We start from the raw sequence: 55,622 nt of genomic DNA on the forward strand, positions 1-55,622 counted from the left end.
GCGGGCTGAACCTGACTTGACGGGATGACGCGGTGAACCGGCGGCGGCGCGCGCATCGTATGCGCAACCGCCGGGTTCGTTCGAACGCGCGATCGATCAGCCGAGGTTCGACCGCAGCCGCGCGAGCGCCTGATCGTGCGTGCGCTCGAACTTCAGCGGCGTGACCGCGATATACCCTTCGCCCAGCGCGACCGTTTCCGAATCTGCATCGTCGTCGCGCGGTGCGCGCGCGAGCTTCAGCCAGTGATAGTCGATCTCGCGCGGGTCGCGTCCCGACACGATCTCGACGCCCTGCAGCGTGCCGGCGCCCTGGTTCGTCACCTTCATGCCGCGTACGTCGTCGGCCGGCCGCGGCGGGAAATTCACGTTGAGGCACGCGTCGCTGTCCCAGCCGGCGGCGACGAGCCGGCGGATGACGTCCGGCGCATGCGCGAGTGCGGTGTCCCACGGCACCGCATTGCGATCGGTGAAGGCTTGGCTCAGCGCGATGGCCGGCACGCCGACCAGCATGCTCGTCATCGCCGCGCCGACCGTGCCGGAAAACACCGTTTCGGTGCCGAGGTTCGCGCCGCGATTCACGCCGGACAGCACGACGTCGGGCCGCGCCCCCTTCATCAGGTGGCTGACCGCGATCGCGACGCAATCGCCGGGCGTGCCGCGCACCGCGAAGCGGTGCTCGCCCTTGCGATGCACGCGCAGCGGTTCGTGCAGGCTCAGCGAGTGCGACGTGCCGCTCTGGTCTTCGGCTGGAGCTACGATCCACACTTCGCGCGCGAGTTGCGTGGCGACCTGTTCGAGTATTTCAAGGCCGGGAGCGTCGAATCCGTCGTCGTTGGTGAGCAGGACACGGTCGAACAGCGGGCGGGTTTCTGGCATCGGGACGATCCTCGCGAAGGACGATGAGAGGGGAGTGCGGCGTGGCGCAAGCCACAAGGCTAGCACTCCGGCGTGAGGGTCGTCGTGTCGCGCCCGTGGCGTCGGTCGGCGCGGACGTGAAAACGGGCGCATCGTGCGCCCGTTCGTCGTGTCGTGGAACGTGCGTGCCGGTGTGGCGGGCCGGAACCGTTCAGCCGAGCAGGTAGCGCAGCAGGCCGGCCGACACGACGCCGACGATGACGGTCGGCAGGATCGACAGGCGCGTCGCCGCAAGCAGCGTGAGTGCAAGCGCGAGCAGGTCGGCCGGGCGCGTCGACACGAAAGCCGGCGCGATCACCGAGATCAGCACGCAGCCGGGCACATTCTCCATGACCGACGCCATGCGCGGGCTTAGCGTGCGGTTGCGCAGTAGCACGTAGCCGAGAATGCGCGACAGGTAGGTGGTCGACGCCATCAGCACGATCGTCGCGACCGTGCCGAAGTCCGGAAGCTCAGGCATCGCGCGGCTCCCACACCAGTGCGGCGATCAGCCCCGCGCAGGCGCCGGCCGCGACATACCACGCACCGGGCAGCGCGAGATGGGTGGCCGCCGCGACGACGAGGCTCACGAACCACGGGCGGCTCGCGCGCACGCCTTTCCACATGCCGCGCAGCAGCACCAGAAACACGGCCGTGAACGCCATGTCGAAGCCGTACTGTTCGACGTTGCCGATCGTCGGGCCGACCGCCGCGCCGAGCGTCGTCATCGAGATCCACGTCAGGTAGAGCCCCATGCAGATGCCCGCGTAATAGGGCACGCTGATGTGCGTGGCCGAGCGCTCGCGCGCGTCGGCGAGCGACATCGCCCAGCTCTCGTCGCACATGAAGAACAGCGCGACGAACGCGCGGCGGCGCGGCAGGCGCCGGATATACGGCTCGAACGCGGCGCCCATCAGGATGTGGCGCGAATTCACGAGAAACGACATCGCGACGATCAGCGCGATGTGCGGCGGCGACGTCCACAGATGGATCGCCGCGAATTCGGAGCCGCCGCCGAAGTTCAGGCCCGTCATCATTGGCACCTCGAACAGGCTCAGTCCTTTCTGCGCGGCCTGCGCGCCCAGCACCAGCGCGAACGGCACGAAACCCAGCATGACAGGCAGCGCCGCGCGCAAACCGCGACCCATCTCGGCGACATAGGCGGGCTTGTCGCGAAGCCCGGACGACGTTGAAACGCTACTGCTCATCACTCCTCCTTCGGGGGAGGAATTGTCTGCTTTTTTGACTCGACTCGGGTTGCGTTGTCGCCAGATTTTTCTCAAAATTTGGCATTGGACGCGTGATATGTGAATTTTTTGGAATCGGATGCCAAATGAAACTTGACGCTATCGACCGCCGGATCCTGAGCGCGCTGCAGCGCGACGGCCGCATGCAGAACGTGGAGCTCGCGCACGAGGTGGGGCTGTCGCCGTCGCCGTGCCTGCGGCGCGTGCGGCTGCTCGAGGAAGCCGGCGTGATCGAGAAGTACGTGGCCGTGCTGAATCCGGCGAAGGTCGGCAAGGGGCTGACGATTTTCACGCGCGTGTGGCTGAAGGGGCAGGACGCGGAATCGGTGAACCGTTTTTCCGAGGCCGTCCAGCAGATGCCGGAAGTCGTCGAATGCCACCTGATGGCCGGCGACTGCGATTTCCTGCTGCGCGTTGTCGCGGCCGACATCGACGATTACCGGCGCTTCCAGATGGAATACCTGACGCGTATCCCCGGCGTGCTCAGCGTGAAGACCGACATTCCGATGCAGAAGGTCAAGCTCACGTCGGCGCTACCGACTTAGCGGGAAGCGGGCGCGCGGTGGCGCGTCGACGCGCGGTCATCGCGCGGTGACAATCGCCCGATACACTGAGGGGGCGAGTCGCGTCGCACGGCGTGCCGGTGCGGTCGCGCACTGTTCGATGTGCAAGCAACTAACGGTCAATGTCGACGCGATCGGTCCAGCGGCGCTGCGTGGCGCGCCGGGCCGCGCGTCGCAGCGGATACGTTTCTTCCTGTCGAGCCCTACATGCAGCCATTCAATACGCCGTGGAATTCGCTGGAAATCGTCAAGCTCGCGCTCGGCGTGCTGACGCCGTTGTCGGTCGCCTGTCTCGGCTGGCTCGTCGCGCGCCGGCTGAAGCGGCTCGAACTCGTGCAGTGGACCAACCAGCGGCTGATCGAGAAGCGGCTCGCGCTGTACGACACGGTCGCGCCGCAGCTCAATGCGCTGCTGTGCTTCTACACGTGGATCGGTTACTGGAAGGACATCTCGCCGGACGACGTGATCCGCGCGAAGCGTGACCTCGACCGCACGTTCCACATCTACCGCTACCTGTTCGACGACGACGTGTACGACGCGTATCACACGTTCATCCACGCGCTGTTCGAGATGCATACGGGGCCGGGCCGCGACGCGCGGATCCGCTCGCTGATCCAGGCGCCTGACGGCGACCGCAGTGTGCACGGTTCGTATGAATGGAAGCCGGCGTGGTCCGAGCGTTTCTCGACCGCGAATGTTGTGTCGAAGGACGACGTGCTGCGGCATTACACGCGGTTGATGGAGCGGCTGCGCGTGGCGCTGGGTGCGACGCGCTGAAGGGTGCTGCGTTCGGGCGCTTCGCGTGTCACGCCAGTATCGAAATCCGCCACCCGGCGGCGCGGATTCCCGCCCTTGCGGATGAAGCGGATGCGGCGTGCGGCTGCGCCTGCCATGCTCGCGCCATGTCACTCGCGCGAGGTTTGTATGGTCGTCGACACCGGCCGCCAGCCGCTTCTGGTCCGTTCGCCCGGCGCACGCCGGCGGCGGCTCTTTTCCGCCGGTGCTCCCGACCCGCTTGCCGAGCCGTTGCCGGCCGAACCGGAAATCGGCGACATCGTCTTCATCCGCGTCACCGTGCGGCCGTTTCTCGAAGTGGCGAGCGCGACACGTTCATGGACGAATCACGTCGGCATCGTCGTCGGCGAGCACGGCGGCGAGACGCTGATCGCCGAAAGCACGTTTCCGCTGTCGCGCGTCACGACGATGTCGCGGTTTCTCGCACGCTCCGAGCGCGGCGCATGCGTGATCGCGCGGCTCAGGCAGCCGCTCGACGCCGCGCAGCGTCGCGAACTCGTCGCCGCGGCGATGCGCCGGATCGGTGTGGTCTACGACACGGGTTTCAACCTCGCGTCGCGCCGGCAGTTCTGCTCACGTTTCGTGCGCGAGGCGACGCGGATCGTGCTCGGCGACGTCGAGACCTTCGACACGCTGCTGCACCGGAATCCCGATCATCCGCTCGGCTTCTGGAGGATCTGGTATTTCGGCCGGATTCCGTGGCACCGCCGCACGGTGACGCCGGCAAGCATCCTCGATAGCGGTGCGTTGCGCGTGGTGATGGACACGCGTGATTCGGGCACCGGTCGCGACGACTGACGGCCTCGTGTGTCGCCGGGGCTCGCACGGTTCCGTTCGCGCTGCTGGCTGCCCTCAGTGCCGTCCCGCCATCGCGAGCCGCGCCGCCAGCCCCACGAACACCGACCCGAGCAGATACTGCGGCACTTTCGACGGCCGGCGGCGCGCGCCGATCCGCTGGCTCAGCCGGCTCGCGGACAGAATCACCGCGCCGTTCACGACGATCCCGATCAGGTTGAGCACCGTCGCGAACACGAGAATCTGCACGGCGATCGAGCCGTGCTCGGGCCGCACGAACTGCGGGAACAGCGCGAGCACGAACAGCGCCATCTTCGGGTTCAGCAGGTTCGTCGTCAGCCCTTGGCGAAAGATCGTCGCGGTCGAATGGCGACGTGGCGACGCGACGGGCGACAGCGCGGTCGCATCCGAACGGAAGGTTTTCCACGCGAGATACAGCAGATACGCGGCGCCGGCGAAGCGCACCGCGTCATAGGCGAGCGGCACCGCGACGAACAGCTGCGACAGACCGAACGCGGCCGCGAGCGCGTGGCAGTAGGTGCCGGCCTGGATGCCCGCGAGCGTCGCGAAGCCGGCGCGTCGCCCCTGGCTCACACTGCGGGACGCGATCAGCAACATGTCGGGGCCCGGCGTAATGGTCAGCGCGAGACACGCGCCGGAGAACAGCGCGAGCGTGGAGAAGTCGATCATGGCAGTCCCTTTTGCGGGTGCGGCGTAAAAGGGAAGCCAGTTTAGGAGGGCGGGCGAAGCCGGTCAATCGAGCGAACGGACGATGGCCTGGCGGCACGGATCGCATGACGCATGCATCGCGCATGCGCCGCCTGCACGCCGTTCACTGCTTGCGACAGGCAACCTGATAGTCGATCACGGTGTTCTCGGAAGGCCGGTCCGGCTCGCCGCCCACCGTCGTCACGCCGAGCACGCCGGCCGCATTCCGGTAGCGCAGCGCGCAATACCCGACGCCGGTGCCCGAGCACGCTTCGGCTTCGATAATGCCGTGCTTCGCGAGCGTTGCAGCCCCGTCCATCGCGTCCGGCTTCTCGCGCGGCCGCAGCGGTCGCCAGCCATGCGCGATCAGTATCTTGCGGGCCGCGTCGAGCGGCTTGCCGTATACGTTCGGCACGACCGCGCGGCCGCTGCAGTGCGTGCTTTCGGCGGCGACGCGGGTCAGCCGCAGGCCGCCGTTTTCCTCGTGCAGCTCGCCGACGGGCGCTTCGGGGCCGTCGCCGCCCCAGACGAGCAGTGCACCGTTTTCCAGACGATCGACCGAGCCGAGCTGCCAGCCCGCCTTGCGCGCCGTGTAGCCGAGCGCGACGAGCGTCGCGCCGTCGAATACGCCGAGGTTGCCGTTGCGCGCGAAACAGATCGCGCTCGTGCCGGCGTTGAATCCGCTCGCGAAGCTCACGACCGTGTAGCGCCCGAGCGGTGCCTCGGATGTCACGATCCAGTCGCGCTTCGCGACTTCGCGGCCGGCCGCCGTGGTCGGCTTCGCGCGATATTGCGTGTAGAACGGATCGAGCGAACCGCTTTCAGGCGAGTGCGGCAGCGTGCCGAGCGGCACGAGCGACGCTCCGGCGATATCGGCGGCCGTGCGCAGCGGCTCGGCCGATGCCGTGCCGCCGAACGTGGCGCCGGCAAATACCGCGATCGAAACGATCGACGCCAGATGCCGGGTGAGCGGCGAGGCAACGGAAGGAAGCACGCTGGTTGTCTCCGGGGAAAGTGGGACGGGCGCGGCACGCGCTTTTTCGCCGGTCCGTCACGGTCGCGCGCGCCGCCGACTCAGTCCTTCGCGACGACGTCGATGCGCAGTGCGTCGCCGCCGGCCACGATCGCCAGCAGACGATCGACGTTCGGGTGCGCGCCCGGACGATTGCGCGCGTCGGCCGTATGCTCGGCGAACACCGCGAGCCCGTGCTCGGCCGCTTTCGCGTCGAGCGTGCCGAACGCCTGCTTCAGATAGTGATACACCGCGAGCGAGCCCTGCTTGCCCGGCTGGTTCTCGATGGTCGCGACCACGTCGCCGTTCGCGCCGACGAGATCGATGCGCGCGATGCCGTCGATGGCCGGCAGTTGCGCGAGGTTGTCCTTGAATACTGGGGTCGGTTGAATCACTGAAAACACTCCGTCGGTTCGGTCATGGGCCAAGGTGCGTGGCCGGCCGTATCTTATCCGATTGGCCTCGGTGCGCCGGTCCGCGTGCCGGTGCCGGCCGTGCGCCACGCGAGCGCCGCGCCCGCGAGCTGCAGCGTGCTGCCCGTCAGCATCGCGACCCGCAGCCCGGTCGCACCGCCGCCGCACGCGTCGTACAGCGCGCCCAGCAGCGCGACGCCGAAGACCGCGCCGGTCATCCGCGTCACGTTCATCAGCGATGCCGCCGTGCCGGCGCGCGCGGCATCGACCGCGCCGACGGCCGTCGCGGCCAACGAGCCGACCGCGAGGCCGAGGCCCGTGCCGGTCAGCGTGAGCCCCGCTTCGGCCCACGCGAGCATCGGTGCATGCGGATCCGTCGACCCGGCCGCGCCGATGCCGATCGTGGCGAGCCCGAGCCCCATCAGCGCGACGCCCCCCGCGCCGGCCGTGCGTGCGCCGACGCGGGCCGCAACGGCACCGGAGCCGAACGACACGAGCGCGAACGGCACCGACATCGGCAGCAGCGCGAGGCCGGCACCGGTGGCGTCGAGCACGTGGTAGCTTTGCCATGCGAGCGGCAGCACGAAGAGCATCCCGTAGCCACCGAACGTCATCGCGCCGTTGCCGATCAGCATCCCGCGGAACGCGCGATTCGCGAACAGGTCGAGCGGCACGAGCGCGGCCGCGCCAAGCCGTCGTTCGATCCGCGCGAACAGCGCAATGGCGGCCGCGCAGGTCGCGACCAGTAGCGCCGCACGCAGCGGATCGTGACGTGCGTCGATCGTCGCGAATACGACGCAGCCGATCGCGATCGCACCGAGTACCTGCGCGGCCGGGTCGAAGCGCCGGTCCTGCGGATCGGCCGATTCCGGCACGACGGCGCTAGCGAGTGCGATCGCGGCGATGCCAAACGGAATCACGACGCCGAAGATGCTGCGCCAGCCGAACGCGTGGATCAGCGCGCCGCCGAGCGTCGGGCCGACGATCATCGCGATGCCGCCGCACGCGGCCCAGATGCCGAGCGCGCGTGCGCGTTCGGCCGGATCGCGCCAGATCACGCGGACGATCGCGAGCGACGCGGGGGTCAGCAGCGCGGCGCCCGCGCCGGCGAGCGCGCGGCCCGCGATCAGCACGCCCAGCGTCGGCGCGAGCGCGCACACGACCGACGCGCCGCTCAACACCGTCGCGCCGAGCATGAATGCACGCCGCCGGCCGTACAGGTCGCCGATCAAGCCGCCCGTGAGCAGCAGCACCGCATACGCGAGGTTGTACGCGTCGATCACCCATTGCAGCGCACCGACGCGGGCGCCGAACGCGGCCCCGATCGGTTCGGTCGCGAGATTGACGATCGCCGTGTCGATCTGCGCGATCAGCACGGCGATGCACAGCGCCGGCAGCACGAGGCGGTGCCGGGCCGGCGCGGCGACATCGACCGCACGGGTGGCAGCAGGGCGGCGTATCGGATTCACAGGCGTTCTTCCGCGCGCTTCACTACCGTGCGCTACCGGCCAGCGTGCCCGCGTCGCGCGAACGCTCGATGTCGGGGCTGCGATACGCGCGTTCGGGAATCTCGGCGAGCCGCGACGGATGCACCTGCCGCGGCGCCAGCCCGTAGAACTTCTGGAAGCTCATGATCAGCGGCGACCACTTGTCCGGATCGATGCGGTCCGGATGACCGTCCATCAACAGGTCGGGATGCACGTGCACGCGCTGGATGCGCAGCTCGAACACGCGGATGCGGCCGCGCAGGTCGGGCGTGTCGTCGCCGATTCCGTAGGTGGCCGCGACGACCGCCTCCATGTGCACCGGGCATTCGAGCGCGCGCGGCGGCGTGACGGTTTGCGATGCCGCTTCGGTCAGCCCGGCCGTGCCGAACTTGTCCGGTTCGAATACGTAGCCCTTCGCGCGTTTGCCGTCGGGTACCGGGTACGTGCCCGTCGTGCGCGCGATCCGGTCGACCGCGTCCGCCTGCGCCGACGACGGCAGGTTCAGCACGCATTCGCCGGTGCGCAGCAGGTTGCGGGTGGTCTGCGAACTGGCGGCGATGCCGATCACGCCGCGCCAGCCGAGCCAGAACGCGGACGAGATCGGCGCGAGATTGGCCGTGCCGTTTTCGTTCAGCGTGCTGACCAGCACGACGGGCGTGCCGAAGTAGAGGATGTTCGGTTCGGTGACGCAATGCGGCGCATTCATGGTCGAAGCCTCGTTGACGGGATCGGTTCCCATGCTGATCCCGTCGCGGCGATGCGGCGCTCCGATTCTTGTTGTGTCATTCCGGACGATGCGCGCGGACTGCGCCGGCAGCGCGCGGGCTTTTCCGCTACAGTAAGAAATCGAAGGCCGCACCCGCCCGCATCGCGCCGGCGCGTGCAGTCACGTTCCGCCAACGCACACGAGGGCCTGATGGACACCGAGCAACGCTACACCGCCAACGCGCCGACCCGTGCGGAAGTCGACGCACTGGGCGGCGCAACCGTCATCGAATTCGGCGCGAACTGGTGCGGGATCTGCGCAGGCGCGCAGCCTGCGATCGCGGCGTCGTTCTCCGAGCATCCTGCCGTGCGGCACCTGAAGATCGAGGACGGTCCCGGCCGTCCGCTCGGCCGCTCGTTCGGCGTGAAGCTGTGGCCGACGCTGGTGTTCCTGCGCGACGGGGTCGAAGTCGCGCGGGTCGTGCGCCCCGCCGACGCGAAGCAGATCGAAGCCGAAGGCTTCGCCGCGCTGGGCTGAGGTCATGGCAATGCAACAGGCCATCACGCACGTCGGCGTCGATACGCGCGGCAGCGGCCTCGTCGAAATCACGCCGCAGGTACGAGCGTTCGTCGACCAGCAGGCGATCCGCACCGGCCTGCTCACCGTGTTTTGCCGCCATACGTCGGCGTCGCTGCTGATCCAGGAGAACGCGGATCCGTCGGTGCAGCGCGATCTCGAACGCTATTTCGCGACGCTCGCGCCCGAGGACGACACGCGCTACGAACACGACACCGAAGGCGCCGACGACATGCCCGCGCATCTGCGCACGGCGCTCACGCAGGTGCAGCTGTCGATTCCGGTCGAGCACGGGCGCATGGTGCTCGGCACGTGGCAGGGAATCTATCTGTTCGAGCATCGGCGCGCGGCGCACCGGCGCGACGTCGTGCTGCATCTGATCGGCGAGTAGACGAGCAGGCAGCAGCAGGGCGAGCGGGGAACGCGCGATGCCGCGTTGGCGCGGCTCAGGCGAGCAGCTTCTCGACGAGCGCGCCGAGTTCGCGCAGGTGAACCGGCTTCGGCAGGAATGCGTCGAACACCCGCTGATCCTCGCGCAGCGCGGCCGATTCATACGCGCTGACGCCGAGGATCGCCGGATGCCGGCCGTCGTCGTCGGGTTCCGCCACCGCGCGAATGCGCCGCGCCACGTCGAATCCGCTCAGGTCCGGCAGTTCGAGATCGAGCACGACGAGGTCGTAGCGGCCCGTACCGAAGCGCGCGACGCCTTCCTGCCCGGTGCCGCACAGATCGGCCTCGATGCCGAGTGCCGACAGCATCGCGCCGAGCGTTTCGCGCGCGTTGTCGTTGTCGTCGACCACCAGCGCGCGCCGCCCGAGGTGGGCCGGCACGGGCGGCAGCGCGGGCATGTCGGCCGCGCTGCCGCCCGCGCCCGTATCGACGCCGGGTACTTCGACGGGCAGCGTCACGACGAACTCGCTGCCTTCGCCGACCACGCTGCGCACGTCCACATGGCCGCGCAGCGTCGTCACGATTTCGCGCACGACCGCGAGCCCCATGCCGATCCCGTCGACGTGCAGTCCGACCGCGTCGTTCGCGCGATAGAACGGCTCGAAGATTTTCGGCAGATGCTGCTTCGCGATGCCGGCGCCGGTGTCGCGCACGGCGATCCTCAGCTGCTGACCGGCCTGCGCGTCGGCGAGCGTGATCGCCACCGTGATCGAGCCGCCGACCGTGTACTTCACCGAGTTCTCGATCAGGTTCGACAGCACCTGCCGCAGCAGCTTGCGATCGGAGCGGATCGCGAGGCCGGGCGGCTCGACGAGCTGCGTGACCGCGATCCGTTTCGCCACGATCTTCTCGCGCAGCGGTTCGAGCACTTCGGCCAGCAGCGGCGCGATGCCGACGGTATCCAGTTCGGCGATGCGCTTCGTCGAGCGCAGCTTGATGTAGTCGGTGAGATCCTTGACGAGCGCTTCGAGCGACAGCGCCGAATTCTGCAGCCGCCGGATCGTCTTCAGGTTCGCGTCGGACTGCGCTCGCGCGAGCAGGATCTCGATCGATCCGCAGATCGCCTGCAGCGGCGTGCGCAGTTCGTGGCTGACCATCCCGAGGAACGCGTTCTTCGCCTCGATCATCTCGAACGCGCGGTCGGACGCCTTGCGTTCCGCATCGAGCGCCGCGTGCTGCCGTTCGAGCAGGTCGTCGCGCGTGCGCATCGTATAGAGCAGCAGCAGGAACAACGCGCACAGGATCACGCCGAGCACGATGCCGAGGATCAGGATCGCGCGCTGCTTGTCCTTCAATTGATGGAACGTGAAATCGCGCTGCGACATTTCGATCGCGCGGAAGTAGTTCGCGAGGCCGTTGACCTTCGGCCAGTACGCACTGACTTCGTCGATCACCTGCCGCGCCTGCTGCGGCGAGTCGCGCAGCCGCGGCACCTCGCGCTTCAGGCGCGTCATGAATTCGCCGAGCGCGTCGATCTCGTTGCGCGCGCGCGGGATCCGCAGCCAGTATTCGGACACTTCGGACGGCCGCTGCAGGAAGCCGAACGACACCGACAGGCTGTCGAGCTGCATCTGGACGTGATCGAAGTCTTCGTCCTCGTGCGTCGCGTACAGAATCAATTGCCGGTCGAAGCGCGTGTAGACGTTGCGGTACTGCGCGGCGGTCCAGAACACGCCTTCGCGCGGCCCCTCGAGCACGCCCTCGTTGACCGAGGTGGCGAGGAGATCCCACAGCAGGAACGCCCACGCGGCGAACCCCATGATCCACAGCGAGCCGAGGACCAGGATGATTTTTCTATTTTTCCATCGCCGCCGCGTCATTTCACTTCACGGTCAGACCGATGATCTGCCATGCGAACTTGGCTTCGCCGAGCGGTGTTTTCAGCTCGTCGGGATACTGGTCGCGCGGATACATGATCCACAGCGGGCCGTAGTTGTCGTTGCCGAGCACCTTGCCGTTCATCGTCCGCGCGAGGATCACGCCGTACTTGTCGGCGTCGGAGACGGGAATCGTGAACGTGTATTCGTCGATGCAGCGGAATTCGATCTGCGTGCCGTGCGCGCCGACCGTCTTCAGCACGTCGGACAGGCGCGGGCCGGTGAAGGTCGCCTTCGGCGTCCAGCTCGTCGACGTGACGATCGTATGCTGCGGCAGCGCCATCAGCGCCTGCTCGGAAAACACGTAGGTCGTTTTCCCCTGCTGGTTGCTCTTGCTGATCTTGCCGTCGACGGTGAACGTGAACGACGAAGCGGCCCATGCCGCGGCGGCCATTCCGAGCAGGCAGGCCGTCAGCAGGCTTTTGGTCCAGATGGTCGAAATGCGCATGTCTTTCCCCTCGGTCTGATGGTTGGTGTAGCCGGTTGTCGTCCCGGCGTCGGTTTCCGGTTCTCAGTTCGTGGCCGCCGCGGCCGGCAGCGTGAGTTTCAGTTCGCGGGCGACTTCCGCGAACAGGATCGGCAGGCGCACCGGCTTTTCTTCGCAGCGCGCGTTGTAGTGCGACACGATGTGCGCGATCTCGTCCTCGCTCGCTTCGCCGGTCGAGATCTTGCCGGTCAGCAGGAAGATCGGCGCGCCGCTGTTCTCGCTCGAGCGAATGCCGCGCACGAGTTCGGCGGCCGTCTGGTCGCCGAGCATCCAGTCGAGGATGTAGCCATCGAAATCCTCGACTTCCAGCGCCTTGCGGAAGCTCGCGCCGTCGAAGTACGGAATCGCGTTCACGCCTTTCTCGATGAAATATTCGCAGACCGTTTCGGCGACGTCGGGCGAATCGTCGACCACGGCGATCCGCGCCGCGTACACGTTCGGCTGCGCCGAGCGCAGCTCGATCACGTCGACCGGATACGTGCGGCCCTCGCGCGCGTGCTGGCGTTCGGTGACGATCCATTCGCCCTGCCATTGCAGCGCGACGAAATCCGTTTCGATCTGGCTGGTGGCCTTCGTCGAGATCGCGGCGCGGCAGCGCAAGCGCTTCGACTCGATCACGAACGTCGCGTCGATCATCTCCGCCGCGGCCGGCTGCGTGCCCTTGTCGTCGAGCAGGATCGCGGGCGGCACGCCGAAGTGCGTCGCGATGTCCTGCAACTGCGACAGGTTCCACGGGATCAGGCCTTTCATCTTGCGCGTGACGACCGAGAAGCTCAGACCGAGCACGTTCGCGATCGTCGTGTTGTGACTTCGCGGCGGAATGCCGTTCCGGTTCAGGAGATCGCGCACCTTGTTGGCGGTGATGAGATCGACGTTGGCCTGCTCGGTGGTGGACATCTCGATGGGGTCTCCAAGGGTTTTGGCGAGGAAGAGCATATCAAACCTGACGTGCTACGCAAACTTTAAACGCGCGAATGGTCTTGACATGCCATTTTTCTCCATTATTATTGCTCACCACGTCACTATTGTTTGTCGCGTCATGTTTGGAGGTCGATACCGGCACAGTCGGATCGGCGCAAAGCGGCGGCAATGAAGTAGTGGCGAACGATTCGAAGAGAGAACCTGAGAGAGCCTTGGGCAGCGTGTCGGCGTGCGCGGATTGTATCCGCTGCGCCGCACGCGACCGGGTAAACGCTCGCGGGGATGGGATAGCTCGAAGAATTGCGGCGCCAATAAAACTTGAGGAAAGTACCCATGTATCGCCGTCTACTCGCACCGGGGCTGCTGTTGCTGTTGGCCGCGTGCGCGCAGGATCCGTCGGTTACCGCCGGCACGGTACGGATCTGCGACGACACAGGTTGTTCCGATCGCCCTAAAGATCAGGTCTCCTATCAAAAAAAGGACGATGCGGAAGACCGCGAGGACCCGCGCATCGCCGCGCTCAAGCAAACCGCGAAAACCCAGCCGAAGGCCGCCTACGATCTCGGCCTGCGCTACTTCCGCGGCGACGGCGTGCGCCAGGACAGCTACCAGGCGCTCAAGTGGATGCGCGAGGCCGCCGAACGCGGCGACCTGAACGCGCAGAAGGCGCTCGGCAGTTTCTACCTGTTCGGCCTCGAGGAAATGGGCTCGGATGCGCGCGAAGCGGAGAAGTGGCTGTCGATCGCGGCCGGCCGCGGCGACAAGGAATCGAAAAAGCTGCTCGACCTCGCACGCAAGGCGAAGAAAGAAGACGAAGAAGACTGGAAATGGCGCACGCAATGGCGTGACGTCTATTACGGCTACTGGTACTCGGGCTATCCGTACTACGGCGTCTGGCAGCAGACGTACTGGTACTACTGACCGGGTATCGAGCAACGGGGGCAGCCGCGGGGAGACCACCATCGCGCGCTACGCCGGGGGGCTTATCGAAGTTCGCACGAACACATAAGCCGAACAACGACTCTAATCGATCGACAACGACATGAAGACCAATCTTTCCCAACGTCTCGTTCAAGGTGCGCTGGTTGCAGCGCTTGGCGCGTCCGTCGCGGGGTGCGGCGGCGTGGTGACGCCCGGCGGGCAGAACGCCGGCGTGACGGGCGCGGCGGCAGGCGGCGCGAGCGCCGGCGCCGATTCGCAACTGCAGCGCTGCACGTCGCCGCTGGGCACGATTGCGGTCGACGACGGCCGCAACGCCGACTGGTGGGGACCGTTCGGCAGCGCGACTAAGATGACGACGATCGACCCGCTGCTGCGCCTGGCGGTGCAGCAGTCGAACTGCTTCGTGATCACGTCGATCGGCAACCAGAAGAGCGACGCGCGGCTGTCGCGCATCACGCAACTGCAGCGCAACTCGGGCGAATACCGCGCGGGCTCGAAGCAGCAGAAGGGGCAGCGGGTGGCGGCCGACTACTACATGGAGCCGCAGATCGTGATCAACGACTCGCCGATCGGCGGGATCGGCAGCATGATCGGCGGGCTGATCGGCAACAGCGCGGTGGCGGCGGTGGCGGGCCACCTGCAGACGAAGGCGTCGGTGGTGACGCTGACGCTGTTCGACGTGCGCTCGGCGGTGCAGATCGCGGCGGCGGAAGGCAGCTCGACGGCGACCAACTACGGCGCGGCGCTGGGTGGTTTCGGCGGCGGCGTGGGCGGTGCGCTCGCGGGCTTCTCGGCGACGCCGGAGGGCAAGGCGACGGTCGTCGCGTTCATCGATGCGTACAACAAAATGGTCGTCGCGCTGCGCAGCTACAAGGCGCAGGACGTGAAGGGTGGGCTGGGCCGCGGCGGCCAGCTGCAGGTCAACTGACGTGTCGGCGGGCCGGCGGGAAGCCGCCGGCCGATTGCCGAGTCTCGCTTCCTGATTTCCTGATGGTCGGTGCGTGCGGCGCGATGCGCGCGTGCCGGCTTCGTTCGGCCTGTTCGTTTGAAAGGGGACCCCGATGAAAGCCGCTGTACTGATCGCATTGACCTGCGTTGCGCTGACCGCTTGCGGCGGCGACGACAATTCCTCGCCCGCGGCGTCCGGTGGTTCGGGGACGAGCAACAACAACGGCGGCGGCGGAACGGGCGGCACGGGGTCGGGCGGGACGGGAAGCGGCGGCACCGGCACTGGCGGATCGGGCGGTTCGGGCGGCAGCACGCTGACGTGGCGCTACGAGGCACAGCCTGTCGCGGCCGACAAGGCGAGCTTTCTGACGCTGGTCAACAGCGAAGGCGCGAAGGGCTACCGCTATCTCGGTGACTATTTCTACAGCGGGACCAATGGCGGCACGCAATCGATCTTCGTGAACGACGGCACCGCGCAGACCTATACGTACCAGTTGCAGACGGCGCCGGCCGACATGACGTCCTTCGTCAATGCGGCCAACGCGCAAGGGGCGAGCGGTTACCGCTACGAAGGACCGCTCACGTACGGCGATCTCTATCGCAAGGATGGCGGTTCGTCCGCCACCTACACGTACACGACGACCGGCCTGCCGGCCGACGTGAACGCGTTCCTCACGCAGGCGAACGGACAGGGCCAGTCGGGCTACTGGTTCCTCGGTCCGATGGCGGTGGGCGCCGTGCAGGCGAACGTGTATATGAAGAACAACGCGTCGACCGCGACCTATACGTACGACGCGCTGGCGCCAGCGTCGACCGTCGGCGATTTCATCGCCCAGGCCAACAGCGAAGGGGCCAAGGGTTATCGCGCGAAGGGCGGGATGGCATTCGGCACGACGATCTCGTGGATCTACGTGAAGGACCAGACGCAGTCGCCGACCTTCTCGTACCAGTCGGCCGCGATCCAGGCGACCGGCGCGAACTTCGTGCAGCAAGCCAATACGTTCGGCGCGCAGGGCGCCGCGTACCTGAGCGATATCGCGCTCGGCGTTTCCTCGCCGGTGATGGCGTCGTTCTATTTCACGCCGAAGAATTGCACGGGCTTCCTGTGCACGACGCTGAATCCGCTCACGCAGAACTGAGCAGGCGCGTCCGGGGCGGCTGCATCGCACGGAACGTTCCGTCGAACATGCTCCGCGCGCATTGAATCGCGTGCCTCAGATGCGCCACGTCCGTGGCCGCATCTTTTGTCGCCGGCTTGCCGGCGACATTTCATTTTGTACGTGCGTCGGTCGGGCGCGCCGGACACGCCGCGCGCACCGTCTCGACCGCCGCCGTCAACCGTTGCGAAAGATCTCGTTGTACGCGCTCAACGCCGGCGCCCCGCCAAGATGCGCGTATAGCACCTTCGACCCCGGCTCGAATTCCCCGCGCCGCACCTTGTCGATCATCCCGTGCATCGATTTCCCTTCGTAGACGGGATCGGTCAGCATCCCTTCCAGCCGTGCGCACAGGCGAATCGCTTCCAGCGTGCCGTCGCTCGGCAAGCCATACTCCGGCCCGCCGTACCGCGTATCGAGCACGACATCCTGGTCGACGATATCGCGGCCGAGCCCGACCAGCTCGGCCGTATGCCGCGCGATCCGCGTGATCTGTTCGCGCGTCTGCTCCGGCTTCGCCGACGCATCGATGCCGATCACGCGATCCGCGCGCCCGTCGGCCGCGAAGCCGACGACCATGCCGGCCTGCGTGCTGCCCGTCACCGAGCAGACGACGACGTAATCGAACTTGAACCCGAGCGCCGCTTCCTGCGCACGCACCTCCTCGGCGAAGCCGACGAATCCGAGCCCGCCAAGCGGATGCTCGGAACAGCCGGCCGGAATCGGATACGGCTTGCCGCCCGCCTGCCGCACGCTCTCCATCGCTTCTTCCCAACTGCGGCGAATGCCGATGTCGAAGCCGTCGGCGACGAGCCGCACGTCGGCGCCCATCATCCGGGACAACTGGATGTTGCCGACCCGGTCGTACACCGGATCTTCGTAGTTGACCCAGTGTTCCTGCACGAGCACGCACTTCATCCCGAGATGCGCGGCCACGGCCGCCACCTGGCGCGTCTGGTTCGACTGCACGCCGCCGATCGACACGAGCGTATCGGCGCCCTGCGCGAGCGCGTCGGGCACGAGATATTCGAGCTTGCGGGTCTTGTTGCCGCCGAATGCGAGGCCGCTGTTGCAGTCCTCGCGCTTCGCATACAACTCGACCTTGCCGCCGAGATGCGCGCTCAGGCGCTTGAGTGGCTGGATGGGTGTCGGGCCGAACGTCAACGGATAGCGGGGGAAGCGTTGCAGGTTCATCGGCGGGCTCCGAAAAGGGAAACAAGACGGGAAATCGGGTCGTTGGGGCGCTGCCGGCAGGCCGGGCTCCGATCCAAAAAATGATAGGCACAAGCGCGGGAAATGAGCTTGCGAAATGAATTGTGTCGACCTACGTTATCGACGATACAAATGCAAATTGAGCAATTTCAATTCGTCGAAATGGGAGTTGGCGCAATGAAATTAGAGCGCAGCAATGCATCGCGAGCCGACGCCGCACCGACGCTCGACCGCATCGACCGCGCGATCCTGCGGCAACTGCAGCAGGATGCGTCGATCTCGAACGTGAGCCTCGCGGCGAAAGTGAAGCTGAGCGCGCCGGCGTGCCTGCGGCGCGTCGAGCGGCTCAAGGAAATGGGGCTGATCCGCGGCATCGTCGCGTTGCTCGAACCGAAGGCGCTCGGCGCCGGAATGCTGGTCGTGATCGGCTTCGTACTCGATCGCTCGACGCCGGAAGCGTTCGCCGCGTTCGAGAAGGCGGCGCAGAAAGTGTCGGGGTGTGTCGAATGCCACGTCGTGACGGGAGAATTCGACTACTTCATGCTCGTGCGCACGCGCGACAACGACAGCTTCAACCGGCTGCATGCCGAGCAGTTGCTTTACTTGCCGGGCGTGCGGCAGGTGCGCTCGTTCATGGTGCTCAAGGAAATCCTGTCGACGCATGCGTTGCCGCTGTAGCGCGGCAGGGCGGCCGGTTTCGCGTCGGTCGTCCGTGCGGAACGCATCGCGATTGCACCGTGCATACGTCGTTTCGCGTCCTTGACTATCATGCGTCGATGCAGGGCAGATGCTGCATGTCCCGACAACCCAACTGTGAGGGCATCATGGCAAGACAGACGATGGCGGAATATCTGGCGAAGACGCTGGCAGCTGCGGGCGTCGAGCGCATCTGGGGCGTGACGGGCGACAGCCTGAACGGCCTGTCGTTCAGCCTGAGCCAGATCGGCTCGATCCGCTGGATGCACACGCGGCACGAGGAGAGTGCGGCGTTCGCGGCCGGCGCCGATGCGGCGTCCACCGGGCGGCTCGCGGTGTGCGCGGGCAGTTGCGGCCCCGGCAACCTGCACCTGATCAACGGGTTGTACGACTGCCACCGCAACCACCAGCCGGTGCTCGCAATCGCCGCGCACATTCCGTCCACGGAGATCGGCCTCGGCTACTTCCAGGAAACCCATCCGCAGGAGCTGTTCCGCGAGTGCAGCCACTTCGCCGAACTCGTGACGAACGCGTCGCAGTTCCCGCGCGTGCTGGCGCGCGCGATGCGCACCGCGATCGACGAGCGCGGCGTGGCGGTGATCGTGCTGCCGGGCGATATCGCGCTCGGCGACGGTCCGGACGAAGCGCCGGCGTGGACCGAAGCGGCGCCGCCGTCGATCCTGCCGGCCGATGCCGATCTCGACCGGCTCGCGGCGCTGCTCAATGGGTCCGACGCGGTCACGCTGCTGTGCGGCAGCGGCACGCAGGGCGCGCACGACGAAGTGGTCGCGCTGGCCGATACGCTCGGCGCGCCGGTCGTGCACGCGCTGCGCGGCAAGCAGTTCGTCGAATGGGACAACCCGTTCGACGTCGGCATGACCGGGTTGATCGGTTTCAGCTCCGGCTATCACGCGATGGAATCGTGCGACACGCTGCTGATGCTCGGCACGGATTTCCCGTACCGGCCGTTTTATCCGACCCATGCGAAGGTCGCGCAGATCGACTGGAAAGGCTCGCAGCTCGGCCATCGCGCACCGCTCGCGCTCGGGCTCGTCGGCACCGTGAAGGAAACGATCGCGGCGTTGCTGCCGCGGCTCACGCGCAAGACGCAGCGGCGCTTCCTCGAGAACGCGCTGAAGCACTACGCGGCCGCGCGCAAGGGGCTCGACGATCTCGCGGTGGCCGAGCCGCCGGGCCGCGCAATCCATCCGCAGTACCTGACGAAGATCGTCGACGAGGTCGCGGCCGACGACGCGATCTTCACGGCCGACGTCGGCACGCCGACACTCTGGGCCGCGCGCTACCTGACGATGAACGGCAAGCGGCAACTGCACGGCTCGTTCAACCACGGGTCGATGGCGAATGCGATGCCGCAGGCGCTCGGCGCGCAGGGCGCGCATCCGGGGCGGCAGGTCGTGTCGCTGTCGGGCGACGGCGGCCTGTCGATGCTGCTCGGCGATCTGCTGAGCGCACGCCAGTTGAAGCTGCCGATCAAGATCGTCGTGTACAACAACAGCCTGCTCGGCTTCGTGTCGATGGAGCTGAAGGCCGCCGGCTATCTCGACACGAACGTCGACCTGAGCCCGACCGACTTCGCGGCGATCGCGAAGGGCGCCGGTATTTTCAGCGTGCGCGTCGAGCATTCGGAAAACGTCGAGCACGCGTTGCGTACGGCGTTCGAGCATGATGGGCCGGCCGTGGTCGACGTCGTCACGTCGAAGTACGAGCTCGCGATGCCGCCGAAGATCGAGCTCGCGCATGCGAAGGGCTTCAGCCTGTTCATGCTGCGCGATCCTCAGTGGGCGCGGCGACGAGATCGTCGAGCTGGCGAGAACGAATTTGCGGTGAGCGGGCGGCGCAAGCGGGACGGGCGCCGGCCGCAGATCCGGCACGAATTGATCGGATAAATCAGGGACAATCTTCACGTCGCCTTAAGTTTGCTTTTCCTAAAATCGATTGGGTCGCCGCGCCGTGCGGCGGATCGATTCGTTCCAGGAGGATGCGCATGCTCGAGCCCCGTGTCGCCGCAGCCCTGTTCCATGAAGTCGTCGGCATGTCGAAGCCGACGGCGCAACCGCGCGAGGCGTGCCAATGACGTGGCCGAACGCGTGGCGTGTCTCGGCGCTGTTCGTGCGCGAGTGGGTCGAGCGTCCGGCCCTGGTGGGCGCGTTGTGCCCCAGTTCGCGGCACCTGGCGCGCGAGATGGCCGATGCAGTGCCGGACGGCGACGGGCTCGTCGTCGAACTCGGTGGCGGCACCGGCGCGATCACCGCGGCGCTGCTCGAACGCGGCGTCGCGCCCCGGCGTCTCGTGGTGGTCGAACGCTCGCCGGCGTTCGTGCAGCATCTGCGGCGACGCTTTCCCGGAATCTCGATCGTGTCGGGCGACGCGCGGCAACTCGAGCGGCTGATGCCGCCGGGGGCCGCGGTCGACGCGATCGTCTCGTGCCTGCCGTTGCGCACGCTGCCGCGTGAAGACGTGGCGGCGATCGTCGGTCAATGTCACCGCGTGCTGTCGGCCGACGGCGTGATGATTCAGTTCACGTACGATTTGCGGCCGCCCGGCCGTCATCCGCTCGGCGATTCGGCATTCGTTGCCTGCGATAGCCGGATCGTCTGGGCAAATTTTCCGCCTGCGCGCATCGTGACCGTGCGCTGCGCCGCCGCATACGCCGGTTGAGCGTGGCTGCGGGGCGCGCTCAGCCGGCGCCCCGTCAAGCCCATTGGTTCGCCGTGCTCATCCATCCGGTTTTCCTTCGGCACGTCGTCGCATCGGGTTCCTGCCATCCCGGCCGCGTTCTCCTTCGTTGGCCGTCATCCGCGGAAAGCTAGACCCGCGTGCTGCTCGCCATCTGCACGGCAGGCCGCAACGCGACCCGCTTGACGAAGCGATCGAGCGGCGCCGCATAGCCGCGCGCGATGACTGCACTGAAACCTGCCGAAAGCACCAGATACGCGACGAGCAGCGCCAGCTTGTCGTCGCCATGCATGGCGGACGGCGCCCAGAACGTGCGCAGCATGCCGAGCACGATCAGATGGAACAGATACAGCTCGTAGCTGAGCCGGCCGCTCCAGCGCAGCGGCGCGAGCATGCGGCCGCGATCGGGGGTGCGTTGCGCATGCGCGCCGATCAGCAGCACGGCCGTGCCGAGCGCCATGGCGGAGACGCCGAACACATGGCTTTCGACGATCGGCCACGCGAGATAGAGCGCCGTCATCGCCGCTGCCGCGAGCCATTGCACGGGCGCGGCCGCGAGCGCCTGCCAGCGCGCGCGTTCGGCCAGCAGCGCGGTACAGCAGCCGATCGCGATGCCGTCGAAGCAGGCGAAGTACGCGTACAGGAAGCCGCCTTCGTCGCCCGGATGCGTATGGCGGTACACGGGGCCGATCGCGGCGACCAGCAGCCAGAACGCGAACAGCAGCGCGTCGCGGCGCAGTGCGATGCACAGCAGCGGGAACGACAGGTAGAACACCTCTTCGACCGACAGCGACCACAGTACGCCGAGCGCGTAGTTGACCCATCCGTACGCGCCGATCAGCACGTTCATCCAGAACGTGAGCGACGCCAGGTTCACGAGCCAGTACGACACGGCGACGCCCTGCGGCGCATGGTTCGCGAAGATCGGCACGCCGGCCGCGGCCAGTCCGTCGACGAGCGCGAGCAGCAGAAGCAGGCACGGGACGATCCGCGCGATGCGCGACACGTAGAACGCGCGCACGTCGAGCGTGCCGAGGCTGCCCCAGCGGCGGCGCGCATTCGACGTGATCAGGTAGCCCGAGATCGCGAAGAACATCGTCACGCCGTAATTGCCGTTGCGCACGATCGCATGGACCGTGTCCCAGCCGAGCACGCGTGCGAGCGCGGTGTCGCGCAGTGGATACGCGATGTTGAAGTGATGCAGCAGGACGAGCAGGATCGATACGCCGCGCAGCAAGTCGATGCGGGCGTTGCGCGGGGCGGCGCTCATTGTGGCCGGGCTGGTTCGGCGAGCGCCGGCAGCGTCGCGAGAAACGTGTCGCGCGAGCGCAGGCCGGCATTCGGCGTATGCGCCTGCTCATCCTGGATCAGGTTCGCGAACACGAGCGTACGCGACCCCTTCGTCGCCCAGCCGACGAACCAGCCGTACGCGTGCGCGGCGTCGTACGCGAGGCCCGGCGATCCGGTGCCCGTCTTGCCGTGCACGGTCCAGCCGCCTGGCTGCGCGTCGAGCAGCGTGATGCGCTCGGTCATGTCGTACGCGTGCGCGCTGACGGGCAGCGTGCGGCGGACGATCTTGCGCATGAACGCGACCTGTTCGAGCGGCGAGATCCGTAGCGACGAGTTGACCCACGCGCCCATCACGCCGGGCAGTTCGCCCTGCTTGCTGGTGACGTCGGCATTGCCGTAGCCGAACGCGCTCGTGTACTGCTGGAAGCGCGCCTGCCCGAGCGCCTGCGTGACCTGCTCCGAATACCAGAAGATCGACAGCTTCATCCAGCGCGCCGGATCCGTCGGCTCGCGCCACGGCGCACCGCCCCAGTCGGGGTAGCCGGCGTGGAAGTCGAGCGTGGGCGTGTGCTCGTCCTTCAGCACGCCGGCGTCGAAGCCCATCAGGCCGATTGCGACCTTGAACGTCGATGCGGGCGTCACGCGGGTCGTGCAATCGCCCTGCTGCACGAGCACGTTGCCGGTGGCGGCATCGGCGACGATGGTGCATACGGGATGAGCGCGAGCGGACGCGGCGGCGACGAGGCCGGCGAAGGCGAGCAGCGCATGACGCCAGTGCTTCAAGTGCATCTCCTTGAAAAGCATGCGGAAGGTGTGCGGGGCGGGCGGGGAGCGGAAGGCCGTGCGCAATCGAAGCGACGGCCGGCATTCGATGACGAGGTCGATCGCCGCCGTCGGGATAGCTCACAGTGTATCGGCGGATCGCCGGCTGTCGACCTGTCATGGTTGACGGGGCACGCGTGCGACCTTCGCCGGTTCCGGCGGTTCATGTCGTTCACGCACCCGCTGCCGGGCCGATGAAAAAGCCCGCCGGCAGACCTGTGCCTGCGGGCGGGCGAAGACACCTCGCGCCGACCGGCGCGGGTGTCGCGTGAAGAACGGAGAACGGGCTGGCGTCAGAACTTGTGGCGCAGCGCGAGCCGTACGGCCACCTGGTTCGACGTCGACGACGGCGCGTCCGTGCCGGGGATGAATGCGTTGTCGAGGATCGAGTTCGTCCGGTCGCCGGCGATGTGCTGGTACGCGGCCTGCACGTACACGTCGGTGCGCTTCGACAGGTTGTAGTCGGCCATCAGTCCGACTGAATGGATCTTCGGCTTCGCGTCGCCGCTCGATGCGTCGTACTTCTCGAGCGACAGCACGTACTGCGCGCCGACCATGAATGCCGGCGTGATCTGGTACGAACCGTTCACCTCGAAGTTCTGGTACTTGATCGCGCTGACCGTCGCCCCCGGCGCGATGATCGCGCTCGGCGTACCCAGATAGCCGTTGCCGGTCGGGTTCTTGTAGTTCGAGTTCGTGTACGCGAAGCCGACCGTCGCCGGCCCGAACGTGTAGTTGATGCCCGCGCCGAACACGCGCATGCGCTCGGCGATGTAGCTCGCGTCGTTCGCGGTGATCGCGCCGGCCGAGCCGTTGCCCGGATGGTTCGCCTGCAGGTACGCGGCGCCGATCAGCAGCCCGCTGTTCTGGTACTGCGCGCCGAAGCTGTACGCGCGGTTGTCGGAGAAACCGGTGCTGTTGCTGAAGCTGTATGCGCCGCCGAACTGGAAGCCGCCGAAACTCGGGCTCGCGTATTTCACCGTGTTGTCGAGGCGGAACGAGTTGTCGGTGTTGTCGTTGTCGAACGGGTGCGCGAGCAGGTAGCCGCCCCAGTTGCCGTTGGCGGTGGTCGGCGCGAGATAGTCCACGACGGAATCGTACTGGCGGCCGAACGTCAGCGTGCCGTACTGCGCCTGGCTCAGGCCGACGTAAGCCTGGCGGCCGAACATGCGGCCGCCTTGGCCGAGCCGGCCGCTGTTCACGTCGAAGCCGTTTTCGAGCTGGAAGATCGCCTTCATGCCGCCGCCGAGATCCTCGCTGCCCTTCAGGCCCCAGCGGCTGCCCTGCGCGTAGCCGCTGGCCATTTCGTAGACGTGGCCGGTGCCGACGTTGTTCGTGTAGTTCAGGCCTTCGTCGATCACGCCGTACAGCGTGACGCTGCTTTGCGCGAACGCGGGCATGGCGAAGGTTGCCGTTACGGCGAGCGCCGTCAGGGTCTTTTTCATTGATGAGATCTCCGGGATATCCAGCTCATATCGGTTGTCGTGAGCGCGTCCGGCGAGGCGCGCCCCGTCATCCGGGGCGATCCGGCGCAGCGCGTGCGGCGCCGGATCGCGCAACGCGCGGCGGCGCGGCACCCGGCAACGTCGGGTCGTGTCTCCTCCGATGACACCGCGCATTCTTCCGAAGCCGAAACGGAATCGAAAGCGAGTAATTTCGATGGATGGGATCGGGTTCGCCAATGGGGGCGCGACGGGCGGTTTCGACAGTGGAAACGGGCGGCCCGGCGCCACGATTCGAGGTCGCCCGGGCAACGGGCGAGCGCCACGCAATGCCGCCCGCCCCAGGCCGTGGCCGCACGACCGGAAAACGGCCGGCAGGCCCGCCGTACGGGCCTCGCAGCGGGTCGGGCGATCGATTGGCGCAGCCGATTGCAATGATCGGAATTACTCGTTTCCCTAAACAAATTGGCGGCTCAAACATGCAGGCTGACCGGGCGTGGACGCATTCGCGATGCGCCGGTCGCCGCGCCTGCCGCGACGCACAAACAACAGATTCGATTTGGAGACGACCCACCATGCAGATTCGACGACTGAAAACGGCCCTTCTCGCCGCCGCGGCGATCCTGTCCGCGCCCGCGGCCCACGCGGCCGGCGGCGCGTGCACCGACGGCAAGACGGTCCATTTCGCGAGCATCACGTGGGAGAGCGGGGCGTTCGCGACCGAGGTGCTGCGGCAGATCATGGAGAAGGGCTACGGCTGCAAGACGGACGTCGTGCCGGGCAGCACGGCCGCCACCGAAACGGCGCTCGCACGCAACGACCTGCAGATCTGGGCCGAGCAGTGGACGGGCCGCAGCGAGATCACCGCGAAGGCGGTCGCGTCGGGCGCCGTGAAGCTGATCGGCGACACGCTGCCGGGCGGCACGACGGAAGGCTGGTTCGTGCCCGACTACGTGGTGAAGGGCGATCCGGCGCGCCACATCAAGCCTGTCGCGCCGGGGCTCGTGTCGGTCGACGATCTGCCGAAGTACAAGCAGGTATTCGCCGACGAGGAGGAGCCGGACAAGGGCCGCTTCCTGAATTGCCCGACCGGCTGGGACTGCGAGCGCGTAAACACGCGACTGCTGCGTGTGCTGAAGCTCGACCAGTCCTATACGAACTTCCATCCGGGCACGGGCGCGGCGCTGGACGCGGCGATCGCGTCCGCGTACCAGCGCGGCGCGCCGATCGTGTTCTATTACTGGGGCCCGGCCGCGCTGATGGCGAAGTACAAGTTCACCGCGCTGAAGATGCCGGCCTATAACGAAGCATGCTGGAAGACGTTGCGCGACGAGAGCAGCACGCACCAGTGCGCGTCGTCGTACATGGTGTCGCGGCTGACGGTCGGCGTGTCGAAGCCGTTCGCCGATGCGAACCCCGATCTCGTCGGCGTATTCGGCAAGGTGCGTTTTCCGATGGACTTCCTGAACCAGACGATCCTCGAGATGACGACGAAGAAGATCGACGGCGCGGCGATGGCCACGCAGTTCCTGAAGACCCGCCCGGACATGTGGAAGCAGTGGGTGCCGGCCGACGTCGCGCAGAAGATCGCCGGCAGCCTGAAGGGCGCGTAACCTGCGCGCGGCGGCGGGCTCGCGCCTGCCGCCGCCGTCATGCGCCTTCGCGGCGCGACGGAGAATCAACATGGACGGTTTCTTTCTGCACCTGTCGATCGCCGACTGGGTCAACGGCGCGCTCGAGACGTTCGTCGCGCAATACGGCGACGGCTTCCATCGTTTCAGCGCGCTGGTCCTGCGCTACCTGCTCGTGCCGCTCGAAGGCGCGCTGCGCGCGGCGCCGCCGTGGCTCGTGCTGCTGGTCGTCGGTGCGATCGCGTGGAACGCGACGCGCCGCATCGGGCTCGGCGCGCTCTTCATGCTGCTGCTCTATGCGATCGGCTGCTTCGGCCTGTGGGACAAGCTGATGCAGACGCTCGCGCTGATGCTCGTCGCGACGGTGCTGTCGGTCGCGGTCGGCGTGCCGCTCGGCATTCTCGCGTCGCGCAGCGCCTGGCTGCGCAGGATGCTGTTGCCGGTGCTCGACGTGATGCAGACGCTGCCGAGCTTCGTGTACCTGATTCCGGTGCTGATGCTGTTCGGGCTCGGCAAGGTGCCCGCGATCCTCGCGACGATCATCTACGCGCTGCCGCCGCTGATTCGCCTGACCGATCTCGGCATCCGCCAGGTCGATCCGGACGTGACGGAAGCCGCGCGCGCGTTCGGCACCACGCGCTGGCAACTGCTCGTCAACGTGCAGTTGCCGCTGGCGCGGCCGAGCATCATGGCCGGCATCAACCAGACGACGATGATGGCGCTGTCGATGGTCGTGATCGCATCGATGATCGGCTCGCGCGGGCTCGGCGAGGACGTGCTCGCGGGCATCCAGACGCTCGACGTCGGCAAGGGCACGCAGGCCGGCCTCGCGATCGTGATTCTCGCGATCGTGATCGACCGGATCAGCCAGGGCTTCGGCCAGGAGCGTCGCGCCCGGCGGCGGCTCGCGCAGCAGCGCCGGCAGCGGGGCGCGTCGCGGGTGCCGTACCGGGTGCCGGGCAAGGCGGCATCGTCGGCGGGCGTCGATTCGAATCAGGCGACGCAATCGTCGCGCGCATAGGAACGGAGGCGATCATGGCGACCATCGACGTCAAACACGTGTACAAGCTGTTCGGGCCGCAGGCCGCGCATGCGCGCGTGCTCGACCTGCTGCGGGCTGGCAAGCGCAAGGCCGACGTGCTGGCCGAAACGGGCTGCAACGTCGGGCTCAACGACGTGAGCCTCGGCATCGCGTCGGGCGAGATCTTCGTGATCATGGGGCTGTCGGGTTCCGGGAAGTCGACGCTCGTGCGGCATTTCAACCGGCTGATCGAGCCGACCGCCGGCGAGATCGTGATCGACGGCCGCGACGTGATCAAGCTCGACGCGCACGGGCTGCGCGAGCTGCGCCGCTACAAGGTCAGCATGGTGTTCCAGAACTTCGGGCTGCTGCCGCACCAGACGGTGCTCGACAACGCCGCGTATGCGCTGCGCACGCGCGGCGAGAAGCGGCACGACGCGGCCGACGCGGCGCGCAACTGGCTGACGAAGGTCGGGCTCGACGGTTACGGCGACCATTATCCGGACGAGCTGTCGGGCGGCATGCGGCAGCGCGTCGGGCTGGCACGCGCGCTGGCGGCCGACACCGACGTGCTGCTGATGGACGAGGCGTTTTCCGCGCTCGATCCGCTGATTCGCACCGAGATGCAGGATCAGTTGCTCGAACTGCAGGCGACGCTCGCGAAGACCATCGTGTTCATCACGCACGATCTCGACGAGGCGCTGCGCATCGGCGACCGGATCGCGATCCTGCGCGACGGCACGCTCGTGCAGGTCGGGACGCCGGACGACATCCTGTCGCGGCCGGCGGACGATTATGTGAGACGGTTCGTGGAGAAGCGCACGAGCGTGGCTTGAGCGGTCCGATCGCTGCGTGAACGAAAGACGGCGCATCGCGATGAGCGGTGCGCCGTTTTTTACAGGGTTCCGCCGACCGGATTCGTGCGACGAGCGAGCGTTTCCGATCGGTTGCCGATGCAGCGGACGCGTCGGCACCTGCCTTCACGCCACGCCCGCCTACTTGCTGCCGAGCACACAGGCAAGCGGATGCGACGCCGTGCCGTTGCGCTGCACGGCGACGGACCCGAAGCCCGCGTCGCTCATCAGCCGCGCGAGCTTGTCGGGCCGATAGGCATCGTAGGGTGCGCGGTCGAGGTCGCGGACGGTGATCGCGACGATCCCGCCGCGCCGGACGATGCGCCGCAACTCGCGCAGACCGTGTGCGGGCGCGGGCCAGAAGTAGATGCAGTTGATCGAGAACGCCTTGTCGAACGCGTCGTCCGGGAACGGCAGCGCGTCGACGGAGCCGAGCGCGAGGTTCACGCGTCCTTGTTCGATGGGTACGCGGTTCAAGCGTTTCGCGGCGGCCAGCATGGTCAGCGAGTGATCGACGCCGGCGACGTGGCAGGACGGCGCCGCTTCGGTCGCGAGCCGGATCGCGTCGCCGGGGCCGAACCCGACTTCGAGTACCCGGTCGCTGTCGCCGATCGCCAGCAGCGACAGGGTCCACACGTTGTCCAGCCGGTTGTGCCGGCGCATGATGCGGCCGACGATGCGCCCGGCGAGGCCGCGCGGCCGGCCGGGTTGCCCGAGATGAGTCGCCATGATGTGCTCTCCTTTCCGGCCCGGGCGAGCAAGCGGCGTGCCGCCGGCAGGGCCGCGGCGGCGGCCGGGGAGAGCGGGGAGTCGCGCGGGCCCCGTTCGCGGGATCAGGGCGCGACGGTTTCCCGTTCGCCCTCGCGCGCACCGGTCGTCTCGCCGGGCCGCGCGTCGGCCAGAATCAGGTCGGCCCCTTTCTCCGCGACCATCATCGTCGGCGCGTTGATGTTGCCCGACGTGATGTTCGGAAACACCGACGCATCGACGATCCGCAGCGCCTGCAGCCCGTGCACGCGCAGCGACGCATCGACGACGGACGTCGCCGCGTCGGGACCCATCGTGCACGAGCCGCACAGGTGGTAGATCGAACCCGACTGCTCGCGGAAGTATTGCAGCATCGCTTCGTCGGAATCGACTTGCGGGCCCGGCGAAATTTCCTCGACGGTCATCGATTTCAACGCCGGCGCGCGCATCAGCGCACGGATCAGCTTGCTGCCCTGCACGGCTTCGTCGAGATCCTTCTGCGTGGTCAGCGCGTTGATGTGGATCCTCGCGGCATCCTCCGCGCGGTTCGACGCGATCTCGATCGTGCCGCGGCTCGTCGGCCGGCACGGGTTGAACGCGATCAGGAAACCCGAATACGGCTCGGGCTTGATGCTCGCGCGCTCGCTCTTCGGGATCCGGTACGACAGCGGGTTGAAGTAGAGCTGCAGGTTCGGTTCGTGCGCGTCGTCCGACCCGCGGAAGAAGCCGCCGGCCTGGTTCACGCTCATCGCGAGCGGGCCGCGCTTCGTCAGCAGGTAGCGCAGCCCGATCTTCATCTTGCCGAGCAGCGTGCCCATCTCGTCGTTCAGCGTCGGCCGGTTCGCCTTGAAGTAGAAGCTCACGCACAGGTGATCCTGCAGGTTGCGGCCGACGGCCGGCAGCGCATGCACGAGCGGCACGCGCCGGCGCGCGAGCAGCGCCGGATCGCCGACGCCCGACAGTTGCAGCAGCTTCGGCGTATCGACCGCGCCGGCGGCGAGAATCACCTCGCGTGCGGCGACGAGTGTTTCGTCGCCGTGCGCGCCGGCGACGACCACGCCGGTCGCACGCGTGCCGTCGAACGTCACGCGCCGCACGAGCACGCCGGCACGCAGCGTGAGGTTCGCACGACCCAGCGCGGGCCGCAGGTACGCGAAGCTGCTCGAACAGCGTTCGCCGTGCTTCGTGTTCAGGTCGTAGATGCCCGCGCCTTCGAACTGCGCGCCGTTGAAATCGTCGGTGCGCGGCAGGTTCAGTTGCCCGCAGCCCTTCAGGAACTCGTGGACGATCGGATGCACGTCGGCCTTCATCGACGTGACGTGGATCGGCCCGGTCGCGCCGTGATGCTGCGGATCGGTCGTGCCGGCCGCGTGGGTTTCGAGCTTGCGGAAGTACGGCAGCACGTCGTCGTACGCCCAGCCCGGATTGCCGGCCTTCGCCCAGTCGTCGTAGTCGCTGCGCTGGCCGCGCACGTAGACCATCGCGTTGATCGAGCCCGATCCGCCGACCACCTTGCCGCGCGGGCAGTACAGCTTGCGGTCGGCGAGCTGCGCTTCGGGCTCGCTGTAGTACATCCAGTTGTAGCGGCGGTTGTAGTAGGTCTTCGTGAAGCCGACCGGTACCTTGAACCAGAACGACGCGTCGCGCTTGCCCGCTTCGAGCAGCAGCACCGAGTGCCGGCCCGATTCGCTCAGGCGATTCGCGAGGATGCAGCCGGCCGAGCCCGCGCCGACGATGATGTAGTCGTAGGTCATGTCGCTTCCTCTGCGCTCAGCCCTTCGCCGGGGCGAGGTCCTTCACGTCGGCGGGCTTCTCCGCCATCTGCAGGTGCAGTCGCTCGCCCGTGTACGGCGTGTGGCGCTTCACGACGTCCATGTTCAGTTCGATGCCGAGGCCCGGCTCGTTCGACGGAACGATGTAGCCGTCTTCCCAGCGGATCGGCGTCTTCACGACTTCCGAATGGAAACCGCCCCACGTCATGATGCTTTCCTGGATCAGGAAGTTCGGCGTGCAGGTCGCGAGCTGGATGCTGGCGGCAGCGCCCACCGGCCCGTTGTACAGGTGCGGCGCGATCTGCGCGTAGTGCACTTCCGCGAGCGTCGCGATCTTCTTCGCTTCGAGCAGGCCGCCCACGCGCGCGACGTTCAGTTGCAGGATCGATGCGCCGCCCGCCTGCAGCAGCTTGTGGAATTCGTACTTGGTCGTCAGGCGCTCGCCGGTCGCGATCGGAATCGACGTGTGCTTCGCGACTTCGGCGATCGCTTCTTCCTGCCCGGGCGGCACCGGCTCCTCGAACCACAGCGGGTCGTACTTTTCGAGCCGCTTCGCGAGCCGGATCGCCGACGACGGCACCATCTGCCCGTGCGTGCCGAACAACAGGTCGGCCTTGCTGCCGACGGCTTCGCGTACGCGGCGGCAGAACAGTTCGCAGCGGTCGAGGACTTCGAGCGACAACTGGTGGCCGGAATAGGCGGTGTACGGGCCGGCCGGATCGAACTTGACGGCCGTGAAGCCGAGCTTCACGTTCTCGGCGGCGCATTCGGCGGCCAGGTCGGGATCGTCGTAGTCGTATTCGCCGCGCGCGTTCTTCGGATACAGATACGTGTACGAGCGCAGCCGCTCGTGGATCCTGCCGCCGAGCAGTTCGTACACGGGCTTGCCGGCCGCCTTGCCGACGATGTCCCAGCACGCCATTTCGAGGCCGCTGACCACGCCCATCATCGTCAGGTCCGGCCGCTGCGTGAAGCCGCTCGAATACGCCTGGCGGAACAGCCGCTCGACGTGGTGCGGGTCGTGATTCAGCAGGTAGCGGTCGAACACGTCGTCGATGATCGGGCCCATCGCCTTCGGGTGGAACGTCGCCGAATAGATCTCGCCGACGCCTTCGATGCCGTCGTCGGTCTTCAGTTTGACGAAGATCCAGTACATCCCGCCGATGTGCGGCGGCGGCACGGCGACGATATGGGTTTCGAGCGAAACGATCTTCATGCGGACTCCTGGATACGGTTGAGGCGGGTTTTGAGGAACGCGGCGGCGCCCGCTCCGCAGAGCGCCACGGCCGCGATATAGCCGAAATAGAGCTGGTAGCCGTGCGCGCCCGGCCAGGTCTGCGTCACGTAGCCGTTGATCAGCGGCACGAACACGTCGGGCGAATAGCCGAGCACCGAGATCAGGCCGATCGCGAGGCCCGCGCAGTGCGTCGGCACCTTGCAGTCGTCGAGCAGCGACCAGTACAGGCCGCGGATTGCGTAAGTGAGGATGCCGATGAACAGCACGAGCACGACGAGCATCGCCTGCGGGCTGTGCGCGGGCGCCGCGATCAGGCCGACCAGCGACAGCGCGGCGAGCACGAGCGCCCAGAACAGCACGGACACTTTCGACACGCGGTCGCCGAGGAAGCCGCCGCCGATGCCGCCGACGGGGCGCATCCACAGCTTGAGCGTCGTGATGAAGCCGGCCGCCGTCGCGCTGAGCCCGAAATTGCCTTCGTGCAGGTACGCCGAGAAGCTGTAGGTCGCCCAGAACACCTGGTAGCCGCAGAACACGATCGCGGCGACGAGCCACAGTTCGGGAATCGCCGCGAGCGTTTTCAGGTCGCTCAGGACGTTGCCCCTGGCGCGCTTGATGGCGGCCGCACGGTCGTCGGTGCGCGCCGGATCCTTCACCAGCGCGAGCACCACGCCGAGCCCGATGCAGCAGAACGCGTACAGATGCACCACGAGCTTGAAGCCGGCCGCATCGGTACCGCCGTGCGTGTGCGTCACGTAGGCGAACAGCGTGATCGCGATCGTCGCGAGCAGCGCCTCGACGAGCCCGCGGCCGCCGTCGAGCAACCCGAAGAAGCGGCCCTGTTCGTCGCGGCCCGCGATCATGTTCACGCGCTTGATCACGGCCGCCCAGAACGTGAGGCCGGTCGTCAGCCCCCAGCCGGCGAAGATCGCCACGAGCGTATTGAACGACGGCCCGGTCGCGTAGATCAGCCCGAGCGCGCCCGTCGCGAGCAGCGAGAAGCAGATCAGCCAGCGCGGCGACAGGCGGTCGGCGAGCCAGCCGCTCGGCAGGTAGCTGACGAGAAAGATCGTGCCGAGCGACGAGTACAGGTAGCCGAGCTGCACGTCGTCGATCCGGAAGAACTGCAGCATCGTCGGCTGGTACACCTGCCGCAGATACAGCATCGGATAGATCGCGCCCGCGGCAATCACGAGCAGCAGCAGTTGCAGGTAGCGTTGCGAGCGCGAATGCGGCGACGCGTGGGCGTCGTCGTGCAACGCGAGCGACGCGGCGGGCGTCGACGGTTGGGTCGGCATGATGTCTTCCTCCATCAGACTTCCGTGGCTCGGAGGTCCGCAGATTTGTTTTGTGTCGGATCGGATCGGGGGGGCGCGCGCCGGCGACGGTGCGCCGGCGCGGCGGCGTCAATACTTCATGACGACGAGGCGCGTTTGCGTGAATTCGAGCATGCCGTGCTTGCCGTCGTCGCCGCCGAGGCCCGAGCGCTTCCAGCCGGCGTGGAAGCCCTGATACGGATCGGCCGGCGTGCGGTTCACGTACAGCTCGCCCGCCTCGATTGCGTTCGCGACGGTCATCGCGGTGCGGTAGCGCTCGGTGTAGAGCACCGACGACAGGCCGAACTGGTGATCGTTCGCGAAGCCGATGGCCTCGTCGAGCGTCGTGTAGCGCAGCACCGGCATGACCGGGCCGAAGGTTTCCTCCTGCACGATCTCCATGTCCTGGCGGCAGTTCGTCAGCAGCGTGGCCGGGTAGAAGAAACCGGGGCCGTCGGGGATCGTGCCGCCGGTTTCGAGCGTCGCACCCGCCGCGACCGCGCGTTCGACCATTCCGTGGATGTGCGCGCGCGCGGCGGCACTGACGAGCGGGCCCATTCGCGTGGCGTCTTGCGCGCGGTCGCCGCTGCGCACGGCGGCCATCTTGTCCTTCAGCAACGCGACGAAGCGGTCGTGCACGCTGTCGTGCACGTACACGCGTTCGATCGCCGTGCACAGCTGGCCGCAATGCGTCGTCTTCGATGCGACGAGCGCGGCGGCCGCGCGTTCGAGATCGGCGTCGGGCTCGATGATCGCGGGCGTCTTGCCGCCGAGCTCGAGCGACGGCTTCGCGATGTTCGCCTTGCAGTAGTCGAGCACCTTGCGGCCCGCGTTCACGCTGCCGGTCAGCGTGATCATCCCGACCGCCGGATGCGTGCACAGCGCTTCGGCCGTCGCATGGTCCATCGTCAGGATGTTGACGACGCCCGGCGGGAAGCCGGCCTCGTCGACGGCCTTCGCGATCTCGAACGCCGACACCGGCGTGTGATTGCTCGGCCGCACGACCACGGTGTTGCCGGCGATCAGCGCGGGCGCGACCTTGCGCAGCAGCGTGTACACGGGATAGTTGAACGGGATCAGGCACGCGACGACGCCGATCGGTTCGCGCTGCAGGAACAGGTTCTCGTCGGGCGTATCGCTCGGAATGATCTCGCCCTCGATCCGGCGCGCCCACTCGGCGTGGTAACGCGTGATCTGCCCGGCGTAGACGGCTTCGTTCGATGCGTCCTCGACGCTCTTGCCGGATTCCTGCGCGAGCGCCGCGCCGATCTGGGGCGCGCGCGCGGTCAGCGCGTCGGCGAAGCGGTGCAGGTATGCGGCGCGCTCGGCGCTCGGCAGCGTGCGCCACGCCTTTTGCGCGGCGGCGGCAGCGTCGACGGCGGCGAGCGCGTCGGCCGGCGTCGCGGCCGGCACGCGCGCGAACGGCGCTTCGGTGGCGGGGTTGCTGACGACGATGAACGTGTCGCTTTCCGGGGCGACGAAACGGCCGTTCACGTAGTTGCGTTCGGTGCGCATGAAGTGACTCCTCCGATGGATGCCGGCGGATCGCTTCGGGTGGCGACACGCGCGGCACGGGACGGAGTCATTCTCTTCATGCGTTTATCGCACGACAAACGACTTATTTTTGCGTCGACCATGAGAAAAACGCACGTTACTCGGCGAATCGGCCGGAATCGCCCGTCAGGCAAGGCGATGACGGCTGGCGGGGTGCGTGGCGCAGGTGCGGGCCTTCGGGTATTTTCCGACTGGTCCGAGTGCGGACGGACGCGCGAGCGGGTAAGGTGTCGCCCGCGGACACGTCCGCATCCGCATCTGCATCTGCATCCGCAGGCGGCGGGCGGCGGGCGGACCGCCGCCCGCGGGCCGGGCAGATCTCAGGCCAACGGCACTTGCGGCAGCGGCGACGACGGTTCGAGGTGGCGCTTCGCGAGCCACACTTCCTGCTGCAGCCAGTCGCGGAACTGCACGATGTGCGGCAGGTTCGTCTGCTCGGGTCGCGTGACGAACCAGTACGACTGGTGGCCGTCGACGTGCACGTTGAGCACCTGCATCAACTGCCCGGTCGCGAGTTCGCGCGCGACCATGTGACGGTCGGCGATGGTGATCCCGAGGCCGTCGATCGCCGCGCGGATCGCATGGTCGAGCAGGTCGAATTCGTAGCCGCCGCGCGTGTCGACGTCGGCGATGCCGGCGGCCTTCAGCCAGTGCTGCCAGGTCAGGTAGCGCTGGTCGTCGGTCGCGAGCACGTGCAGCAGCGTGAAGCGGTTCAGGTCGATCGGCGCGCCGTCCTGCCGCAGCCGCGCATACAGCGCGGGCGCACAGACGGCGATATGCTGCTCCTGCATCAGCAGCGCGTTGTCGAAGCCGTCCCATTCGCCGTCGCCGAACCGGATCGCGCAGTCGAGCACGCGGGATTCGCCGAGGCTGTCGTGGATGCGCGTCGTGAGGCTGAGCTCGAACTCGGGATGCGCGTCGCGCAGCCGGCCGAGGCGCGGCATCAGCCAGCGCGCGGCGAAGGTGGGCGGCACGTTCGCGCGCAGACGGTTCAGGTGGGTTTTTTCCTGCAGGCCGCGCACCGTCAACTCGATCTTGTCGAACGATTGCTGCAGCGCGCGCAGCAGCACGCGGCCGGCCGCCGTCAGTTCGAGCTGGTGATGGCGGCGCTCGAGCAGGGTTTCGCCGAGTTGGCCTTCGAGCTGGCGGACCTGCCGGCTCACCGCGCTCTGCGTCACGTTGAGCAGTTCGGCCGCGCGCGTGAAGCTGCCGGTGCGGCCGGCCATCTCGAAGGCTTTCAGCGCATTCAGCGCCGGCATCTTGCGTCTCACGGGGCAATGTCGTGTTTGGTGCGGGATGCTTATTGTAGGCGGGAGGCCGGCGCGGCGGGGCGATGAATGACGGAGTGAAAGGCGCCGGGCCTCGGGGTTTTCACGGCATGACGGCCGGCGCGCTTTTCTGCGATAAAGCTGCCCGCGGAATGGCCGGCGGCGCCGGCCGGCAACCATACGAACGATACGAACGAAGGGGACACACATCATGCGACGCCTGCCATCGTTGATCGCGCTGCGATTTTTCGAGGAGACCGCGCGTCATCTGAGCTTCAATCGCGCGGCGGTGTCGCTGTGCGTGACGCAAGGCGCGGTGAGCCGGCAGATCCGGCTGCTCGAGGAAGCGCTTGGCGCCCGCCTGTTCGAGCGCGATCACAAGGGCGTGCGCCTGACCGACGCCGGCCGGCGGTTGCTGCCGTTCATCGGGCAGGCGTTCGACACGATCGAGCGCGGCGTCGGCGAAATCGCCGCGACGCGGCCGGGCGCGAAGCGGCGCCTGACGATATCGCTGCCGCCGACGTTCGCTACGCAGTGGTTCTCGCCGCGGCTCGGCACGCTCGCGGAGGCGCTGCCCGACGTCGAGCTGTCGATCCGCACCGAGCCGGCCGACGATTGCGATTGCCATGTCCGCTTCGGGCGTGCGGCGCGGCCGGGTATGCATTCGGAGCTGCTGATGATGGAGCGGCATGCGCTGGTCGGCGCGCCGCGCTACCGAGGCGACACGCTCGATGCGCTGCTCGGCCGGCTGCCGTCGTTGCACGTGCTGCACGAGGGCCGGCGCCTGACGCTGTGGGCCGACTGGTGCGAGCAGGCCGGCATCGCGCCCGAACGAATCGGCGACGGCATCGAGTTCTCGACGCTCGAACAGGCGATCCGTGCGGCGCGCAAGGGCGCGGGGCTTGCCGTGGTCGACCTCACGATGATCGAGGAGGAGATCGCCGAAGGCAGCCTCGTGCGGCTGTCGCCGGTGCAGCCGATCGGGCCGTTCGGCTATTGGCTCGATATCGCGCCGGAGAGCGTCGCGGTCGAGCCGGTGATCGCGTTTGCCGCGTGGCTGCGGGAGCAGGCGGCGAGGAAGGGGGAGGGGACGACGTCGCCGTTGAGACGCTGCTGACGGGCGGGGATGAAAGGATGGTCCCGTCTGAGCCCGACACGCGTTCGTCCCCGCTTCGCTATCCGTCAACGACTGTCACGGCGCCGGCTATCGGTCGCCGGGTCATTGATCGGGATCGTGGCCGAAATGGAGGAGCGTTTCCCCGCCGTCCGACGGCCCTTGCTTCCTCTTCCGAAATGATCGGGAGCTGACTCTTCGCATGATCCATGCGTCCAACGTCGAATACCTTTCGTTGCGACCGTGATGCGGGCCCGTTGGCCGGTCGCGCGCCATATCCGGCGGCGAAATCGCGCATGATGCGCGCCAGGCCGTGTTGGAGCGCATTCGCGACGGACGTATCGATGAACTGCCTGGCTTCCGCTCGACGAATGGCGCGATGTTCGCTTGTCGAGCGGCCGCGCTTCACCGCAGCGCGCGTCATCCGGAATCCGATGATGGAACCGTGCTTTACCGTCATTCGTCAATCTCCTTTTCAATCAGGTAGTCGCGCAACGGCAGCAGAGACGCCCGGCGCGGATCGACGTCGAATGTCATCCACCGATGGGATCCGGCCGCACGCCAGAAGTCGCGCCCGGACCTCGTCGCGTAGAGCGCACGCAGCGATCGCAGGCTTCCATCGGCCAATCCGATCGGGTATCCGCGGAAATACTGGAACAGCGCTGCTTCGTCGTCGTGCTCGCCGGGAATGGGCGCATCGAATCCGAATCTCGGCCACGCGTAGTACCCGTGGAGCCGTGGTCCGCCGGGTTGGGGTGCCGTCTTTCGGCCGCCCACCGCGAGTGCGACTATTCTGGCGATCCCCAACGTATCGCATGCTCGGGCGATTCTCCACAGCATGGCCGCGCCGAGTCCGGCGACTGCGCTATCGGAAAGATCGATGATTCCGAGTTCAAGTACGGACGCATCCGTGTTTTTGACGACGGATATCCGGTTTTCGGATCGAATCAACCTTGGATGAGTGGCGGCGAAGGTCAGCCTGCCTGAACTATCGAGATAAGCCTGAACATCCGAATCGGCCGGTGCGCCACACAGCGACACGAGCAGTTCGTCGCCAACTTCCTGTTCCACACCGAGCAACGCAGGAATGTCCAGATCGTTTCGCTCGATCGTCAGCCGATCGTCGAAGTACGTCGCTTCGTACGGGAGAACGTGGCTGAGATCGACGTGACGGGCAGGCATGATTGCGCGCGAGAAACGGAAAGCACGCAGCATATCGTCGCGCGGCCGGCGCGCCGAGTCTGCCGAATGGCTGGGTCGCACGACGGTTGGCCAGCCTGCCCGCATTGCCGGTCGAGCGTTGGCAGCGCCTCCCGGCCGACCGACGAGGCGCCCGATTGCGCGTTGCGCTTGCCGGCAGGTCCGCCCCCCGGGGCGAATATGCCATCAGGCCAGGTTGTGGCGTGACGGTCTCGTCGAGCATGATCGGCGTTCGGAGAGCGAGATCGGGAGGGGCTTACGCGCAGTGCCGTTGCGTATCGCGCAAACGTACCGATACGCGTACCGCACCATCCGCCCGGTCGCTGAGCGGCGTCGACACCTCATCAGTCAGGAGTTCTGTTCTTGATAATAGTTGATAATCCGGCTAACCTGCCTGCATCGGAATTCATGCCGTCTGGAGGGCAACATGATCAGTGCCGACCTGGGCCCGCAACTGGAAAGCTACGTCGCGAAGCTGGTCGATTCCGGCCGTTACGGATCCAAAAGCGAAGTGCTTCGGGAAGGCGTGCGCTTGATTCAGGATCGCGAAGCGCAACTGAGCGCACTCGATGCCGTGATCGCCCGCAGCCTTGCCGATGCGGACGCGGGACGCGGAGCAGACCTGGCGGACGTGTTCGATCGTCTGGAAGCGAAGTATCGGGCGCAGGCGGATCGTCAGGCGTGATCGTGCGCCTGTCCGGTTTTGCGATAACCGAACTCGAGCTGATCGCCGATTACATCGCACGCGACAATCCGCAACGTGCGATCACGTTCGTGCGGGAGCTTCGCGAAAAATGCCTGAGCCTCGCCGAGATGCCGTTCGCGTTCCCGCTGGTGCCGCGCTTCGAAGCCCACGGCGTGCGGCATCGCGGATACGGCAATTTTCAGATCTTCTATCGGGTCAAAGGCGATCCCCCCGTGCAGATCGACGTGCTTCACGTACTGCACGGCGCGCGGGACTGCACGAGCATTCTGTTCTGAGCCGAGCGGCGAGTTCCGGCTTTTTCGTCAGCGGCAAAGTACGCGTTACAAACGAAGGACCCGGCCATGGCCGGGTTCCTTCGTTGCGAGCGCGATGCCGCGCCTCCTGCCGTCGGCACCGCACTCGCCTCAATGCCCCGCCGCCTCCTCCAGCGTCAGATGCTTGGTCTCCGGCGCCCACGCGATCGACACGAGCATCCCGACCAGCAGCACGCCGGCCAGCGCGAACATCGTCGCGTGAAAGCCGAGCGTCGCGATGCCGACCGGCAGCAGGAACGTGCCGATCGCCGAACCGAGCCGGCTGCACGCGATCGCGAGGCCCACGCCGCTCGCACGCACCTCGGTCGGGAAGCATTCGGGCGGGAACACGCCGACGAGATTGCTGAACGCCGACATCGTCAGCGTGAAGATCGCGAACGCGACGATCATCGCGACGGCCGCCGACGACGGCAGCACCGCCAGCGCGACGAGCGACGCGCACGTCACCGCGAACGAACCGATCAGGAAGCCGCGCCGCGACAACCGGATCGTGAGCCAGATTCCGATCAGCGCGCCGAGCACGAGGAAGCCGTTCAGCAGGAGGTCGGCGCCGAAACCTTCGGCGAGACCGATCGTCTTCAGGATCGTCGGCAGGAACGTGTAGATCGCGAAATACGGAATCACGAGACACACGAAGAACGCGCAGTTGAAGACGGTGCGGCGAATCAGGTCCGACCGGAACAGTCGCGCGAAGCCGCCGTGCGCATGCGGCTCGGCCGAACCGTCGAGCATCACGTGCGGCCCGAAATGCTTCGCGACGATCGCGCGCGCCTCCTGCACGCGACCCTTGCCGAGCAGCCAGCGCGGCGATTCGGGCGTGCCGATGCGCAGCACCAGCACGATCAGCGCGGGCAGCGCGGCCGATGCGAGCAGCCAGCGCCATGCATTGGGCGCGGCGTCGCTGTACGCGAGGCCGAGCACGTTCGCGGCGACATAGCCGATCGTCCAGATCACGCTGAACGAACCGAGCAACGCGCCGCGATGCTTGCGCGGCGAAAATTCGGCGAGGATCGCGTGGCCGACCGTGAAGTCGCCGCCCATCCCGAAGCCGATCAGCACGCGCAGCACGCATAGTTCGAGCGGCGAGCTCACGAAGAACTGCGCGAACGCAGCCGCGGTGATGATCACGAAGCTCGTCAGGAAGATCTTCTGCCGGCCCATCCGGTCGGACAGCCAACCGAACACGAGGCTGCCGAAGAAGATGCCGATCAGCGCGGAGCTGCCGATCATCCCCATCCAGAACGCGTCGATCGGCATCTGCTTGCCGAGCGCGGCGAGCGCATAGCCGATCGTGCCGAGCGTGTAGCCCTCGGTGAAATGCGCGCCGAACGTCAGGCCGGCGATCTTCACGTGGAAGCGGTTGAGCGGCACGTCGTCGAGCGCGACGGGGCGGTGCGGCACATCGGCGCCGCGCGACAGCGGCAGCGCGCGTGCGGTGCCGGATTGAACGTTGGCTTGATTCAAGCAGCCTCCTGGATTGTTATGTGTGTCGTCGTCGCAAGCGGTGCGCGACGAACCGACGTCGTCGCGCGACCATGCGACGCGCCGCCCGGCGGACGGCGCGCGGCGCGAGCCGTCCGCCGGGCGGCGGCCGGGCAGCGCTCAGCGGCCGAGGCCGGCCATCAGCGTGTACTTGAGTTCCACGTATTCGTCGAGGCCGTACTTCGAGCCTTCGCGCCCGAGCCCCGATTGCTTGACGCCGCCGAACGGCGCGACTTCGGTCGAGATGATCCCGTCGTTGACGCCGACCATCCCGCTTTCCAGCGCGCCCGACACACGCCATGCGCGGCCGAGGTCGCGCGTATAGAAATACGCGGACAGCCCGAACGGCGTGTCGTTGGCCGCGGCGACGGCTTCATCCTCGGTCGCGAAGCGGAAGCAGCCGGCCACGGGGCCGAAGGTTTCCTCTTCGGCGATCAGCATGTCGGGCGTCATGCCGGTCAGCACGGTCGGCTCGTAGAAAGTGCCGCCGAGCGCGTGGCGCTTGCCGCCGGTGAGCACGTTCGCGCCTTTCGCGGTGGCGTCGGCGACGTGCCGCTCGACCTTGCCGAGCGCCGCTTCGTTGATCAGCGGGCCCTGGTCGACTTCGCCCGCGAGCGCGTTGCCGACCCGCAGCTTGCGCACGGCGTCCGCGAGCTTGCGCGTGAACGCGTCGTACACGCCGTCCTGCACGAGGAAGCGGTTCACGCACACGCAGGTCTGGCCGGTGTTGCGGAACTTCGACGCGATCGCGCCGTCGACCGCCGCATCGAGATCGGCGTCGTCGAACACGATGAACGGCGCGTTGCCGCCGAGTTCCAGCGACAGCTTCTTCAGCGTGTCGGCCGACTGCTTCGCGAGCAGCTTGCCGACCCGCGTCGAGCCCGTGAACGACAGCTTGCGTACGACGGGCGAGCTCGTCAGCGTCTCGCCGATCGCGACCGCGTCGCCCGACACCACGTTGAACACGCCGGCCGGCACGCCCGCCCGCTCGGCGAGCACCGCGAGCGCGAACGCCGACAGCGGCGTTTCCTCGGACGGCTTGAGCACCATCGTGCAGCCGGCCGCGAGGGCCGGGCCGGCCTTGCGCGTGATCATCGCGAGCGGGAAATTCCACGGCGTGATCGCCGCGACGACGCCGACCGGCTCGCGCGTGACGACGATCTGCGCATTCGGCTTCGGGCTCGGGATCACGTCGCCGTACATGCGTTTCGCTTCTTCCGCGAACCATTCGAGAAAGCTGGCCGCGTAGGCCACTTCGCCGCGCGCCTCCGCGAGCGGCTTGCCCTGTTCGCGCGTCAGCAGCTCGGCGAGCGCATCGCGGTGTTCGAGCATCAGCTCGCCCCAGCGCTTCACGCGTGCGCCGCGCTCCTTCGCGGTCAGTGCGCGCCATGCGGGAAACGCGTGGGCGGCCGCGTCGATCGCGCGCTGCGTGTCGTCGGCGCCGCCTTTCGCGACCTTCGCGATCGTCTCGCCGGTCGCCGGGTTCAGCACCGGATAGGTCGCATCGCTCGCGCCATGCGATTCGTGCCATTCGCCGCCGATGTAATGGCCGGTTCTCAGAAATTCGTTCATCGTATGTCGTTCCTTCAATGCTTCAGTCGGCCGCGAAGCTGCCCTGCGCCGGGCGCGGCTCGCGCGCGATGCGCTTGCCGGCCGTGTAGTCGTTGATCAGGTCGCACGGCGTGTAGTTGCGCTCCAGCTCGTGCAGTTCCTCTTCGGTGAGCCGCGTTTCGAGCGCGCCAAGCGCGCTGTCGAACTGCGCGACGGAATCCGCGCCGACCAGCATGCTCGCGACGCCGGGACGGCTCAGCACCCACGCCTGCGCGATCTGCGCGGGCGGCACGCCGCGCCGCTTTGCGACCTTCGCGACCGACGCGGCGATCGCGAGCGACGACGCGTCGCCGTACATCTGCGCGGTGAAGAAGTCGGTCTGGTTGCGCGTCGATTGCGGCTCGCAGGTCAGCAGGCCGCGCGCAAGCGGGCTGAACACCGAGACGCCGACGCCCTGGTCGATGCAGTACGGCACCATCTCGCGCTCTTCCTCGCGATACGCGAGATTGAGCTGCAGCTGCATGTTGATCGGCTTGTCCCAGCCGTTTCGTTCGCAGGCCTGCATGATCTTCGCGAACTGCCACGTGTACATCGTCGACACGCCGATGTAACGTGCCTTGCCCGCGCGCACGATGTCGTGCAGCGTGCTCATCGTTTCCTCGACGGGCGTGTTCACGTCGAAGAAATGCAGCATGAAGATGTCGACGTAATCCATCCCGAGACGCTTGAGCGAGCCGTCGATGCCGTCGAGCACGTGCTTGCGCGAATGGCCGCCGGCATTCGGGTCGCTGCCCATGTCGTAGCCGACCTTGGTCGTCACGACGAGCTCCTCGCGGCGCGCGTTGCGCTTCAGGATGCGGCCTACCACTTCCTCGCCGACGCCCGTCGAATAGAAATCCGCGAGATCGATGAAGTTGACGCCGGCATCGAGCGCGCGGCGCACGATCGGTTCGCTCTGCGCTTCGTCGAAGATCCACGGCTTCCACTGGGGCGTGCCCATGTTCATCGTGCCGAGACACAGGCGGGACACCTTCAGGCCGGACTGGCCGAGGCGGACGTATTCCATGCTTCCTCCTGATGCGGCCTGGCCGGCCGCGCGTTGTCGGTCGGTTCCGTCAGTTCTTTTTCGGCGTGTAGAACGGGTTCGACACGTCGCGTGCGGCGGCGAACACCGCGTCGCGATGCGGCAGTCCTTCCATCGCCGCGACGATCGCGTTGCGGCATGCGCGGTAGTTGTTCTCGAACACGGCATCGAGATCGTCGGTCTGCGGGTTCACCCAGTTCGCCGACACGACGACCCAGTCGTTCTCCGCTTCGGGCGGCAGCGTGCCGTTCTCGAGCGCTTCGGCCACGGCCTTCGCGATGCCGGCCTGCGACGCGCCCCACGTGGCATTGCCGTGGAAGTCGCCGGCGATCTGCGCCTTGTTCACGTACAGCGTGAGCGGCTTGGTCGGTACGCCCGGCTGCGCGATCACGACGAACGGCGCATGGCCGGCCGACGGCGTCGCGAGCGCGGTCGCGAACGCCTGGCCGGCCGGGCCGTTGCGCGGGCCGACCAGCACGTTGATGTGCGCGAGGTTGACGCCGGGGCCTTCGAAGCCTTCGCCGATGTAAAGCTGCCTGGATTGGGATGCGGTCATTGCAATGTCTCGTCCATGAGGTTGGGGGTGAGGCGATTGTGGTGGGCCGCGATGCGGCCGGTGAATCGATGTTTCCTGATCGAGGTATGAGTTTTCGTCGTCTCCGGGAAAGCCCCGAGCCCGGCGCGCGGGTGCCCGCCGTGCGGCCCGCGGCGGCCGTCGTGACGCGCCGCGGCGCACCGGCGGCGAAGGGGCGCTCGCGTGCCGGCTCCGGGTTTGTCATACCCGGGCAGGGGTTGGAGGGCCGCGTGCATCCGGGCAACAATCGGCGTACTCCGAGCCCTATCTTTCGTGTTCCCTTCCATTTTCGAAAGCGAGTAATTCCGATGGCTGCCATTGAGAAATCTGGCGCGCTGCGCCGGTCCCCCGAGGCGGGGCCCGTGCTCCTGGGGGCGTCGTCCGGGGCGGAGCGCCCGGGGCGGTCCGACGTTTTCTCGAAGCCCGACTGGTCGAAACTGACGTCGCTCGACCCGGAGCTGATCCGCGCGTTCGTCGCGGTCGTCGAAAGCGGCGGCTTCACCGCGGCGGCCCGGCAACTGCATCGCACGCAGTCGACGATCAGCCTGCGCATCCGCACGCTGGAGGAGCGGCTCGACACGCACCTGTTCATGCGCAACAGCCGGCGGCTCGAACTGTCGCGCGACGGCGAGAATTTCCTGATCCACGCGAGACGGATCATCCAGGTGCAGAACGACGCGATCCGCGCGCTGAAGCAGGCGAGCAGCGATCGCGGCATCGTGCGCTTCGGGTTGCCGGAGGACTACGCGGAGCTGTGGCTGCCCGACCTGCTGAAGTCGTTCTATGCGCTGCGGCCGGGCGCACGCCTGCACGTGCATTGCCGCACGTCGCTCGAACTGATCGAGCGGCTGCAGGCCGGCGAGCTCGACGTCGCGCTCGTCGTGCGGCACGGACCGAACGCGGGCGGACGGCTGCTCGGCCGTCACGACGTCGTGTGGGCCGCGCATCGCGATTTCGCGCTCGCGCCCGATGCGTCGGTGCCGCTCGCGCTGTTTCCCGAGACGTGCTGCTACCGGCAACGCGGGCTGCAGGCGCTCGCGACGGCCGAGCGGCCGTATCACGTCGTCTATACGAGCCAGAGCCCGACCGGCATCAGGATCGCGGTGAACCACGGCGCGGCCGTGACGATGATCGATCGCTGCACGCTGCCCGAGAGCTGGCGCGTGCTCGACGAGGCGGACGGGCTGCCGCGGCTGCCGGCGGCCGATCTCGAACTGCATCGCTCGCCCGGCATCTGCGATCCGCTGACCGACGATCTCGTCTCGCTGATCGAATCGATGGTCGACGAGCGGCGGCGCGCGTCGCTCGCGGCGTTCGCGTAACGCGGCGCCCGCGACGCGGGTGACGCCGCATGCACATCGTGCGCGGGGCGCGATCCCGGCGCGCATGCCGTTTTTTGCACGGCAACCCCGTTTTTTTGCACGGCATTGATACGGTCTCTTCTAAGCTGGGGGCGTGTCGAACAGTCGGGACGGCTTGCGTCCATGTCATGACCTTCATGCATCCCTTTCCGCATTCGATGTCGCCGGCCGCCGATCGCGCGCCGGTGGCGGGTCGCGGCGCGCGCCCGTCGAATCGGGAACGGCGATTGCTCGGCTAATCCGCCGCCGATTCGCCGGCCGCCGTGCTGTCCGCCGGCTGGCGACGGTGGCCGTTTGTGCGCTGCGTCGAACGCGGCGCTACCCCGAACAGGGAGGGCCCATGTACCTTACGGAAGAAGTGCGTATCGCGCGCCCGGCTACCCGTCGCGCGCATGCCGCGGCGTTGCCGTCGGGCAGGCAGCTTGCCCGGCAGTTGATGGTGACGGTTCGCGCGGCGGACGTGCTGTTGCGCCAGGCGATTCGCGTGCCCGATCGCCATCAATGGTCGGTCGACGCCGAGCGCGTCGATGCGGCCGGCGGCCCGCTCGCCGCGTGGGATTCCCACGTGACGTTCCGGATCGTCAAGGTATGCGCGCCGGCGCTCGATGCGCACGCGTGCGCGGCCGACCCCGATCAAGTGGCGGTCGAAATCCGATTGTTTCTTCCCGAACAGGCTTACGTCGCCGAGCGGCGCATCGGCATCTTCGGCCGACGGCACGGTCAACGCTTCAGCGCGACGCTGTCGGTCACGGCCGGTTCGCAGTGGGGCGGCCGGCGCAGCGAGCGCGTGCCGCCGACCGGGCGGCACGTGCACGGCGACACGCTGGAAGCGCTCGTCGATACGGTGGCCGGCATCGTCAATGCGGCACTGGGCGTGGCCGCGTATGGCGCGAGCGCCCACGGGTGACGCCGCGGCGAGCGGGCGCGGCCGGGCTCAGGCGTCGCCGGCCTGTCCGGTCTGCCGTTGCAGGTCTTCCATCAATTGTTCCGCGAGGAAGTCGCACGGCGGCCGTTTCGACTTGGTGCTGCGCGCGAGGATCAGCTCGAGCGGCGGCAGGTCGGGCAAGCCGTGCGAGCGGCCGAGCATCGACAGTTGCGCGGGAATCGCGCAGCGGGCGAGCGGCGCGACCGCGAGGCCGGCTTCGACCATGCTGAGCAGCCCGAGCAGGCTCGGGCTTTCATACGACGTGCGGTACGGCACTTTCGCGCGTTCGAGGCTGCGGATCGCGTTCTCGCGCGCGACGCTGCCCGGCATGAACACCGCGATCGGCAACGGCCGTTCCTCCCAGACGCGCGGCCCGTTCGTCATCGCGGCCCACGCCATCGGCTCGTGGCGGATGAAGTCGCCGGTGAGCCCCTTGATGCGCGTCCCGCATACGAGATCGACGGTGCCCTCCTTGATCAGTGGCGCGAGCGCGCTGCTCGGCAGCCCCATCACCTGGATCTCGACCTTCGGATAGGTCGCGGAGAATTTTTTCAGCACCGACGGCAGCAGCGACGACGCATAGTCGTCCGGCACGCCGATCACGACCTTGCCGGTCACCTCCGGCCGCACCACGGCCGCCCATGCCTCGTCGCGCAGCGCCAGCATTCGTCTGGCGAATCCCAGCAGCACCTCGCCCTCGCGCGTCAGCACGATGCTGCGCGGCTTGCGCACGAACAGCGGCCGGCCGATCGCGTCTTCCAGGCTCTTGATCTGCATGCTCACCGCCGACTGCGAGCGGTTCACGGCCTCGGCCGCGCGGGTCATGTTGCCGGTTTCCGCGACGGCGACGACGGTGGCCAGTACGTCGTGATCGAGCATCTTCATGGGTATCAGGAAAACTGAACGTAACGATCAGCATTATGCGTTTTTATTGTTGCTGCGTGTCTGCCATAGTGCCATCACGTTTGCGCATCGCCCGAGCATGGCGCGGCGCTCGGGCCGGACGTCCGGCGTGCGGGACTGAACAGGAAAGCGTGGTGAATCGATGATGGACCATCCGTTGCGCGCCGCACTGGCCGCGGAATTGCATGCCCGGCCGTTCCTGCGGCTCGCCGAAGCGGTGTCGCTCACGCATTACGCGATCTACGCGGACGGCCAGCCCGACATCCACGAAACGCTGCTGCACGCGCTGTGCCGCGACACGGGCATCGACGCGCCGCATGAAGGCGCGACGCACTACGCGGTGCGCTCGCCGTGCGGCTGGCACCTGAAGTGGGAGCGCCACACCGAATTCTCGACCTTCACGTTCGTCGCGCCGCGTCGCGACACCGGTTATTTCGACGATGTCGCGATCGCCGGCATTCCGGCTGCGTGGTTCGCGCGGCTGGCCGGCATCCGCTTCGTCGCGGTGCGGATGGAGCTGCTGTCGGGCGACGCCGCGCGGCTCGCGTGCGGCGAACTGCGGCGCTGGATCGACGGGCCCGCGCTCGTCGGCAGCCGCGTGCTCGGCGGCGGCAAGGTGTTCTGCGACTGGCACGTGCGCGACGACGGCTTCATGCGCTTTCTCGTCGTCGACGAGGATTTCCGCGAGGAGCAGGGCGGCCGGCTGTTGCAGCGTCTGTACGAAATCGAGACGTACCGGATGATGGCGCTGCTTGCGCTGCCGGTCGCACGCCGGATGAGCCGCGAGCTCGACGAGATTCACGCGGCGCTGCATGCGTTGATGCAGCGGATGGACGCGAGCGGCGCCGACGGCGACGACGCGGCGCTGCTCGTCAAGCTCACGCATCTCGCGGTGCGGGTCGAATCGTTGTCGGGATCGGGGGCGCGCTTCAGCGCGTCGCGCGCATACGAGAAGCTCGTGCTGGCGCGCATCCAGGAGTTGCGCGAGGAGCGTATCGAAGGGATGCCGACGATCGCCGAATTCATGGAACGGCGCTTCGCGCCGGCAATGGAAACGTGCCGCAGCGTATGGGCGCGCCACGAACAGATCGCCGCGCGGATCGCGCGAGCGGTCGACCTGCTGCGCACCCGCGTGAATCTCGCGCAGGAAAAGGACGTCACGCGGCTGCTGGCCGGCATGGAGCGCACCGCGCGCAACCAGCTTCATTTGCAGCACGCGGTCGAAGGGCTGTCGGTGGCCGCCATTTCGTACTACGTGCTGTCGCTCGCGACGGCGGCGTTCAAGGCGCTGCACGTGATGAACCTGCCGGTCGATCCGGAACTCGCGGAAGGGCTGCTGATCGCGCCGGTCGTGTTCGCGGTGATCCACATCACGCGACGCACGCGCGCGCAGCTTGCGCGGTCCGAAGCGGCGCATGGCGGGGAGCCCGTGCATGCGGGCGCGTTGAAGCGGGCCGGCTAGAACATTAACGACATATCAAAGCAAAGGAGTGGAGATGACTTTCATGCAAACGCAACACGCATGCTTCAGCGGTATCGATGCCTTCGACGAACCGGCCCAGGATGAAACCGGCGCACCGGAAGACGTGCGCGTGAGCTCGTATCAGGCCGTGCTGCAGGAGCCGACGACGTCGCTCGTCGGCGGGACGATCGATCGGCCGGAGGTCGCGGCGGTGGCGATCCTCGGGTACAACTGACGCGCGTTTCCTGCGCATCGTATCGACGTAGCGCGGGCGTTGCGTTCGAGTGAGATGGCGTGGTCGTCCTGGCCTGACGACGGCGCTGACGATGGCGTTCGCGGTGGCATTTTCGGTGGCGTGAGCGCACGACGTCGCGCTATAGTCGTGCGATGCCCGCCGCGGGTGCCGCACGCCCGGCGCTCCATTCACGCACGCGTTCGCCCGATGACACCCCATCCCGACGTCACCCTGCAATTGACCGATACCGGTCAACCGGCCGCCCGAGACTTCATCAGCCGCAAGCTCGGCGAATTCAACCATGCGATGACGGGGCGCGCCGATGCATCCGCGCTCGACATCTACGTGACCGACTCCGCGACCGGCGAGGTATTGGGCGGCCTCACCGGCCGGACGTCGCTCGGCCTGTTCTTCATCGACCTGTTCTATCTGCCCGACTCGCTGCGCGGCGGCGGCTTCGGCAGCCGGCTGCTGCGCGAGGCGGAAGCGGAAGCGAAGCGGCGCGGTTGCGCGCGTGCGGTGCTGTACACGATCTCGTTCCAGGCGCCGGATTTCTACCGGAAGCACGGTTACGAGACGTTCGGCGAAGTGCCGTGCGAGCCGGAAGGCGCGGCGCGCGTGTTCATGGTCAAGGCGCTTTGAGCGGCAGCGGGCAGCCCGCCCGTTCGCTATGCGACCCGGTACGCGATCCAGAGACGGGGAGTACGGCAGTCGCCGCGCCCCACGCGGCGAGTTCGCGCTTCGTGCGCACGCCGAGCTTCGCGAATGCGCGCTTCACGTACGACTCGGCCGACGCGACGCGCACGCCGAGAATCCCGGCGGTTTCCGGGACGGTCTTGCCGGAGAGCAGGTGCTTGCAGGTTTCGTATTCGCGTTTCGACAGCTTCACGCCGTCGGCCGCGAGCCGCGCATCGAATTGCGCGAGCGGATGGACGTCGGGCGCCGCGTGCGCGATGCGCCGCGCGGCAGTGGTCGACGCATGCAGTTCGAGCAGCGGAAACAGCATGTCGCTGATGCTGCGGAAGCGGTTCATCTCGGCGAGCGTGAACGGCGGCCGATCGCGGCCGCGCTCCAGTGCGATCGAATGCTGCGAATAGCGCGTGCCGCGCGCGAGCACGCATTCATGCCCGATATGCACGTCGTCGAACAGCCGCTGGCGGAATTCGCCGGGCGGAATCGCGTCGATGTCGCGCACGACGAGCATCGTGCCCGTCTTGCCGCGCAGCCCCGCGAACAGCGGGTCGCTGTCGAGAAAGCGCTCGTAGTAGAGCGTCATCACGTCGGAGATGTCGGCGGACGTGGCGCCGATGCCGCTGCTGCCGATCCATTCGCAACGGTAGCCGGTGGGCATCGTGCCGTCGACGCGCGAACGTTCGACGTGCGCGACGTCGAGCGGCACGATGTCGTTCAGCAGTTGCGTGAGGCGCGGCACGAAATGCGGCGTGCCGACCCTCTCGATCAGCTCGCCCAATGTCTTGAACGATACGTTGAAGCGATCGTCGTCGCGGTGGGAGGCGTTCACGTTGAGCAGCATGCGGTTACCAAGGGACTGTTCCGCCCATCATGCACGTTCCCCCGATACGAAAAAAGCACGCGCGAGGGCCGGGCATCGGAACGGCCGCCCGTCGTTGGCGGAAGCAGGGCCTCGAAGCGGCTGGATTCTAGCGCTTGCCGCGACGGACGTCATCAGGGGGAAATACCGGCAGGCGTCTGCCGATCCGTTCGCCCCGTAAAACGTCGCGGGTCATTCCGAAGCGGGCATGCGGGAGCAGTGTAAGCGAGGACCCGTGCCGCCACCGTTTTCAATCGGGCGACATACGCTTCCGAGGACTTCCCCGAGCACGGACGACCTGCCGCCGCGCGCATGCATGGGCCAAGTCGAGACGCGCGACTTCGGAGGAGCGCAAGCGGCCGGGGGGCAACGTGCGGATCGTCGGCATCGGTACCGATACATGTGCGTCGCCGACTATGCAGTCGGCTATCCTCACGACCATCGCACGCGATGGGTGTCGGCGGTGGCGACGCCGCACGGGCGCAGCGATCGAGCAGGGCGGCGCGCATGTGCCGCCCTCGTGCCCTCATGCGTCGATGCGCTCGACCTTGCCGACGAGCAGCCCGTACGACAGGCTGCCCGCGAGCGCCATCGCGGCGATGTAGGTGATCGCGCGCGAGAAGTCCGCGCCGTCGACCAGCAGCCCGATCACGATCGGCGTCGCGATCGCGGACAGGTTGCCGATCAGGTTGAATACGCCGCCCGTGAGGCCGAGCAGCCGCGCGGGCGCGAGCCCCGACACGAGCGACCACGTGATCGACGCGAAGCCGTTGCCGAAAAAGGCGATCGTCATGAACGCGATCACCCAGCCGGTGGAGCTCACGTAGTTCGCGCCGATGATGCAGGTCGAGATCAGCAGCCCCGAGATGATCGGCAGCTTGCGCGCGAAGCCTTGCGAGGCGCCGCGCCGCATCAGCCAGTCCGACAGCACGCCCGAGCAGAGCACGCCGACGAACGCGGCGAGGAACGGCAGCGACGCGAGGAAGCCCGACTTGATGAAGTCCATCCCGCGATACTTGACGAGATAGGTCGGAAACCACGTGAGGAAGAACCACAGCGTCGAATTCAGCGCGAACTGGCCGACGTAGATGCCCCACAGCTTGCGCCGGCCGAGCACGACGCCGAGGTCGCGCCACGTCGACGGCGTGCGTTCGCTGCGCGCCGCGACGCGGTCCTCGAGATCGACGAGCCCGCCGCCGTCGCGGATCAGCGCGATTTCGGCCGCATTGACGCCGCGAAACGCGCGCGGCTCGCGATACACCGCGTACCAGATCGCGGCCCACGCGATGCCGGCGAGGCCGGTCGCGACAAACACCATGTGCCAGCCGAGATGCGCCTGCAGCCATGCGAGCACCGGCGTGAGGAACGCGAGGCCGACGAATTGCCCCGACGTATAGCCGCCGATCGCGCTCGCGCGCTCGCGGGTCGGGAACCACGTCGTCACCACGCGGTTGTTGATCGGGTAGGCCGGCGCTTCCAGCGCGCCGACTGCAAGACGCAGCACGATGAGCCCGACGAACGAACCGGCGAAACCGAGCAGCAGCGTCGCGGCAGACCACAGCGCGAGCGCACCCGCATACAGCACGCGCGGCGACACCTTGTCGACGAGCCAGCCGCCCGGGATCTGCATCAGCGCATAGGTCCAGCCGAACGCGGAGAACACGAGGCCCGCGCGGACCGGATCGATGTTCAGTTCCTTGAACAGCTCGGGCGCCGCGATCGACAGGTTGCTGCGGTCGAGATAGTTGATCACGACGGTGACGAACAGCAGCGCGAGGATCAGCAGCCGCTTGCGGCTCGGCGGCGTGGCGGGGGCCGCGGACACGGCCGCGCGGGCGGCGGATTCGGATGAGGGACCGGTGTGCGCGGACGGCCCCGCGTTCGGGTTGGCGTGGGTGCGTGACGCGGATTGGGCCACGGTCGTCTCCTGTGTTCTATGCGCCGGCCGGCGCTCGCGAACGAGGCGGCCGAATCGAATGGCGTTGGGGCGAACGTTAGAACCGTGGTGCGGCGTGCGTCAACATTTGGGCAGGCATCCCCATTAATGGGACGCTCGACGCTCAATATGTGGGAACGGACGCCGACAGGCGTGTGTCGGCGTCGTCACGAAACGAGAGCGGCCGGGCGACCGTTCAGCCGCGCGTGCCGTCGTCGCGATAGCCGTTCTTGCCGACGAAGATCTCCTTCAACGCGGCGCGCAGCGTGAGCGGATCGTACTGGCCGGGCGCGAGATGAATCACGTAACGCGTGTGGCCGTCGAGACGTGCGGCGATGCCCGGCTCGATCTCGACGTCGATCGTATCGTCCGTCAGCCGCACCGACAGATCCTTGACGCGCACGTTGAGCTGGTCGCGCACCATCACTTCGATCAGCGTGTCGTCCGGAAAGCGCGACAGCGCGAGGCAATAGTCCTGCTCCGCATCGTGACAGTAGATGTTGGCGAAGCTTTCGTCGTCGTCGAGGTCGGACGTGGCCGCGCCGACGGTAGCGTGAAGTTCCATGAACGAAGTTCCTGCCGAAGGGTTAGGGGTGAGTGTGAGCGTGCGTCGTCGTGTCGACCGCAGCGGCGTCGTCGGGCATCGCGTCGGCGTGCGCGTCGCGCGCCTTCAGCCACAGCCCGAATTCGCGCATGACGTCGACCACCGGCCGCAGCCGGTCGCCGTCCGCGGTGAGATCGTACTCGACGCGCACCGGCACTTCCGGATAGATGGTCCGTCGCACGAGCCCCGCGTCTTCCAGTGCGCGCAGGTCGAGCGTCAGCATGCGCTGCGAGATGCCCGGCATGTCGCGCCGCAGGTCGCTGAAGCGGCGCGGCCCGTCGAGCAGATACGACACCAGCAGCAGCCGCCAGCGGCCGCCGAGCAGGCGCATCGCTTCTTCAACGGAACATCCTGTCGCACTCGTTTTCATCGTGCCGAATCCTGGTCGGTAAATTTTTTGTGACTACGGCACAAACGACTGCCGTCTTCCCGGCGCTGCGCCGATGCGAGATATTAGCGCCCGCGTCGCGGCGAATCGATACATGGACCACCCACCAAGGAAACGCATGAAGCTCTATCACGCTCCCGGCAGCTGTTCGCAGGCGATCTGCATCGTGCTGCGCGAAGGCGGATTCGACGCCGAGATCGTCAAGGTCGACGCGCGCAAGCATGTCGTCGAAGACGGCCGCAACTACTACGACGTGACCGAACTCGGCTACGTGCCGCTGCTCGAACTCGACGACGGCACGATGCTGCGCGAAGGGCCGGTGATCGCCCAGTATCTCGCCGACCAGCGCCCGGAAGCCGCGCTTGCGCCCGCTTACGGCACGCTCGCGCGCTACCGGCTGATGGAATGGCTCAACTTTCTCGCCACCGAGATCCACAAGGGCTTCATCCCGCTGCTGTATGCGGTGCAGGCGGGGAAGTACGTGGAGCCCGTGCGGCAGAAGCTCGACGGCCGCTTCGCATGGATCGACCGCCAGCTCGACGGCAGGACGTTCGTTACCGGCGACACGTTCACGGTCGCCGATGCGTACCTGTTCGCGCTGACCGGTTGGGGCAAGGCGGACTGGATGCGTTCGGTGTACCACGCGGATATCGACCTGAGCCGGCATGCGCATCTGCGCGCATGGTATGAGCGGGTGCGCGAGCGGCCGGCCGTGCAGGCCGTGCTGGCGGCGGACGGTCTGCTGCGATGACGCGCGGCGGCGGCAGGGAACGCGTGTCGTTTTGCCGTAGCGACGCCGCGCCATGCCGCAATGGGCCGCGCTATAATCGCGGCCATGAAATGGCTTCGGACCTTCATCCTGTTGCTGCTGTGCGCGGTGCTGCCCATCAGTGGGCTGGCAGCCAGCGGCCTGACCGGTGAATGTCCGATGCAGCACACGATGCCGATGGAGGCGGGCACGGGCACGATGAACATGGCCATGTCCGCCGACATGAGCGACTGCGATTCGATGCAGTCGTCATCCGCCGATCGCGCGAAGGCCAAAGCCAAGGGCATGGCCTGCAAGGTGACGGCCCAATGCCAGTTCGGCAGTCTCTACCACCCGGCCGCCCGCTCCGGCATCAGCCGCCCCGCTGCATTCACCAGCACGATCGTCTTCCACTACACGCAGTCCATCCCGGTCCGCGACCCGAACGGGTTGTGGCGCCCTCCACGCATCAGCTGATCCCGATTTGACCGGTTCGCCGCGTACGCGGTGAGGTTCGTCCTGTGCGCAGGACGTGGAATCCCTTTGGGTTCCGATTTGGGGTTACACCATGTCATTCACTTTCCGCACGCTGGCCATGCCGCGTGCATGTCGGCGCACGCCCGTGCCATGGGCCGCGCTGCTGGTGGCGGGCGCCGTTCACGCGCAACAGGCGCCGCTGACGCTGGATGCGGCGCTGCAGTCCGCCACCGATCGTTCCGCGTCGATGCGGGCCGCACAGGCTTCCGTGCTCGCGCGTTCCGAAGCGGCCGTCAAGGCCGGCCAGTTGCCGGACCCGATGCTCAAGGCCGGTATCGACAACTTGCCGATCAACGGCGGGCAGCGCTTCACCGTCGGCCAGGACTTCATGACGATGCGCCGTATCGGCATCGAGCAGGAATGGGTGTCCGGCGACAAGCGGCGGCTGCGCACCGCGCTGGCCGACGAGCAGGTCGGCCGCGAGCGCGCGGGCTATCTCCTGCAACTGGCGGCCGTGCGCCGGCAGACCGCGACGGCGTGGCTGGATGCCGTTTATGCGAAGCAGGCGCTCGCGCTTCAGCAGGCGCTGCTCGGTCACATGAACCATGAAGTCGACGCGACGCAGGCGTCGTATCGCGGCGCGAAGGCGAGCGCGGGCGACGTCGTGCAGGCCCGCGCGATGCTCGCACAGACGCAGGACCAGGTGCTCAAGGCGCAGCAGGCGTATCGCACCGCGCTCGTCGCGCTGGCCCGCTGGACGGCGGCGCCCGTGACGGACGTGGCGGGTACGCCGCCCGCGCCCGAATCGTTCGTCTCGTCGTTGCCGCCGGACGAGCTGCGCCTGTCGCAGCCGGCGCTCGTCGCCGCCGCGGACGTTATCGCGGTGGCCGAAGCCGACGTCGCGGTCGCGAACAGCGAGCGCAGCCCCAACTGGACGTGGGAAATCGCGTACCAGCAGCGCGGCGGAGCGTATTCGAACATGGTGTCGGTCGGCGTCTCGATCCCGCTGCCGCTCAATCGCAAGAATCGCCAGAGCCGCGACGTCGCCGAAAAGGCGGCGCTCGCGACGAAGGCGCGCCTGATGTACGAGGACACGTTGCGCGAGGTTGAGGCCGACATCCGCACGCAATCCGACACGTTGGCGAGCGGCCGCGAACGTATCGCGCAGCTGGGTGCCGCGCTGTTGCCGGCCGCCGAGCAGCGCGTGCAGCTCGCGACGGCCGCGTACCGGGCCGGCACGGGGCCGCTCGCCGACACGTTCGCCGCGCGGCGTGCACAACTCGACGCGCAGTTGCAGGTGCTCGATCTCAGGCGCGAGGTCTCGCAGACCTGGGCGCAGCTCGAATATCAGGTCGTGCCGTCGGCGATGGCCGCCGCGCAGTGAAGGAGACGCTCATGACAACGCAATCACTGATGCGTGCGGCGCTGATCGCGTCCGCCGGCGCGGCGCTCGCCGGCGCCGGCTATTT

At 67.4% G+C, this 55,622-nt stretch carries 57 protein-coding genes and 1 pseudogene (2 of these 58 only partly in view); 27 read left to right on the forward strand and 31 right to left on the reverse strand.

The features are described from left to right. On the forward strand, positions 1–20 hold the final stretch of the coding sequence (locus tag WS54_RS01540; RefSeq protein ID WP_059781523.1) for an SDR family NAD(P)-dependent oxidoreductase. Its footprint begins 802 nt before the window's first position; only the last 20 of its 822 coding nucleotides appear in the window; its start codon lies beyond the left edge, outside the window; it ends in the stop codon at positions 18–20. 76 nt (positions 21–96) lie between these two features. On the opposite strand, the gene surE is transcribed toward WS54_RS01540, so the two are convergent. From surE to WS54_RS01555, 3 genes are all read right to left on the reverse strand, one after another. Then, positions 97–876: a 5'/3'-nucleotidase SurE gene (surE, locus tag WS54_RS01545; protein WP_059781521.1), complete on the reverse strand. Its 780-nt coding sequence runs from the start codon at positions 874–876 to the stop codon at positions 97–99. A 190-nt stretch (positions 877–1,066) separates the two neighbouring features. Continuing rightward, positions 1,067–1,375, reverse strand: coding sequence for an AzlD family protein (locus WS54_RS01550; RefSeq protein ID WP_006486305.1), 309 nt, complete (start codon positions 1,373–1,375; stop codon positions 1,067–1,069). Continuing rightward, positions 1,368–2,102, reverse strand: coding sequence for an AzlC family ABC transporter permease (locus tag WS54_RS01555; RefSeq protein ID WP_059781519.1), 735 nt, complete (start codon positions 2,100–2,102; stop codon positions 1,368–1,370). The genes WS54_RS01550 and WS54_RS01555 overlap by 8 nt, the downstream gene beginning before the upstream one ends. A 125-nt stretch (positions 2,103–2,227) precedes the next feature. Here WS54_RS01555 and WS54_RS01560 point away from each other — a divergent pair, with 125 nt between their 5' ends. The 3 genes from WS54_RS01560 (at position 2,228) to WS54_RS01570 (ending at position 4,297) form a co-directional block, all read left to right on the forward strand. Further along, positions 2,228–2,686 carry an Lrp/AsnC family transcriptional regulator gene (locus WS54_RS01560; protein WP_059237883.1) on the forward strand — a complete coding sequence of 153 codons (459 nt, stop codon included), beginning with the start codon at positions 2,228–2,230 and terminating at the stop codon, positions 2,684–2,686. Positions 2,687–2,911: 225 nt separating this feature from the next. Then, a complete protein-coding gene (locus tag WS54_RS01565; protein ID WP_059781517.1) occupies positions 2,912–3,481 on the forward strand; it encodes a hypothetical protein in 570 nt (189 codons plus the stop codon). 147 nt (positions 3,482–3,628) lie between these two features. Further along, complete coding sequence (locus tag WS54_RS01570; RefSeq protein ID WP_059781515.1) at positions 3,629–4,297, forward strand: YebB family permuted papain-like enzyme; 669 nt, start codon at positions 3,629–3,631, stop codon at positions 4,295–4,297. Between the two features lie 54 nt (positions 4,298–4,351). On the opposite strand, the gene WS54_RS01575 is transcribed toward WS54_RS01570, so the two are convergent. The 5 genes from WS54_RS01575 to WS54_RS01595 all read right to left on the reverse strand — a co-directional run bounded on the left by WS54_RS01575 (position 4,352) and on the right by WS54_RS01595 (position 8,620). Next, the gene (locus WS54_RS01575) at positions 4,352–4,984 is read right to left on the reverse strand and encodes a LysE family translocator (RefSeq protein WP_059781514.1); all 633 of its coding nucleotides are present in this window, start codon (positions 4,982–4,984) and stop codon (positions 4,352–4,354) included. A gap of 142 nt (positions 4,985–5,126) precedes the next feature. Beyond that, positions 5,127–5,996: a PASTA domain-containing protein gene (locus WS54_RS01580; protein WP_059781512.1), complete on the reverse strand. Its 870-nt coding sequence runs from the start codon at positions 5,994–5,996 to the stop codon at positions 5,127–5,129. An 80-nt stretch (positions 5,997–6,076) separates the two neighbouring features. After that, on the reverse strand, positions 6,077–6,409 hold the full coding sequence (locus tag WS54_RS01585) for a DUF2322 family protein (protein ID WP_006493310.1): 333 nt from the start codon (positions 6,407–6,409) through the stop codon (positions 6,077–6,079). Between the two features lie 53 nt (positions 6,410–6,462). After that, positions 6,463–7,896 (reverse strand): MFS transporter, encoded by a 1,434-nt coding sequence (locus WS54_RS01590; RefSeq protein WP_059781510.1) that lies wholly within the window; start codon positions 7,894–7,896, stop codon positions 6,463–6,465. 22 nt (positions 7,897–7,918) lie between these two features. Next, positions 7,919–8,620, reverse strand: a complete 702-nt coding sequence (locus tag WS54_RS01595) for a flavin reductase family protein (protein ID WP_027812970.1) — start codon at positions 8,618–8,620, stop codon at positions 7,919–7,921. A 210-nt stretch (positions 8,621–8,830) separates the two neighbouring features. Between WS54_RS01595 and WS54_RS01600 the strand changes: the two genes are divergently transcribed. Then, positions 8,831–9,157, forward strand: a complete 327-nt coding sequence (locus WS54_RS01600) for a thioredoxin family protein (protein ID WP_059781508.1) — start codon at positions 8,831–8,833, stop codon at positions 9,155–9,157. Between the two features lie 10 nt (positions 9,158–9,167). After that, positions 9,168–9,587, forward strand: coding sequence for a secondary thiamine-phosphate synthase enzyme YjbQ (locus WS54_RS01605; RefSeq protein ID WP_034206266.1), 420 nt, complete (start codon positions 9,168–9,170; stop codon positions 9,585–9,587). 55 nt (positions 9,588–9,642) lie between these two features. Here WS54_RS01605 and atsR read toward each other — a convergent pair whose 3' ends face one another. The 3 genes from atsR to WS54_RS01620 all read right to left on the reverse strand — a co-directional run bounded on the left by atsR (position 9,643) and on the right by WS54_RS01620 (position 12,907). Continuing rightward, positions 9,643–11,466 carry a hybrid sensor histidine kinase/response regulator AtsR gene (gene atsR / locus WS54_RS01610; RefSeq protein WP_059781506.1) on the reverse strand — a complete coding sequence of 608 codons (1,824 nt, stop codon included), beginning with the start codon at positions 11,464–11,466 and terminating at the stop codon, positions 9,643–9,645. Position 11,467: 1 nt separating this feature from the next. Beyond that, the gene (locus WS54_RS01615) at positions 11,468–11,971 is read right to left on the reverse strand and encodes a molybdopterin-dependent oxidoreductase (protein WP_059781504.1); all 504 of its coding nucleotides are present in this window, start codon (positions 11,969–11,971) and stop codon (positions 11,468–11,470) included. A 63-nt stretch (positions 11,972–12,034) separates the two neighbouring features. Continuing rightward, the gene (locus tag WS54_RS01620; RefSeq protein WP_059781502.1) at positions 12,035–12,907 is read right to left on the reverse strand and encodes a response regulator; all 873 of its coding nucleotides are present in this window, start codon (positions 12,905–12,907) and stop codon (positions 12,035–12,037) included. A gap of 357 nt (positions 12,908–13,264) precedes the next feature. On the opposite strand from WS54_RS01620, the gene WS54_RS01625 reads away from it, so the two are divergent. The 3 genes from WS54_RS01625 to WS54_RS01635 all read left to right on the forward strand — a co-directional run bounded on the left by WS54_RS01625 (position 13,265) and on the right by WS54_RS01635 (position 15,960). After that, the gene (locus tag WS54_RS01625; RefSeq protein ID WP_034205622.1) at positions 13,265–13,852 is read left to right on the forward strand and encodes a tetratricopeptide repeat protein; all 588 of its coding nucleotides are present in this window, start codon (positions 13,265–13,267) and stop codon (positions 13,850–13,852) included. 121 nt (positions 13,853–13,973) lie between these two features. Then, entirely contained in the window at positions 13,974–14,801 is an 828-nt protein-coding gene (locus WS54_RS01630) for a hypothetical protein (protein WP_034205621.1), read from the forward strand. Positions 14,802–14,934: 133 nt separating this feature from the next. Continuing rightward, positions 14,935–15,960, forward strand: coding sequence for a hypothetical protein (locus WS54_RS01635; protein ID WP_059784914.1), 1,026 nt, complete (start codon positions 14,935–14,937; stop codon positions 15,958–15,960). A gap of 195 nt (positions 15,961–16,155) precedes the next feature. Here the strand turns inward: WS54_RS01635 and WS54_RS01640 are convergent, their stop codons facing one another. Next, positions 16,156–17,172: a 1-aminocyclopropane-1-carboxylate deaminase gene (locus WS54_RS01640; RefSeq protein WP_059784909.1), complete on the reverse strand. Its 1,017-nt coding sequence runs from the start codon at positions 17,170–17,172 to the stop codon at positions 16,156–16,158. Positions 17,173–17,367: 195 nt separating this feature from the next. Between WS54_RS01640 and WS54_RS01645 the strand changes: the two genes are divergently transcribed. The 3 genes and pseudogenes from WS54_RS01645 to WS54_RS01655 all read left to right on the forward strand — a co-directional run bounded on the left by WS54_RS01645 (position 17,368) and on the right by WS54_RS01655 (position 20,565). Next, the gene (locus tag WS54_RS01645; protein ID WP_059784905.1) at positions 17,368–17,868 is read left to right on the forward strand and encodes an Lrp/AsnC family transcriptional regulator; all 501 of its coding nucleotides are present in this window, start codon (positions 17,368–17,370) and stop codon (positions 17,866–17,868) included. Between the two features lie 146 nt (positions 17,869–18,014). Further along, a pseudogene (poxB, locus tag WS54_RS01650) lies at positions 18,015–19,734 on the forward strand (ubiquinone-dependent pyruvate dehydrogenase). Between the two features lie 243 nt (positions 19,735–19,977). Further along, the gene (locus WS54_RS01655) at positions 19,978–20,565 is read left to right on the forward strand and encodes a class I SAM-dependent methyltransferase (protein ID WP_059784902.1); all 588 of its coding nucleotides are present in this window, start codon (positions 19,978–19,980) and stop codon (positions 20,563–20,565) included. 148 nt (positions 20,566–20,713) lie between these two features. Here the strand turns inward: WS54_RS01655 and WS54_RS01660 are convergent, their stop codons facing one another. The 3 genes from WS54_RS01660 to WS54_RS01670 all read right to left on the reverse strand — a co-directional run bounded on the left by WS54_RS01660 (position 20,714) and on the right by WS54_RS01670 (position 24,140). Next, entirely contained in the window at positions 20,714–21,853 is a 1,140-nt protein-coding gene (locus tag WS54_RS01660; RefSeq protein ID WP_059784898.1) for an acyltransferase family protein, read from the reverse strand. Beyond that, positions 21,850–22,662, reverse strand: a complete 813-nt coding sequence (gene blaOXA, locus WS54_RS01665; protein WP_059784895.1) for an OXA-1043 family class D beta-lactamase — start codon at positions 22,660–22,662, stop codon at positions 21,850–21,852. Before blaOXA ends, WS54_RS01660 begins: the two co-directional genes overlap by 4 nt. 326 nt (positions 22,663–22,988) lie before the next feature. Beyond that, complete coding sequence (locus tag WS54_RS01670) at positions 22,989–24,140, reverse strand: porin (protein WP_034205612.1); 1,152 nt, start codon at positions 24,138–24,140, stop codon at positions 22,989–22,991. Between the two features lie 572 nt (positions 24,141–24,712). Here WS54_RS01670 and WS54_RS01675 point away from each other — a divergent pair. The 3 genes from WS54_RS01675 (at position 24,713) to WS54_RS01685 (ending at position 27,625) form a co-directional block, all read left to right on the forward strand. Then, the gene (locus tag WS54_RS01675) at positions 24,713–25,750 is read left to right on the forward strand and encodes an ABC transporter substrate-binding protein (protein ID WP_059784891.1); all 1,038 of its coding nucleotides are present in this window, start codon (positions 24,713–24,715) and stop codon (positions 25,748–25,750) included. Between the two features lie 70 nt (positions 25,751–25,820). Continuing rightward, on the forward strand, positions 25,821–26,789 hold the full coding sequence (locus tag WS54_RS01680) for an ABC transporter permease (RefSeq protein ID WP_059784888.1): 969 nt from the start codon (positions 25,821–25,823) through the stop codon (positions 26,787–26,789). Between the two features lie 14 nt (positions 26,790–26,803). Beyond that, the gene (locus WS54_RS01685; RefSeq protein WP_052100149.1) at positions 26,804–27,625 is read left to right on the forward strand and encodes a quaternary amine ABC transporter ATP-binding protein; all 822 of its coding nucleotides are present in this window, start codon (positions 26,804–26,806) and stop codon (positions 27,623–27,625) included. A 159-nt stretch (positions 27,626–27,784) separates the two neighbouring features. Here the strand turns inward: WS54_RS01685 and WS54_RS01690 are convergent, their stop codons facing one another. The 6 genes from WS54_RS01690 to WS54_RS01715 form a co-directional block, all read right to left on the reverse strand. Then, complete coding sequence (locus WS54_RS01690) at positions 27,785–28,372, reverse strand: class I SAM-dependent methyltransferase (RefSeq protein WP_059784884.1); 588 nt, start codon at positions 28,370–28,372, stop codon at positions 27,785–27,787. A 104-nt stretch (positions 28,373–28,476) separates the two neighbouring features. Next, positions 28,477–30,144: a GMC family oxidoreductase gene (locus WS54_RS01695; RefSeq protein WP_059784881.1), complete on the reverse strand. Its 1,668-nt coding sequence runs from the start codon at positions 30,142–30,144 to the stop codon at positions 28,477–28,479. Between the two features lie 16 nt (positions 30,145–30,160). Beyond that, complete coding sequence (locus tag WS54_RS01700; protein WP_059784876.1) at positions 30,161–31,378, reverse strand: mandelate racemase/muconate lactonizing enzyme family protein; 1,218 nt, start codon at positions 31,376–31,378, stop codon at positions 30,161–30,163. Next, positions 31,375–32,697, reverse strand: a complete 1,323-nt coding sequence (locus WS54_RS01705) for an MFS transporter (RefSeq protein ID WP_236872741.1) — start codon at positions 32,695–32,697, stop codon at positions 31,375–31,377. The genes WS54_RS01700 and WS54_RS01705 overlap by 4 nt, the downstream gene beginning before the upstream one ends. A gap of 108 nt (positions 32,698–32,805) precedes the next feature. Then, positions 32,806–34,230 (reverse strand): aldehyde dehydrogenase, encoded by a 1,425-nt coding sequence (aldA, locus tag WS54_RS01710; RefSeq protein WP_059784872.1) that lies wholly within the window; start codon positions 34,228–34,230, stop codon positions 32,806–32,808. A gap of 359 nt (positions 34,231–34,589) precedes the next feature. Next, entirely contained in the window at positions 34,590–35,528 is a 939-nt protein-coding gene (locus WS54_RS01715) for a LysR substrate-binding domain-containing protein (protein ID WP_059784870.1), read from the reverse strand. A gap of 220 nt (positions 35,529–35,748) precedes the next feature. On the opposite strand from WS54_RS01715, the gene WS54_RS01720 reads away from it, so the two are divergent. Further along, entirely contained in the window at positions 35,749–36,654 is a 906-nt protein-coding gene (locus WS54_RS01720; RefSeq protein ID WP_059784868.1) for a LysR substrate-binding domain-containing protein, read from the forward strand. Positions 36,655–37,107: 453 nt separating this feature from the next. On the opposite strand, the gene WS54_RS01725 is transcribed toward WS54_RS01720, so the two are convergent. Further along, positions 37,108–37,866 (reverse strand): hypothetical protein, encoded by a 759-nt coding sequence (locus WS54_RS01725; RefSeq protein ID WP_059784865.1) that lies wholly within the window; start codon positions 37,864–37,866, stop codon positions 37,108–37,110. Between the two features lie 412 nt (positions 37,867–38,278). Here WS54_RS01725 and WS54_RS01730 point away from each other — a divergent pair, with 412 nt between their 5' ends. Together WS54_RS01730 and WS54_RS01735 are read left to right on the forward strand one after the other, a co-directional pair. Next, positions 38,279–38,536, forward strand: a complete 258-nt coding sequence (locus WS54_RS01730) for a type II toxin-antitoxin system ParD family antitoxin (RefSeq protein ID WP_059784862.1) — start codon at positions 38,279–38,281, stop codon at positions 38,534–38,536. Next, positions 38,533–38,832, forward strand: coding sequence for a type II toxin-antitoxin system RelE/ParE family toxin (locus WS54_RS01735; protein WP_059784859.1), 300 nt, complete (start codon positions 38,533–38,535; stop codon positions 38,830–38,832). Before WS54_RS01730 ends, WS54_RS01735 begins: the two co-directional genes overlap by 4 nt. Positions 38,833–38,961: 129 nt before the next feature. On the opposite strand, the gene WS54_RS01740 is transcribed toward WS54_RS01735, so the two are convergent. From WS54_RS01740 to fae, 4 genes are all read right to left on the reverse strand, one after another. Then, positions 38,962–40,335 (reverse strand): MFS transporter, encoded by a 1,374-nt coding sequence (locus WS54_RS01740; protein WP_059784856.1) that lies wholly within the window; start codon positions 40,333–40,335, stop codon positions 38,962–38,964. 138 nt (positions 40,336–40,473) lie between these two features. Beyond that, positions 40,474–41,925 (reverse strand): NAD-dependent succinate-semialdehyde dehydrogenase, encoded by a 1,452-nt coding sequence (locus WS54_RS01745; RefSeq protein ID WP_059784853.1) that lies wholly within the window; start codon positions 41,923–41,925, stop codon positions 40,474–40,476. A 22-nt stretch (positions 41,926–41,947) separates the two neighbouring features. Continuing rightward, positions 41,948–42,970: an aldo/keto reductase gene (locus WS54_RS01750; protein ID WP_059784851.1), complete on the reverse strand. Its 1,023-nt coding sequence runs from the start codon at positions 42,968–42,970 to the stop codon at positions 41,948–41,950. Positions 42,971–43,019: 49 nt separating this feature from the next. Further along, positions 43,020–43,544: a formaldehyde-activating enzyme gene (gene fae, locus WS54_RS01755; RefSeq protein WP_059501795.1), complete on the reverse strand. Its 525-nt coding sequence runs from the start codon at positions 43,542–43,544 to the stop codon at positions 43,020–43,022. A gap of 326 nt (positions 43,545–43,870) precedes the next feature. Between fae and WS54_RS01760 the strand changes: the two genes are divergently transcribed. After that, a complete protein-coding gene (locus tag WS54_RS01760) occupies positions 43,871–44,884 on the forward strand; it encodes a LysR family transcriptional regulator (protein WP_236872742.1) in 1,014 nt (337 codons plus the stop codon). A 379-nt stretch (positions 44,885–45,263) separates the two neighbouring features. Further along, positions 45,264–45,830 (forward strand): hypothetical protein, encoded by a 567-nt coding sequence (locus WS54_RS01765; RefSeq protein WP_059784848.1) that lies wholly within the window; start codon positions 45,264–45,266, stop codon positions 45,828–45,830. Positions 45,831–45,857: 27 nt separating this feature from the next. Here WS54_RS01765 and WS54_RS01770 read toward each other — a convergent pair whose 3' ends face one another. After that, complete coding sequence (locus WS54_RS01770; protein ID WP_034205597.1) at positions 45,858–46,733, reverse strand: LysR family transcriptional regulator; 876 nt, start codon at positions 46,731–46,733, stop codon at positions 45,858–45,860. 160 nt (positions 46,734–46,893) lie between these two features. Here WS54_RS01770 and WS54_RS01775 point away from each other — a divergent pair, with 160 nt between their 5' ends. From WS54_RS01775 to WS54_RS01785, 3 genes are all read left to right on the forward strand, one after another. Further along, positions 46,894–48,213, forward strand: coding sequence for a DUF3422 family protein (locus WS54_RS01775; protein ID WP_059784844.1), 1,320 nt, complete (start codon positions 46,894–46,896; stop codon positions 48,211–48,213). 34 nt (positions 48,214–48,247) lie between these two features. Then, a complete protein-coding gene (locus WS54_RS01780; protein WP_034205595.1) occupies positions 48,248–48,448 on the forward strand; it encodes a hypothetical protein in 201 nt (66 codons plus the stop codon). Between the two features lie 207 nt (positions 48,449–48,655). Next, positions 48,656–49,090: a GNAT family N-acetyltransferase gene (locus WS54_RS01785; protein ID WP_059784839.1), complete on the forward strand. Its 435-nt coding sequence runs from the start codon at positions 48,656–48,658 to the stop codon at positions 49,088–49,090. Here WS54_RS01785 and WS54_RS01790 read toward each other — a convergent pair. The 4 genes from WS54_RS01790 to WS54_RS01805 form a co-directional block, all read right to left on the reverse strand. Next, positions 49,077–49,982: a helix-turn-helix transcriptional regulator gene (locus WS54_RS01790; protein WP_059784836.1), complete on the reverse strand. Its 906-nt coding sequence runs from the start codon at positions 49,980–49,982 to the stop codon at positions 49,077–49,079. The two genes, WS54_RS01785 and WS54_RS01790, sit on opposite strands and share 14 nt — an antisense overlap. Positions 49,983–50,526: 544 nt before the next feature. After that, positions 50,527–51,918, reverse strand: a complete 1,392-nt coding sequence (locus tag WS54_RS01795; protein ID WP_059784833.1) for an MFS transporter — start codon at positions 51,916–51,918, stop codon at positions 50,527–50,529. A 214-nt stretch (positions 51,919–52,132) separates the two neighbouring features. Then, complete coding sequence (locus WS54_RS01800; RefSeq protein ID WP_059784830.1) at positions 52,133–52,501, reverse strand: hypothetical protein; 369 nt, start codon at positions 52,499–52,501, stop codon at positions 52,133–52,135. Between the two features lie 22 nt (positions 52,502–52,523). Beyond that, entirely contained in the window at positions 52,524–52,910 is a 387-nt protein-coding gene (locus WS54_RS01805; protein ID WP_059784827.1) for a winged helix-turn-helix transcriptional regulator, read from the reverse strand. Positions 52,911–53,046: 136 nt separating this feature from the next. Between WS54_RS01805 and gstA the strand changes: the two genes are divergently transcribed. From gstA to WS54_RS01825, 4 genes are all read left to right on the forward strand, one after another. Then, positions 53,047–53,679 (forward strand): glutathione transferase GstA, encoded by a 633-nt coding sequence (gstA, locus tag WS54_RS01810; protein WP_059784824.1) that lies wholly within the window; start codon positions 53,047–53,049, stop codon positions 53,677–53,679. 84 nt (positions 53,680–53,763) lie between these two features. Next, positions 53,764–54,153, forward strand: a complete 390-nt coding sequence (locus WS54_RS01815; RefSeq protein ID WP_059785155.1) for a hypothetical protein — start codon at positions 53,764–53,766, stop codon at positions 54,151–54,153. A gap of 91 nt (positions 54,154–54,244) precedes the next feature. Further along, entirely contained in the window at positions 54,245–55,537 is a 1,293-nt protein-coding gene (locus tag WS54_RS01820) for a TolC family protein (protein ID WP_059784820.1), read from the forward strand. An 11-nt stretch (positions 55,538–55,548) separates the two neighbouring features. Further along, on the forward strand, positions 55,549–55,622 hold the beginning of the coding sequence (locus WS54_RS01825) for an efflux RND transporter periplasmic adaptor subunit (RefSeq protein ID WP_059785151.1). Its footprint extends 1,450 nt past the window's final position; 74 of the gene's 1,524 nt are visible here — the first part of the coding sequence; its start codon is at positions 55,549–55,551; the stop codon falls past the right edge of the window.

Origin of the sequence: Burkholderia sp. NRF60-BP8, from assembly GCF_001522585.2 — a bacterium.
Lineage (GTDB): Bacteria > Pseudomonadota > Gammaproteobacteria > Burkholderiales > Burkholderiaceae > Burkholderia.

Coding starts and splice junctions, on each gene's coding strand:
- surE (WP_059781521.1), bottom strand. CDS start 876: ATGCCAGAAACCCGCCCGCTGTTCGACCGTGTCCTGCTCACCAACGAC.
- WS54_RS01550 (WP_006486305.1), bottom strand. CDS start 1,375: ATGCCTGAGCTTCCGGACTTCGGCACGGTCGCGACGATCGTGCTGATG.
- WS54_RS01555 (WP_059781519.1), bottom strand. CDS start 2,102: ATGAGCAGTAGCGTTTCAACGTCGTCCGGGCTTCGCGACAAGCCCGCC.
- WS54_RS01560 (WP_059237883.1), top strand. CDS start 2,228: ATGAAACTTGACGCTATCGACCGCCGGATCCTGAGCGCGCTGCAGCGC.
- WS54_RS01565 (WP_059781517.1), top strand. CDS start 2,912: ATGCAGCCATTCAATACGCCGTGGAATTCGCTGGAAATCGTCAAGCTC.
- WS54_RS01570 (WP_059781515.1), top strand. CDS start 3,629: ATGGTCGTCGACACCGGCCGCCAGCCGCTTCTGGTCCGTTCGCCCGGC.
- WS54_RS01575 (WP_059781514.1), bottom strand. CDS start 4,984: ATGATCGACTTCTCCACGCTCGCGCTGTTCTCCGGCGCGTGTCTCGCG.
- WS54_RS01595 (WP_027812970.1), bottom strand. CDS start 8,620: ATGAATGCGCCGCATTGCGTCACCGAACCGAACATCCTCTACTTCGGC.
- WS54_RS01600 (WP_059781508.1), top strand. CDS start 8,831: ATGGACACCGAGCAACGCTACACCGCCAACGCGCCGACCCGTGCGGAA.
- WS54_RS01605 (WP_034206266.1), top strand. CDS start 9,168: ATGCAACAGGCCATCACGCACGTCGGCGTCGATACGCGCGGCAGCGGC.
- atsR (WP_059781506.1), bottom strand. CDS start 11,466: ATGACGCGGCGGCGATGGAAAAATAGAAAAATCATCCTGGTCCTCGGC.
- WS54_RS01615 (WP_059781504.1), bottom strand. CDS start 11,971: ATGCGCATTTCGACCATCTGGACCAAAAGCCTGCTGACGGCCTGCCTG.
- WS54_RS01620 (WP_059781502.1), bottom strand. CDS start 12,907: ATGTCCACCACCGAGCAGGCCAACGTCGATCTCATCACCGCCAACAAG.
- WS54_RS01625 (WP_034205622.1), top strand. CDS start 13,265: ATGTATCGCCGTCTACTCGCACCGGGGCTGCTGTTGCTGTTGGCCGCG.
- WS54_RS01630 (WP_034205621.1), top strand. CDS start 13,974: ATGAAGACCAATCTTTCCCAACGTCTCGTTCAAGGTGCGCTGGTTGCA.
- WS54_RS01635 (WP_059784914.1), top strand. CDS start 14,935: ATGAAAGCCGCTGTACTGATCGCATTGACCTGCGTTGCGCTGACCGCT.
- WS54_RS01640 (WP_059784909.1), bottom strand. CDS start 17,172: ATGAACCTGCAACGCTTCCCCCGCTATCCGTTGACGTTCGGCCCGACA.
- WS54_RS01645 (WP_059784905.1), top strand. CDS start 17,368: ATGAAATTAGAGCGCAGCAATGCATCGCGAGCCGACGCCGCACCGACG.
- WS54_RS01655 (WP_059784902.1), top strand. CDS start 19,978: ATGACGTGGCCGAACGCGTGGCGTGTCTCGGCGCTGTTCGTGCGCGAG.
- WS54_RS01660 (WP_059784898.1), bottom strand. CDS start 21,853: ATGAGCGCCGCCCCGCGCAACGCCCGCATCGACTTGCTGCGCGGCGTA.
- blaOXA (WP_059784895.1), bottom strand. CDS start 22,662: ATGCACTTGAAGCACTGGCGTCATGCGCTGCTCGCCTTCGCCGGCCTC.
- WS54_RS01670 (WP_034205612.1), bottom strand. CDS start 24,140: ATGAAAAAGACCCTGACGGCGCTCGCCGTAACGGCAACCTTCGCCATG.
- WS54_RS01675 (WP_059784891.1), top strand. CDS start 24,713: ATGCAGATTCGACGACTGAAAACGGCCCTTCTCGCCGCCGCGGCGATC.
- WS54_RS01680 (WP_059784888.1), top strand. CDS start 25,821: ATGGACGGTTTCTTTCTGCACCTGTCGATCGCCGACTGGGTCAACGGC.
- WS54_RS01685 (WP_052100149.1), top strand. CDS start 26,804: ATGGCGACCATCGACGTCAAACACGTGTACAAGCTGTTCGGGCCGCAG.
- WS54_RS01690 (WP_059784884.1), bottom strand. CDS start 28,372: ATGGCGACTCATCTCGGGCAACCCGGCCGGCCGCGCGGCCTCGCCGGG.
- WS54_RS01695 (WP_059784881.1), bottom strand. CDS start 30,144: ATGACCTACGACTACATCATCGTCGGCGCGGGCTCGGCCGGCTGCATC.
- WS54_RS01700 (WP_059784876.1), bottom strand. CDS start 31,378: ATGAAGATCGTTTCGCTCGAAACCCATATCGTCGCCGTGCCGCCGCCG.
- WS54_RS01705 (WP_236872741.1), bottom strand. CDS start 32,697: ATGCCGACCCAACCGTCGACGCCCGCCGCGTCGCTCGCGTTGCACGAC.
- aldA (WP_059784872.1), bottom strand. CDS start 34,230: ATGCGCACCGAACGCAACTACGTGAACGGCCGTTTCGTCGCCCCGGAA.
- WS54_RS01715 (WP_059784870.1), bottom strand. CDS start 35,528: ATGCCGGCGCTGAATGCGCTGAAAGCCTTCGAGATGGCCGGCCGCACC.
- WS54_RS01720 (WP_059784868.1), top strand. CDS start 35,749: ATGCGACGCCTGCCATCGTTGATCGCGCTGCGATTTTTCGAGGAGACC.
- WS54_RS01725 (WP_059784865.1), bottom strand. CDS start 37,866: ATGCTGCGTGCTTTCCGTTTCTCGCGCGCAATCATGCCTGCCCGTCAC.
- WS54_RS01730 (WP_059784862.1), top strand. CDS start 38,279: ATGATCAGTGCCGACCTGGGCCCGCAACTGGAAAGCTACGTCGCGAAG.
- WS54_RS01745 (WP_059784853.1), bottom strand. CDS start 41,925: ATGAACGAATTTCTGAGAACCGGCCATTACATCGGCGGCGAATGGCAC.
- WS54_RS01750 (WP_059784851.1), bottom strand. CDS start 42,970: ATGGAATACGTCCGCCTCGGCCAGTCCGGCCTGAAGGTGTCCCGCCTG.
- fae (WP_059501795.1), bottom strand. CDS start 43,544: ATGACCGCATCCCAATCCAGGCAGCTTTACATCGGCGAAGGCTTCGAA.
- WS54_RS01760 (WP_236872742.1), top strand. CDS start 43,871: ATGGCTGCCATTGAGAAATCTGGCGCGCTGCGCCGGTCCCCCGAGGCG.
- WS54_RS01765 (WP_059784848.1), top strand. CDS start 45,264: ATGTACCTTACGGAAGAAGTGCGTATCGCGCGCCCGGCTACCCGTCGC.
- WS54_RS01770 (WP_034205597.1), bottom strand. CDS start 46,733: ATGAAGATGCTCGATCACGACGTACTGGCCACCGTCGTCGCCGTCGCG.
- WS54_RS01775 (WP_059784844.1), top strand. CDS start 46,894: ATGATGGACCATCCGTTGCGCGCCGCACTGGCCGCGGAATTGCATGCC.
- WS54_RS01780 (WP_034205595.1), top strand. CDS start 48,248: ATGACTTTCATGCAAACGCAACACGCATGCTTCAGCGGTATCGATGCC.
- WS54_RS01785 (WP_059784839.1), top strand. CDS start 48,656: ATGACACCCCATCCCGACGTCACCCTGCAATTGACCGATACCGGTCAA.
- WS54_RS01790 (WP_059784836.1), bottom strand. CDS start 49,982: ATGCTGCTCAACGTGAACGCCTCCCACCGCGACGACGATCGCTTCAAC.
- WS54_RS01800 (WP_059784830.1), bottom strand. CDS start 52,501: ATGGAACTTCACGCTACCGTCGGCGCGGCCACGTCCGACCTCGACGAC.
- WS54_RS01805 (WP_059784827.1), bottom strand. CDS start 52,910: ATGAAAACGAGTGCGACAGGATGTTCCGTTGAAGAAGCGATGCGCCTG.
- gstA (WP_059784824.1), top strand. CDS start 53,047: ATGAAGCTCTATCACGCTCCCGGCAGCTGTTCGCAGGCGATCTGCATC.
- WS54_RS01815 (WP_059785155.1), top strand. CDS start 53,764: ATGAAATGGCTTCGGACCTTCATCCTGTTGCTGCTGTGCGCGGTGCTG.
- WS54_RS01820 (WP_059784820.1), top strand. CDS start 54,245: ATGTCATTCACTTTCCGCACGCTGGCCATGCCGCGTGCATGTCGGCGC.